The organism is Buchananella hordeovulneris, assembly GCF_001907235.1.
GTDB classification, from domain to species: Bacteria; Actinomycetota; Actinomycetes; order Actinomycetales; family Actinomycetaceae; genus Buchananella; species Buchananella hordeovulneris.
In genome coordinates, this window is record NZ_MQVS01000005.1 from 1 (window position 1) to 56359 (window position 56359).

A 56359-nucleotide genomic window follows, 5' to 3' on the forward strand; every position below is an offset into this window, starting at 1 on the left:
GGCGGGGGTGGGCGCGGAAGGTGGTGGAGTGGGTGGGGGATTTTGGGGCGGGGGCTGGGCAGGGGGTGATTGATCTTTTGGTTGGGGTTTCTTCGCCGGTGTGGGTGCCGGTGGTGTCGGTGTATCAGTTGGCGACGGGGGAGTTGACGTGGGGGGAGTTGGAGGCCAAGGTCGGTCTGGCGGGGCAGCAGGTGGGGGATTTGGGGCGGGCGGTGTGGGATAGTCCGGGGCGTACTTTGCTGGAGGTGGGCAAGGGGGCGGTTAGTTGGGATGAGTTTAAGGATCATTCTGGTCGGGCGGCGGGGGGTTTGGTGCCTGATGCGGTGGCTGCGGCAGCTACCGGGGGGGGGCGGGGGTCAGCAGGGCCGTGTTGCGGCGCTTGGCGCGGGGTGGTGATGAGCTAGCAGCAGTGGCCGGGGCGGTGGAGCGTTTGACGCCCGAAGAGATCGCCAAGCTACCGCGCACGGATAAGGGACTGATAGACAGCAAACACCTACCCAGTGAGATAAAAGACCGCTTGTTCGGGGTAGACCGCGGAGATGGGCGGGATGTCTTTGGCAAATACGTCAATAAGAACAAAGAGGCTGAGGTAACGGCTGCCAGCGAAGCGAGGGGATTTGAGCAATACTTGGCAGAATTGGAAGAAAAAGGAATTAGCGTGGCGGAGAAGATTGAGGACAAGTTGCAAGCGACTGTGAGTCGGGAGGGCATGCCGCCGGAAGTGGCGGAGAAGATCGGCAAGTGTCGGTATTTTGATAGGATAGTTCAACTTGAAGACGGCACCTGGGTGGGGGTAGAAATAAAAGCTGGTGGGGCGCGACAAAGTGTCGCACAGAGAGTCTTTGATAGATATGTGTCGCCCGAGCATCCGGCAACAGTTAAGCTTCGCGACGGCAGAACCATAGAGATAACCAAGGCTGAAATACAGAGAGTGAGATATAATGATTGAGTATGAGACAGTATCGCTTACCTGGGAAGGAGCGCTGGGTCAGGTAAGCCACCCGCAGACACCGGAATCTGTTGCCGAAGATGTTAGATTGCGGTTGGTTTCTCCGCGGTATTTGGTGGAGGGCAAGCGGTATGGGATAAGTGTGTGGGCGGCGCCGGAGGGTGTGCATCCGCATGATGTACCTAAGCGTGCCGTAGCGCAGCGGAACTATATTCGTTGTTTGGGGATGGCCCGGGCGATGGTGGTGCAGATTCGAGTCACGCAGCCGGACCGCACCACGGCGTTGTATGTGGTGGCGCGCGAACCGATAGCCGACCCGGAGGCCTGGGTGGAGCTGACCTGGAGCGGCTACCAACACAAACCAGACAGCATCAAACTCCACCCAGAAGAGATCTTCACCGGGGAACAAGCAGTCCCGATTTTCCGCGCCTACATTGAAAACCAAGAACTACCCCCACCCCACCTGCTACGACAAATAGAAGACTAGATCATCCTGCCGACAATCGGCGTCGGGTCCAGTCACTCGCCCGTGCTTCCCGAGCGAGCGCTCGTCCTTGAAATAGAGGAAGGTGAAGGATGAGTGGTGAGCTACTGTGCGCCCGGAGGGCATGCCGCCGGAAGTGGCGAAAGATATCGGCAAGTGGCATTATTGCGATCGGATAGTGCAATTAGAGGATGGCACCTGGGTGGGGGGGGGAGATCGAGTCAGGCGAAGCACGCCGCAGCCTGGCCCAGAGAACCTTCGACGATTTTGTCTCGCCCGAGCATCCAGCACGGGTGACTTTACGGGACGGCAGAGTCATAGAGATTACAAAAACCGTACTACATAGAGTGAGGGAAATGAGAAAACATGAAGTTGTGGACCTGACTTGGGAAGGTGTTTTCGGGGAAGTTGAGCAGCCGCAAACCCCACAGTTGATAGCCGATAAGATATCGCGACGTTTGGTTTCTCCGCGGTATTTGGTTGATGGTAAGCGGTATGGGATGCGTGTGTGGGCGGCGCCGGAGGGCATGCATCCGTATGATGTGCCTAAGCGTGCCGTAGTGCAGCGGAACTATATTCGTTGTTTGGGGACGGCGCGGGCGATGGTGGTGCAGATTCGAGTCACGCAACCGGACCGCACCACAGCGCTGTATGTGGTGGCGCGCGAATCAATAGCCGACCCGGAGGCCTGGGTGGAGCTGACCTGGAGCGGCTACCAACACAAACCAGATAGCATCAAGCTCCACCCCGAAGAGCTCCTCACCGGGGAACAAGCAGTCCCGATCTTCCGCGCCTACATCGAAAACCAAGAACTACCCCCACCCCACCTGCTACGACAAATAGAAGGCTAAATACTCATGCAGATAATGGGTTTCTAGTCCAGTAACCCGCCCGCGCTTCCCGAATGTAGGTTCCCCCTGAGGTGGAGGAGGTGAGGGGAGAGTGGTGGGCTGGGAGAGTATGTCGCTGGAAGTAGCGACACAAGAGATCGGTGGGCACTGTTGTTTTGAGGGAATAGTGCAATTGGAGGATGGCACCTGGGTGGGGGTGGAGATCAAGTCTGGCGAAGCTCGCCGAAGTTTGGCGCAGAGAACCTTCGATGCATATGTTTCGCCCGAGCATCCAGCACGAGTGAAACTGCATGACGGGCGAATTATAGAAATAGCGGATGTTATATTGCAGGAGGTGGAGGCCCAATGAGAATGTATCAGGTTACAGACCTTGCTGGGGACGGTAAATTTGGGGAGATTTTGCAGCGTCAGACTCCGCAGTTGATTGCTGATAAAGTGGCGCACCGACTGGTTTCACCTATTTATCTAGATGGTGAGGAATATTATGGGATGCGTGTGTGGGCGGCGCCGGAGGGTATGCATCCGTATGATGTGCCTAAGCGAGCCATTGCGCGACAGAACTATATTCGTTGTTTGGGGACGGCGCGGGCGATGGTGGTGCAGATTCGAGTCACGCAGCCAGATCACACCACGGCGTTGTATGTGGTGGCGCGCGAGCCGGTAGTCGACCTGGAAGCGTGGGTGGAGCTGACCTGGAGCGGCTACCAGCACGAACCCGACGGCATCAGGCTGCATCCCGAAGAGCTCCTCGCCGGGGAACAAGCCGTGCCGATCTTCCGCGCCTACATCGAAAACCAAGAACTACCCCCACCCCACCTGTTGCGGGAGTTTGTTGCCTAAAGATGTCGGAGATGTCTCCGTCCGCCTAGCCAGTTGGCATCGTGGTCAATGCCACCGGATTCGAGTACTCCGGGTCTAGGTGGACTGGAACTAGCGAAGAGAAATGGCTGTGAGTACGGCGAGGCAGAGCATCGTCGGGGTGGTGATTTTGCTGCCAGCTCTCTAGCTGCTTGCCAGGCCGTGGCGCAGAACTTTGTCAGTTCCTGGTCCGTGGCGTGCGGGCCCTCCGGATGTCAGTGCCAGCCCGTAGAGTACGAGACAAGTCAGCAACCGCACGAACAAGCAAAGGTGCAGCAAGTGAGAATGTTCGAGTTCGCAGCAGTAGGCAGGGAAAGCGGGACGGAAAGCTTCGTGTGGCGTCCGCAGACGCCGCAGTTCGTCGCCGACCAGGTGGAGGGGTACTTGCGCGATCCAGGCTTCCTGGACGGAGGCGACTGCTTCGCCGTCATCGTTACCGCCGCTCCTGAGGGTAAAGATCCTGAGGAAGCTCCGGGAGTCAACTACATCCAGAGCGCCGGGGCGTACGAGGCACTCACAGTCGAGATTCGCGTGACCGAAGAGGACGAGTCTTACGTGCACTACGCCGTCGCGCGGGAACCGATTGCGGACCCAGAGCAGTGGACCGAAGTTAGTTGGGATGCCGGTGGAAATTCGCGGGCATCAGTGCAACTACACCCGGAGGAAGTCTTCACCGGGGAACAAGCGGCTCCGGTCTACCGGGCTTACATCGAGCGCGGTGAGTTGCCGCCCGCCCACCTGCTCCGCGAGATCGACGTTTAAGCGACTCGACCATGCTTACCTATGAATGTGTGATCTACTCGCCTCAGGGCATAGACGAGTGCTTCGAATGGTGGCCCCATGACCCCAGCCGTTTCGCAGACGAGATCGAGTCCCTCCTGCGCGACCCCGGCTTTGTTGACGGACACGAATGCGTGGCGCTGAAAGTCTGGCGGGCACCCGAAGGGCAGTTCCCCTCAGATTTTCCGGCACGGGCAATAGTCAAAGAGACATACTTGCGCTGCCGGGGAGCCCATCAAGCAATGATCGTCGAATCCCGGGTAACCCGCCCGGACAGGACGTTCGACCACTACATCGCCTCACGCATGCCAGTGGCTGACCCCGCGGCGTGGGAAAGCGTGACTTGGCTCGGAAAGGACGGCGACATCTGCTCGGTGGATGTTCACCCGGAGGAAGTGTTCACCGGTGAACAGGCCGTCCCGATCTTCCGGGCCTACATTGAGCAGCAAGAATTCCCGTCCAGAGTGCAATGGCGGCGTGTGGGAGATTGAGGCGGGCTAGCACCGGGCGTGCGGTGGCCCGAGTAACTGGCTAGTTAGCCGGGGGGCGGTCCAGTGTGTGAACTGGACCGCCCCCGATCGATTCAGTCCATCCGCATATTTGGGGGCAGGTGCTGGGAATCGGAGGTGTCCTGTTCCAAGCCGAAAGGACTCAACGCAAACCTATTGCTTCGTTCTAGGTCTGTGGTGATTTGGGTGATGGCTTGTTGGAGTTGTTCTTCGTTGTGGGCGAAGTCTTTTAGGGCTTGTTGCAGGCGGGTGGTGAATTCGTCGAGTTCGGCGGCGTTTTTGCGTAGTTCGTCGGCCAGGGTGAGGATGAAGTTTTGGTAGGCGCGGCGGAAGCGTTGGGCGCCGGGTTCTACGCCCCAGCGGGCGGTGGTTTGTTGGGCGGCCCAGTCTTCGCAGGCTTTGATGCCTTTGTCTAGGGCGTCCTTGCCGTTGGCGGGATGCTGCCGCTCCAGCCTAGGGTCGGAGCCGGCAGCGCGGCGGGCGTTATGCACCGGTAAATGTGTCCTGCCTGGTGGGCCGGGGGCGTGTGGCATTATGTTGCGCGTCACAGTCGACCAGGGAGTGGGAGGGGCGCAGATGCGTAGCGGGTTTGGAAGTCTCAGGGCGGCGGTACTGGCGGGAATGCTACTGGCAAGTGCCTGCAGCCCAGCCACCCCCGACGCTGGCGCCTTGGCAACCACGCCGACCGCTGCCACCAACCCGACAAGCACAGCAAACGCTACGCCCACCCCAACCCCGTCCCCAACGGGCAGCGCCCTGGGCCCGGTAGGCACCATCGCCTTCCAAGACGACAAAGTCTGGCTAGTCACCCCCGAAGGCGACTACACCATGAACATCCCCGCCGGCATGCAAGGGGTGACGCCAAGTGTAAATGGTACTGAACCGCCATATATCGCCACGCCGGGAAGTGAGGATCTGCTTGTATCGTATAAATATTGGCCGGGATTGACTAGTCTTCCAAGCGAAGCAGAGGTAATGCGTTCAATAGGTTTTGCGATGGTTAATGAGCCCTTAGTTCGTAACGATATCAAACAATTTGGTGGCATGTCGGCAGTGGCGGGGCAGGCTCGGACCATTAACGATAGCTACTTCATTATTTCTGTGGCGGTAAATATTGGCGGATCCTTCTGGACGCTTAATTTCTCCGGTGTTGGCTTGGAGGAAACAGAACAGTTACTGCAGCAGGCAAGTGACTCGCTGACTAAGCAGCCGTGACATGTTTGCTGCCGCGTTGCTGCCTGGTGTGCGGTGGCCCGAGTAACTGGCTAGTTAGTCGGGGGCGGTCCAGTGCACCTGGACCGCCCCCGATCGATTCAGTCCATCCGCATATTTGGGGGCAGGTGCTGGGAATCGGAGGTGTCCTGTTCCAAGCCGAAAGGACTCAACGCAAACCTATTGCTTCGTTCTAGGTTTGTGGTGATTTGGGTGATGGCTTGTTGGAGTTGTTCTTCGTTGTGGGCGAAGTCTTTTAGGGCTTGTTGCAGGCGGGTGGTGAATTCGTCGAGTTCGGCGGCGTTTTTGCGTAGTTCGTCGGCCAGGGTGAGGATGAAGTTTTGGTAGGCGCGGCGGAAGCGTTGGGCGCCGGGTTCTACGCCCCAGCGGGCGGTGGTTTGTTGGGCGGCTCAGTCTTCGCAGGCTTTGATGCCTTTGTCTAGGGCGTCCTTGCCGTCGGCGGCCAGGCGGGCGCGTTGTTGTTCGGCTAGTTCGTAGTCGATGGACAGGTCTTCTTCGTCTGGGCCCATGGTCGGCTCCTTGCCGTTGGCGGGATGCTGCCGCTCCAGCCTAGGGTCGGAGTCGACAGCGCGGCGGGCGTTATGCACCGGTAAATGTGTCCTGCCTAGTGGGCGGGGGGCGTGTGGCATTATGTTGCGCGTCACAGTCGACCAGGGAGTGGGAGGGCGCAGATGCGTAGCGGGTTTGGAAGTCTCAGGGCGGCGGTACTGGCGGGCGCGCTGCTGGCAAGTGCCTGCAGCCCAGCCACCCCCGACGCTGGCGCCTTGGCAACCACGCCGACCGCTGCCACCAACCCGACAAGCACAGCAAACGCTACGCCCACCCCAACCCCGTCCCCAACGGGCAGCGCCCTGGGCCCGGTAGGCACCATCGCCTTCCAGGACGACAAAGTCTGGCTAGTCACCCCCGAAGGCGACTACACCATGAACATCCCCCAGGGGTACGAGGTGAAAAGCTCTCCTGCGGGAAGTGATACACCGCCTGAGATTTATGCGCCTGGTTCTGACGGTCCCATAATGTCCTTTGTTTATCTGGATGAATTTTCGGCACTGCCTTCTAGGGATTCGGTTTTGCTCTCGGTGGGATCTGGCTACCACAATGATCCTCAGTTGCGAGAAGATATACGCGAATTTGGGGGGCGGCCGGCCATTGCGGTTCAAGCGCGCACCTTTGCTGACACATATGCGCTGATCTCGCTTAGTGCTGAGATTGGTGGGTCCTTCTGGACGTTTAATTTCTTCGGTGTTGATCTGGGGGGAAACGGAACAGTTATTGCGGCGGGCGAGTGACTCGCTAACGAAGCAGCAGTGATCTGCCAGTCGCTGTGCCAACACCAGACCTGAGGTGGGTCGGGGGCCGTATGGACCCGGGGCGGTCCAGACGCACTGGACCGCCCCCGCTCTATGTCGAGATAGCTGCAGCCGCCCGGGCTAGGACTGACGCCCCTCGGCCCGTAAGCGTTGCACCCACGCCTCAACGTCAGCCACCGTGCGTGGGATCGCGGCGGACAGGTTAACGGGCTTACCGTCAGGGTCGATGAAGATGTCATCTTCGATGCGCACCGCCTGCCCCCGCAGCTCCTCCGGCACCGCCAAGTCGTCGGCACGGAAATACAGGCCCGGCTCAATCGTGAAACACATGCCGGGCTCCAACTCGGCGTCCAGATACATCTCGCGGCGGGCCAGCGCACAGTCGTGCACGTCGATCCCCAAATGGTGCGAGGTGCCGTGCGCCATCCACCGGCGGTGATACTGGCCCTCCGGGGCCAGCGTTTCAACTGCGCTGCACGGCAGCAGCCCCCACTCCTCCAAGCGGGCCGCGATAACCTCCATGGCCGCCGCATGCAGGTCCCGGAACCTCACGCCGGGCTCGCTGGCTTTGGCAAATGCCGCATCGGCCGCATCCAACACCGCCTGGTAGATACGGCGTTGTGGCTCGCTGAACTTGCCCGAGACCGGAATAGTGCGGGTGATGTCGGCCGTGTAGAGCGAATCAACTTCCACCCCGGCGTCGATCAACACCATGTCACCCTCCCGCACCGGTCCATCGTTGGCGATCCAGTGCAGCGTGTTCGCGTGATTGCCTGCCGCCGCGATCGTGTCGTAGCCGCAGCCGTTGCCGTCCTCCCGCGCCCGCGCTCCGAAGGCTCCCTCAATGACCCGCTCACCACGCGGGTGGGACACTGCCCGCGGTAGCTGGCGCAACACGTCATCAAAACCGCGCGCGGTAGCATCCACCGCCAACCGCATCTGCGTGGCCTCCCACGCATCCTTCGTCAAACGCAACTCGGACAGCTCCCGCGCAAACGCAGCATCCGCCTGCTCCACCGCCGCATCCAACTCGATGCCCGCCGCCTGCCGCACTTGATTGACCAGCGCCGCGACAGCGTCGTCGGCCTCCGGGACGATCCGCAACTGCACCGCCCCAGCGTCCTTGGCCAAGGCATCCTGCAACCCGGTGATGTGGGCGCAACGGATCCCCGTGAGCGTCTCCACTTCCTCCAGACTGGGCCGCACACCTACCCACAGCTCGCCGTACCGCGAGTCAGCGTAAAACTCCTCACTCGACCGTGAGGCGCGCGGGTGGAAATAGAGCACCGCTTCGTGGCCCTGTTCCTGCGGTTCCAGCACCAGCACCGCGTCTGGCAGGAAATCCGTGCCCATCCCTGTCAGGTGAGAGAAGGCCGAGTGTGGCCGGAATCGATAGTCGCAGTCGTTATTGCGCACCTTCAAGCCGCCTGCTGGCACCACCAGTCGCTCCCCAGGGCGCAAGGCTGACACCTTCTCGCGGCGTCGCCGCGCATAGGGAGCAGACTCGTTAGCGGCAGTCGGCCCAGCTGGGCGCGGACCCCACTGGGAGCCAATAAACTCACGGAATGCAGACGAATCTGGCCGCTGCGAGCGGGCATCGCCGGGCTTTTCGGTGACCTTGTTCGGGTCGCGCTTGGTGTCGTTGCTCATATGGTAATTGTTGCACCCCACGCGGGTGACAACGCGCCGAAAATCACCCCGCTAGCGCGGTCCAGGCCCGAGGTGGGCATTACCCTTGCTGGGTGCCCCAAGCAATAGACCTCCATGCGCATTCGGTGTGCTCTGACGGAACCGATACGCCCGCCCAGCTGCTGGTGCAGGCCCAGCAAGCGGGCCTTACCGTGGTGGGCCTGACCGACCATGACACCACCGCAGGCTGGCAGGCCGCCGCTGCGGCCGTGCCCACCGCGGGGGTCGCCCTAGTGCGGGGAGCCGAAATTTCCTGTCACCAGGCCGGGCAGTCAGTGCACCTGTTGGGCTACCTCTTCGACCCGGCCGACGAAGAGCTGAACCAAATATTTGCCCGGGCACGCGCGGACCGGCACACGCGCGCCGAGCGGCTCGTGGCCAACCTGGCAGCGGACTACGAACTGACGTGGCAGGACGTGGTGGAACAGACCGCGCCGGGCGCCACCATTGGCCGTCCCCACATTGCCGACGCCTTGGTCGCGCGCGGCCACTTTCCGAACCGGGCAGCGTGTTTCGCGTCAGTGCTGCACCCAACTTCGCCCTACTACGTCCCGCACTGGGCTCCCGCGCCCGCGGTTGCCGTGGCCGCCGTCCGGCACGCAGGTGGGGTGCCGGTACTTGCCCACCCCTTTGCTAACAGCCGCGGCCCGCGACTAGCCCGCGAGACCATCGCGGACATGGTGGAGGCGGGACTGTTCGGCATCGAAGTCGATCACCGGGACCACGACGTCGCCGCCCGGGCCCGCGCCGCCGAGGTGGCGGCCGAGTTTGGGCTGGCGGTATTCGGGGGCAGTGACTACCACGGGACGGGCAAGCCCAACCGGCTCGGAGAAAATCGGACCACGCCCGCCGTTTTTGCGCGCTTGGCGGAGGAAGGACGCCTGGAGGTGGTACAACCATGAGCATCGATAACTTTTTTGACCTCACGCTCTTTGGCACGACGTTCGCCACCCTGTTCGTCATTCAAGACCCGGCAGGGGGGCTGCCAGTCTTCCTGGCCTTGACGTCGACCAAGTCCGCCGAGGATCGGCGGCGGGCCGCCCGGATGGCCGCGTTGACGTCGTTCTTTGTCATCACTGTCTTCGTGCTCTTCGGGCGCTACATCTTTGCTTTCCTGGGAATCTCGGCGCATTCGCTGCGGCTGTCCGGAGGCTTGGTGTTGCTACTGATCGCGCTTGATCTACTTGCCGGGAAGGTGGAGCAGGAGGAGGACTCTGGAGATTCCAACGTCAACGTAGCTCTGGTGCCGTTGGGCACGCCGCTGTTGGCGGGGCCGGGTGCCATCGTCGCCGCCATGCTGGCCATTGAGAAGGCCGGGCCGAGTGTTGCCTCGTGGCTGGCGGTGGGCACGGCCATCGTGTTGATTCACGTGGTTATCTGGTTGACGTTCCATTACGCGGTGCACGTCAACCGGCTGCTTGGGGTGGGCGGAACCCTGTTGTTGACGCGCATCGCGGGCCTGCTGCTGGCCGCGATTGCGGCCGAGATGGTTGCCGCGGGTGTGCTGGGCTTCATGGAGGAAAGTTCACTCTTCGCTGGCTAGCTGCCGTTGGAACCGGGTCGCCTGCGGGCGGCCCGGTTTTTGCTTGCCGGGGGAGGTGGCGCCACCCCTCAGCCTGTGTTACTGTATTAATGCAGTGATACAGATTGGAGGGGTGATGGCAGCAGATGCAAGACCCATCTGGATACAGCTCGTGGACGAGTTCCGACGACGCATAGTCGGTGGGCAGTGGGCCGCTGGCGACAAGATCCCCTCCGTGCGGGAACTTGCCCTCGACCTGGGGGTCAACCCCAACACCGTGCAGCGCGCCTTGACTGAGATCGACCGTCTCGGCCTGACCCAGACCGCGCGCGCCACCGGTCGCTATGTCACTACCGAGGCGGCAGCCATTGACGCCACCCGTCTAGAAATCGCCCGTGCCGCCGCCGACCAATACGTGGCATCCGCCCGCTCCATCGGCCTCACCCAGCAAACCAGCACCCAGCTCATCGCCGAAAGATGGCCCGCCAACGAAGGAAACTAGCCATGGCCAGCATCGAAGTCACCCAACTCACTAAGCGTTACCCGAACCAGCTCGCCCTCGACCACTTCGATCTCACCGCTCACAGCGGCCAGATCATCGGGCTCCTCGGCGAAAACGGGTCGGGCAAGACCACCCTGCTTAAGATCCTGGCGGGGGTACTGCACGACTACGCCGGCACCGTGCGCGTCGCCGGCTTCACACCCGGGCCGCAAAGCAAAGCCCACACCGCCTACCTGCCCGACGTCGTCTTTCTCCCCGATCACCTCACCGCCACCACGGCCATGGACCTCTACGGTCGCTTCTTCGCCGACTTTGAGCGGTCCCGCGCCGAAGCCCTGCTCGACCACTTTCACCTACCGGCCGACCGACGGTTGGGCGCGCTGTCCAAAGGCATGCGCGAGAAACTTCAGATTGCCCTGACCATGGCCCGCCGCGCCCAGATCTATCTCCTGGACGAACCTATCTCCGGAGTGGACCCGGCTGCGCGCGAAGTAGTCCTGCGGGCCATCGTTGAAAACTTCGCCGCGGACGCCACCATGATCGTCTCCACCCACCTACTGCACGACATAGAACCCCTCGTCGACCACGTGGTGTTTCTCCGGTACGGCCGCCCGCTGCTGGCGGGAGCCACCGACGAACTGCGCGAAACCCACGGACTGAGCATCGATGAGCTCTTCCGGAAGGAGTACCGCTAATGCTTCGCCACCTAGTTATCGCCGAACTACAGTCTCTGCGCCGCCTGTCCCTCTCGGTACTCAGTGCCGCGACCTTGATCGTCGGCCTGTCCCTCGTGCCTATCGCCTGGGGGGTGCCCATCCTCAAGGTCCTGGGATCCGTCGCGGTCGTGCTGATAAGCCTCGGCATCGCGGTGGGCTGCACGTTCTACCTGGTCTACCGCTACTGGCAGACCATGCACAAGGCGCCCGCCTACTTCACCCACACCCTGCCGGTGCGCGGCGGAACCATTTTCGCCGTCAAGATGCTGGTGGCCATTGCCTACCAGCTGGCAGCCATCGCCGTGTCGGCAGTGTTCCTCTGGGCCCTGCACCTGGCCCAAGGCGTCGCCGCCGGGCGCGGCCTGGGCGAGGTGATGCGAGCCGACTGGCAGGCCCTGACCGACGTGTTGCAGTTAGCCAGCTGGCCCGTCACGGTACTGCTGGCGCTGTCCCTGCTCCTGAGTGTCGTGTCCATGATCGTGCAGGTGCTGGCCACTCTTTCCCTGTTCACCCGCCCCCGCTTCGCTTCCCTCGGCGTGGCCGCCCCGGTCGTCGGCGTGGTACTGCTGTACCTCGCCAACCAAATCATCGGGGCTGCCGCTACCCTGTGGATACCCCTCGGCATGCGAGTGAGCGGCCCGGATGCCGGGACGGTGGTAGCCCAAGGTATGTGGTCGGACATCGTGGCCGCCCTGCGCTACGGCACCGAACCGCAGGTGGTGGGCCTCGGCAGCGTGGTGGCCGGCCTGCTGCTGACCATCCTCTTGTGGCAGCTCGGCCGTCGGACCATCGACAGGCACCTAGCGCTCTAAACCAACTCCCATACACGCCCGGTGGGACCCGCAGCATGGCGGGTCCCACCAAGGGCAGTCCGGCCCACAGGTGGGCGGCTCCCCACCGGGACTAACCCACCTGCCGGTGCCGAGGGCTACCTACTCAGTCTCGCCCTTGCGGCGCCGCCGCCGGGGCCGCCGGACGCGTGACGCTTGGTCCGGCGTCCCGCTCTGTCCGGTGCGACTCCCGCCCCCGTGGCCAGCCCGGCCCCCGCGCCCGGTACTGCTCCGGCCGCGTCCCCGGCCGCTGTTCTTACCGGTTTCCCCGAGGTCCTCAATAGCCTCGGCCGCGAGCCCCGCCCGCGTGCGCTCGGCCCGCGGCAGGCGTCCCGTTGTGCCCGCGGCGATGCCGAGGTCAGCGAACAGGTGCGCCGACGTGTGATAAGTCTCCACCGGCTCCGGGAAACCCAGGTTCAAGGCCTTATCGATCAGGCGCCACCGGGGCACGTCGTCCCAGTCCACAAACGTCACCGCTGTCCCGTCGTTACCGGCCCGGCCCGTCCGCCCGATGCGGTGCAGGTACGTTTTTTCGTCCTCCGGGCACTGGTAATTGATGACGTGCGTGACATCATCAACATCAATACCGCGGGCCGCCACATCCGTGGCCACCAGCACGTCCACCTTGCCCGAGCGGAACGCCCGCAGCGCCTGTTCCCGCGCGCCCTGCCCCAGGTCGCCGTGCAGGGCCGCCGCCGCGAAGCCCCGCTCGGTCAGCTCCTCCGTCACGCGCGCCGCAGTCCGCTTGGTGCGCGCAAAGACGATGGCCAGGCCACGACCGTCGGCCTGCAAAATGCGGGCCAACACCTCAACCTTATTCAAGGCGTGGGCGCGGTAAACCACCTGGGTGACAGTCTTTACCGTCGCCCCCTGGTCCGTGGGATCCTGCGCCCGAATGTGGGTGGGGCGCGACATGAACCGCCGCGCCAGGGCCACCACCGCGCCCGGCATGGTGGCCGAGAACAGCATCGTGTGCCGGGTGGCGGGCACCGCCTGCAAGATAGCCTCCACATCCGGCAGGAAGCCCAAATCGAGCATCTCGTCGGCCTCATCCAGCACCACGGTACGCACGTGTGATAGATCGAGGTGTCGCCGCTTGCGCAAATCGAGCAATCGCCCGGGGGTGCCAACGACGACCTCCACCCCCCGCGTCAAAGCAGCAATCTGCGGCTCGAAAGCCCGCCCACCGTAGATCATCTCCACTCGCACCTGCCGGTGGCGGCCCGCGGTCTGTAGATCCCCTGCCACCTGCTTGGCCAGTTCGCGGGTGGGCACGATCACCAGGGCTTGCGGCTTGCCTTGGGCGGGCTCGTCGTCCCAGCCCTCCTCACCGGGGCCGGTGACGTTTTGCAACAGCGGAATCCCAAAACCGAGCGTCTTGCCGGTCCCCGTCTTGGCCTGGCCGATAATGTCGTGGCGCGCCAACGCCACCGGCAGGGTCAGCGCCTGAATGGGAAACGGGTGCACGATACCGACTTCGCTAAGCGCCCGCACGATCTTGTCTTCGACCGCAAAATCGGCAAAGGTACGGTTTTCGGCCTCGGCACCGTCGCCGACGACATCAGGTTTTACCTCTTCCAGGGTGGGGGCCGGTCCCTCCACCTTCGACAAATCGACAACACCGGATGTTTCTGACATTGGTCTTTCCTCACTGCGCCAAGGGCGACGGTCGGGGCAGCCGATCGCGAAACTCTTTTTGCAGCACCAAGGCGACCGGGCAGCACATTTGTCCCCAGCCTAACGCAGACGCGGCCTTGCCCGGTGGTCAGCAAACCACCGGGCAAGGCCGCCAACCACCTGTTTACAGGGAAAAACCCACGTTGCGGGAGGCCGAGGGATCCAACTCCACGTAGCCAATCTCGTCACTGGGCACGATCACCTCGCCACCGCGGGCGCTGGGCAGCACCAGGGCCTGCCCATCGCGGATGGCGGCTTGCACGGCCGCGCGGACGGTCGCCATGTCCTCGGTGGTGCGGAAGACCACCACCTGCGGGACGTGTTTTACCCCGATCGTGATTTCCATATTTCCTCCTTGTTCGTTGGCCGCATCGTATCGTCCCCGGGGAAAGGGCGGGGGGAGCGACGCCGATTGCCGCAGGCGAGCTAGGTACGGGCGCCCGGGCGCCCTAGTTGGCTATCAGCGGGGCACAGGCGCCATATACACCGGATGAGCCCGCCCCAGTGCCAACTAGGGCGGTGGATGGGCGGTTCGCGACAGACGAGCCAAGCCGCGGTGGTCAGCAATGTGGGTGGGGCATGGTTCGATTCACCCATGAGTGATAGCCCGCTCCGCCTCCTCCCGGCTCCCGTCACGGCCCTGCCGAGCCCCGACGCAGGGCAGGCTGCCCTGGTGGCAGCGGTGGAGCGCGGTCATGCCGCCGTGGTGCTTGCCCCGCCGGGCAGCGGGCGCTCCACCGCAGGCCTGCTGCTCGCCGTGGCTCAGGCCCGGGCGGGCGGCCAGGTCGATGTCCTGGCTCCCTCGCGGGCGCGCGCCGATCAGCTACGGGACCGACTGGCGGCACACCTGGCGCACCGTGACGGCGCCCTGGCTGCGCGCATCACGGTGCGCACTCCGGTCGCCTACGCGCTGGCGGCCCTGCGGACGTGGGCGGTGGAGCGCGACGATCCCTACACCCCGCCAGCGCTGCTGACGGGGCCCCGGGCTGACCACTTGCTGGCCGAGTTGCTGGCCGCCGACCACGGTCCCTGGCCTGCTGCTGTGCCACCGGCCACCCGGCAGCTGCCCGAGTTTCGCGCCGAGCTGCGTAACCTGTTCGATGCCGTTGGTTCTGTGGGCTGGAACGCCACCGATTTGGCGGCCGCGGCGGCGCGTTACGGGGTGGCGGCGTGGGAGGGGTGCGCGCGGATACTGGCCCGCTATGACGCCCGCGCCCAGGTGGGGAGGCCAGACCCCGGGCGCACCATAGAACTGGATCATGTGCGTGCCTGCACGCGCGCGGCGCAACTGTTGACCGAGTGGCAGGACTTGGCGCGCAGCCAGGCAGTGCGCGCCGCCGTGCCGGTGCCGGATGTGCTCATCGTCGACGACGCCCAAGACCTCACGCCGGCGGCCGCCAGCCTCGTGGAGACCAGCGCCGCGCTCGGGGCCCGCCTGGTGTTGCTAGGCGATCCGGACCAGTGTGTCGAATCTTTCCGGGGTGCCGATCCGCGCTGGCTTGGCAGCTGGGCCCGGCGGGCGCGCGCCGCCGACCCCACCGTCATCGGGCGGGGCGGGGCTAAAGCCCCGGTGCGCATCGACCTGCCCCACCGTTATCGCGCCGACCTTCCCCTGTGGGCCGCAGTGGACCGTGTGGCCGCCCTGACCCCGCTGGAGGGGGATGCGGCCCGGCGGGGGGCAGCAGCGCGCGGACAGGCCGGGCCTGTCACGCAGCCGCCGACGGCAGCCGGGGCGAGGCACGAGGCCGAGCCGCCGACGGGTGGCGGGCCTGCGGCGACCAGTCGGGTCGAGGCCCGCTTGCTGGCGACGAGCCACGTCCTGCCGCAGGCCGTGGCCCACCGGTTGCGGGCGCGGCACGTGCGCGATGGCGTGGATTGGGCGGACTGCGCGATCATTGTGCGTTCGGCGGCCGCGGCCCACCGCCTGGCCCGCGACCTGGTGGCCTTGGGGGTGCCCGTGGTGCCCCCCGCGGAACGCACCCCGCTTGCGGCCAACCCCGTGGTGGCGCTGCTGCTGGAGTTGGCTGGGCTGGCGGCCCGGCGGGAGGAAATTGGCAGCGCCACAGTGGCACGGCTGGCCCGCTCGGCCCTGGTAGGCCTGGACTCGCTCACGGAGCGGCGGGCGCGCCGCTGGCTGCCTGCAGAGTTGACCGACGCTGAGGCCCTGGTGACCTTGGCGTCTGCAACTGCGGAGCTGCCCGCTGACCTGCCCGGCCGGGAGGCGTGGATGCGCCTGCGGGCTATTTTGGCCGCCACCGCGGCCAGTGTGGCGCTTGGACCACGCGAGGCGTTGTGGGAGATATGGCAGGCCGCAGGGGTTGCCGAGCGGTGGCAGGCCGAGGTGTTGCAGGCCACCGGCGCGGGTGCGGCCGAGCGGCTAGCGGTGGCGGCGCGGGAGCGAGACCTTGACGCCGTGGTGGCGTTGCTACGGCGGGCCGATCTGTGGGTGCAGGCCCGCCCAGGCGGCACCACGGCGGCCTTGGTGCGGGAACTGCAAAGCGATACCGTCGCCATGGATTCGCTGGCGCGTAGCGCCCAGTTGCCGCCGTCGGTGGAGGTCCTGACCCCGGCGGGGGCGGTCGGGCGCAGCTGGGACACGGTCATCGTCGCCGACTTAGCGGAGGGCCAATGGCCCAACCCGCGGGTGCGGGACACCTTCTTGCAAGCGGGCCTAGTGCGGGCGCTGGCGCGCACCCAGACCCCAGTCGGCGCCGAGGCGCTGCCCCAAAGCGTGGCTGAGAACATCGCCGATGAGGCACGACTGTTGGTGGCGGCCGCCTCGCGGGCCACCCGGTTGCTGGTGGCCTACGGATACGACGGCGAGGCAGGGGGTCCGTCCCGGTTCCTGCCGGTACTGGCGGGGGGCCAGGTGGTCGACGCGGCGATACTGGCGGCTGAAACGAGCGGTTCGCTGCGGCCAGTGGACGTCAGCCTGCCGCACTACGCGGCCGCCCTGCGCCGCGCCCTGCTGACCGACTGGCGGCCCGCCAGCCCGGAGGGGGACCCGCCGCCTCCTGCGGCCCCCGATCCGCGTGCCCAACTCCTGGCGCTCCTGGCCCGCGCGGGCGTGCCGGGCGCCGAGCCTGCCCAGTGGCGGGCGCTGAGCACCCCCACCACGAGTGCGGGCCTGCGCGCGCCCGGCCAGGGGGTGACGGTGAGCCCCTCGGCGGTCGAGTGGGCACTGAAGTGCCCGGCCCGCTGGGCGCTCACCAGTCACGGGGGACAGGTGGGCACCTCAACCGCGCAAACCACCGGCACCTTGGTGCACCAGTTTGCGGAGGACTATCCGACCGCGGCCCAAGCAGACGACCTGCGCGCCGCCCTGGCGACCTGGAGCGCCGCCCAGGAACCCCAAGGGCTGGAGGAAGCCCGCACGGTGGCGCAGGTGCTGGCCATGGGGGAGTTGCTGGCTGACTACATCGAGTCGATTCCCGGCCCGGTGCTCGCCGAGCAGCGTCTGCGTTTCACCGTCGGGGACGTGACCGTCTCCGGGAGGCTGGACCGGGTGGAGATTCTCGACGACGGGGTGGTGCGCGTCGTCGACTTCAAGACCGGCGCGAAAGATACCGACCACGCCGTCGTCCAAGACAACGGGCGGCGCGACCTGGCCCGCCTGGTGGGCAACCCGCAGTTGGGGCTGTACCAGTACGGCATCGCCCGCGGCGGGCTCGTCGGCCAACGCGCTGTCACCGAGTGTGCGGACGCGCGGCTAGTCAATCTGCGTGACCCCATACGGGGCCGGGCGCGGGTGCAGAATCAGGCTCCACTCACCGATCCGCAGTGGGTGGAGGATCTCCTGCGGGAGGTGGGGGCACTGCTGCGCGGCGCCCAGTTCCCGGCCTTGCCCGGCGAACATTGTCGTTCCTGCCCAGTGAAAACCTCGTGCCCAGCCCAGGGCGAAGGAAGGCGGATCCGCTGATGCTCACCCCAGCCCAGATTGCCGCGGCCATCGGCAAACCGGCTCCCACCCCGGAACAAGTCGCGGTTATCCAAGCCGACCACACCCGCCCCTTGCTGGTGGTGGCGGGAGCTGGCTCCGGCAAGACCGAAACTATGGCGGCGCGGGTGCTCTACCTGGTCGCCAATGGTCTGGTCGCCCCCGAGCGGATCCTCGGTTTGACCTTCACGCGCAAGGCGGCCGGGGAGTTGGCCGAGCGCATCGGCGAGCGATTAACGCAGCTGGTGGAGTGCGGGGCCGTGCCGCCTGCCGTGCAGCTTTCCCTCGGTCTGGCCCGCGAGGAAGCCGGAAAAATCGTGCCCGTGCCGCAGGCTCAGGTCGGGGCGGTGGAGGTCTCCACGTACGACGCTTTCGCCGCCGCCCTGGTGCGGCAATACGGTTTGGCGCTCGGCCAGCCCACCGACGTTACTCTCATCTCGGGCGCTACTGAGGCCGAGTTGGCTTACCACGTCGTGTTGGAGGGGCAGGATATCGACGCCGGGTCCCTGGCCAGTCGCGCGGGTCACGTGCGTTCCCTATCCAACGAGATCGAGGCCCACGGCCTGCAGCTGGAGCAGGCCCGCGACCTGCTGACCGATCTGGCGGTCGACTTCACCGGTATCACCGACGCCAAAGGGAAACCTGCCCCGAAGTCCAGTCCGATCAGCGAGGTGCGCCAAGCCGTCGCGGACCGCCTGGCGCTGTTGCCGTTGGTGGCCGAGTTCCGGGAACGCAAACGGCAAGCGCGGTTGGCCTCCTTCAGCGAGATCGCGGCCGCCGCCGCCCGCATAGTCCAGACATTGCCGGAGGTGGCGGCACAGATTCGGGCCCGCTACGACGTCGTGCTGCTCGACGAGTTTCAAGACACCTCCACCGCGCAGGTGGCGATGTTTGCGGGCCTGTTCGCGGGGCGCGGCGTGACCGCCGTGGGCGATCCGCACCAGGCGATCTACGGCTGGCGGGGCGCTTCGTCGGGCACCTTGGAGGGATTCGCCGCCGCCTTCGGGGCCGGTGACATGCTGACGCTGTCAACGGCCTGGCGTAACGACACCGCGATCTTGCGGGCCGCCAACCAAGTGGCCGGGCCGCTGCGGGCCCATTCGCCGCTGGCCCTGCCCGTGCTGCAGGCCCGGCCCGGGGCGGGCGATGGGCAGGTGCTATGCGCCCGCGCCCCCCACGAGGACAGCCAACCGGACCTCATTGCGGCCCTGCTGCGGCAGGCCTGGCGCCCGGAGGAAACCTACGCGGTTCTGTGTCGCTCGCGCAGCCAGTTCGAGGCCCTGCACCAGGCCCTGACCGAGGCGGGCCTGCCTGCCGTCATCGTCGGGGCGGCCGGGCTCATCCTCACGCAGGACATCCTCGACCTGCGGGCCGCCCTGGCGGCCGCTAGCGATCCCACCAACGGGATTGCGGCCCTGCGGCTGCTGGGGGTGGCCAACCTGGGAGCCCGGGACCTGGCGGCCCTGCATGCCGTGGCCCGCCAACTGGTGCAGCAGCGGCCGACTTTGGCAGCCGGGCCCGCAGCAGCGGCGCAGACCGCCCCCGAGCAGGCAGCGCCGGAACCTAGCCTGGTGGAGGCCATCGACTACCTGGGCAGTGGGCAAGGCGCGGCGGACGAGCTGAGCCCGGCAGGTCTGGCGGCGGTGCGCCGCCTGGCCCGGCAGCTGGCTCGCCTGCGGGCACTGTCCTACCTGCCCCTGCCCGATCTTGTGCGCGCCGCCGTGTCAGTGCTGGGCTTGGACACCGATATTGCGGCCCGCCCCGCCGCCGCCCGGCAGCAAGCCGAACGCACCTTGGAAGCATTCGTGCAGGTAGCGGCCGAGCACACCGTGATCACGCCTCGCCCGAGTTTGGGGGGCTTTCTGGCCTGGCTCGATGTTGTCGAGGTAGAAGACCGGGGCCTAGCGGTGGAGCAGCCGCCGGTGGCTCCCGGCGTCATTCAGATCCTTACCGCGCACGCCTCCAAGGGGTTGGAATGGGACGTGGTGGTGGTGCACGGGTTAGTGGAGGGGCGCTTCCCCAGCGTGGGGCGTACCGTCGGCTGGCTGAAAGACAAGTCCAGCTTGCCTCATCCGCTGCGGGCCGACGCCGCCTACCTACCGACCTTGCCAATCAGCGCCAGCATGGATCGCGAGGCTGCCGAGGAAGCCATCGCGCTCTACAAGGAGGAGCAGCGGGCCGAGGACCTGCGGGAGGAACGACGCTTGGCCTACGTGGCTTTCACCCGTGCCCGCCGTCTGCTCTACCTGGTGTCCTTCGCCGCCTGGCAGCGCCAGGGCGAACCCGCCCCCTCCAGTTTCCTTACCGAGGTGCAGGATTTGGTGGGAGTGGAACGGGCCGCAGTGCGGCACGCCGCCGCCCTGCCGTCCACCTGTGCCGACTATCTGCCGCCCGATGGCAGCTTGTGGTGCGAGCCGGCCCCCGCGCAGGTGGAGGCCGAACCCGCGTTGTGGCCGCGGGACCTACAGGTCGACACGGAACTGGGCGCCAACCTGGCGGTGGCCGCCCAGGTGCGCCACGCCTTGGCGGGGCTCGCTGCTGACCCCGGACAGGTGCTGACGCGGCTGGCTCATCACCCCGACCCGGCGGTGGCGGCCGCCGCTACCGACATCGCGGTGTTGCTGGAGCGGCAGGCGCACCACGCTCTCACCCCGGTGCGCCTGCCTGCCCGCTTAGGGACTACCGCCGCCCTGCGCCTGGTAGCCGACCCCGCTGCCTTTGCCCGCGACCTGCGTCGCCCACTGCCGCAGGGACCGCAAGCGGCCACGGCTCTCGGCACGGCCTTCCATCAGCGCATGGAAACAGAGCTGGCCCGCGCCAATCAGCTGGCGCTGGGGGACGAGCCGCTGCCCACCGTGCAGCTCGACACGGCCCAAAATGCCCGCCTGGAACGGTGGCTGGCGTGGGCCACCAGTCTCGAAATGGTGACCAACGGGCAGGTGTTGGCCGTGGAGGAACCTATCGACTTGCCTTTGCCGCATTTGGTGCTGTCGGGGCGCATCGATGCGGTCTTTGCGCACGCCGGGCGCATCATTGTCGTGGATTGGAAGACCGGGCAGGTGCCCCGCACAGCTGCCGACAAACGCATCAAGGCCTACCAACTGGTGGCCTATCGGCAGGCCTACGCCCTGGCCCACGGCCTCGACCCCGCCACGATCGAGGCGGTCTTCGCCTACGTAGCCGCCGAGCGGCTGGTGCGCGTGGAAGATCTCGTGAGCGAGGCCACCACGGCGGCTTTAGCGCGCGAGATCGCCACCGCCCTCGACGGGCAGGCACCGGGGTGAAAGACGGCAGCCGGGGGCGCCCGGCACCGGGGCTAGGAGGCGGGTAGGTCTCCGAGTCGCTGGGTGTCGGGAACGCTGTCTGTCGCTTTCGTATCCAGGATGCCGACGACCTCCGCCTGAGCCTGGACCCGCCGCCGCGCGTAGGCCGCAGTGTCGAACTTGGCGGTCGCGTCGTCGTCCGGGGGCGCTTCGCCTGCGGGGAGGGCAGCGGCATCCTCCGGGTGGGCCTGCAACTCGGCCAGGCTCAACTGGGTGGTGTGAGCCTCCGAGACCAGGAACGGGGCGGCGAGCTCTCCCAGCAGGCCTTCGGCGTCGGCAATCACCTCAGCCGAACCGGTACGGAGGCCGTGGAGCAGCCAACGCACCAACTCCAGCTCGGCGTACAGCAGCGCCCGCTCGGTCAGGTGTGAGTCCATCGGCCCGCTGAGCCGCTCCCCGTAAGCGGTAAAGAAGATGTTTTGCGTGACCTCATCGGCCTCGCCCACATACCAGGCCAGGTCCGTGGCCGGATCCCCGATGTGCATTTTCGTCAGGTCGTCCAGGGCCGTGATCGACTCCTCTTCCACCCGCACCTCGCTGGGGGACAGGTTGCCGTGCACCAGCGTGGGGTTGAACTTCCACAACGCTACGTTGTCGAACTGGCTGGTCCAGCGGTCTTGCAGCACCTGCGGGACCTTGCCGCTGGCCACCGCCTCCTGCAGCTCGGCCCGGTGGGCCTGACGCACCTGCTGCGGGGAGCGGGTAGGCAACTGGGCGTCAGCCAGGTGAGTCGGGTTGATGTTGTGCAGCGCCGCCAGGGTCTCGCCCAGGGACCGGTTGAGGAGGTCGGAGACCTCCAGGTGGGAGCTCTCCAACGGCACGCCCGGCACGGTGCCGTAGATGACGGTCAGGGAGTCGGCGTCGGCCGACGACGCCAACGGCCGGGCCACCTTGAACGGCAGGTAACGCGGCCCCAGGTCGCACAGGGCCACGGCCGCGCGGGCTGCCCGCAGCAACTCGGCAGCGGTGGTGGGTTGATGGGCGTGCACGACGCGCACAATCCGACCATTTTCCCCGCGCACGTACACCTCTTGGTAGCCGTCCTCCGTCGGGATGGCCAGATAGTCGGTCGCGGCAAAGCTGGGCAGCAACCCCACGGCGAGGGCGGCCAGTTTCGGGGCGGTCGGGTTGTGCATGCCTCCACCGTAAACGGGTTGCCTGGCCGAACGGCGAAAGCGGTGCGGCGTGCCTGTGCTTCCCTTCCGTTGCGGTCGACCGGGGTGCCCGCCCCAGTGGTAACTTAGGTTTACCTAAGTTATTGCGGGTGGGAGGGGAAAAGATGGTGCAACTCAGCGCCGGGGCGCTGATGCTCGCCGCCCTGTGCTGGATAGTGGGCGATGCCCTGATCGTCGGCTTCGATAAGCCAGACAAGCGGAAACACGCCGCATTCATTGCACACATGGGTGATGACATGTACGCCTTCTACCTGCACGTCAACGATCGCCGTCTGCGTGCCGGGGCGTTGGTGGCAAACTTCTCCGCCTGGTTGCTGCTCGCGGGCCTGTACAGCCAATGGCAGCTGACGTCTCACAGTCTGACCGGGCGCATCGGTGTCGTCTTGTTGGGGATCGGCTTCAGTCTTTATCCGCTGGCCCACGCTGCGTTCTACCCGCTGGCCTTGGCCTCCGAGCGGGCCTACGCCGCCTGGCAGACCGGGCGTGATGCCGCCGCCACCGCGCAGCACGCCCGCCGACTGCGCGCCTTCCTGTTGACCGCCTGGTTGCCCGCTGCCGCCTTCGCCTTCGGAGGGTGGTTGCTGATCGGGATTGCGGTGGCGACTGGGCAGACTTCCTTCCCGCCATGGGCGGCGGCTATGACGCCGCTGGTGCAACTGGTGCTGTGGATCTTCCTCCCGCGGGTGCCCTATCCGGGCCGTCCGCTGCTGCACGGCGCTTGCCTCAACATCGTCGTCTTTGTGTGGGCGAGTGCGTTCCTGTTCCTGGCTGCCCGCTACCCGGTGAGCTAACGCTGCCGCACAAAACTGCGGGTACGGGCAGGCCACGGCGTTGGCGCACGTTGCGTAGGGTGGGGCAGCGAGCGTCCAAGCAAGGGGGAAAGGAAATATCGTGCAACAGGGCTGGCGGCAACTGGTGGCTGCGACTCCGTGGGAGAGCCTGGAGCATGCTTATGGCAGCGCCGAGGATCTGCCACCGCTGCTGACAGCCATGTTGACCACTCCTGGGGACGCGGTGGGGGATCTGTGGGCGGCGGCCCTGCACCAGGGCACTATCTACAGCGCGACCGCGCCGGTCGTGGAGGCGCTGGCCCGCCAGTTGCGCGAGGAGCAACCGACGGTCACTTCCCCGTGGTGGTGGTTCCTGCACCGCACCGCCGATTCTGCCCTCGGCGGGTACACCGACGACGAGGAGGCTCTGCAGGCCACGCGCGCGGCCCTGGCCGCGGCCGGGCGGCTCTTGGCCCCCGGTATGGCGGCCGGGACCGAGCAGGTAACAACCATCATGTTTGTCAGCCGCGTGTGCTCACCCACGCCCGCCGAGGTGGCGGCCTGGCGGGCGCTGGCACAGCGCCGCCCTGCCGACGAGCTCGCTTGCGCGGCTGCCGCCGCCCTGACCCGCCATGGTCAATACTCGCCGACCAAGCAGCTGCCCCTTGACCTGACCGCCGCCCTGGCCCGCTTCGAGGTGGGCGACTGCCGGGACGCCGATGCCGAGCTGGTCGCGGCCAACTTCGCCGCCGCTGAGCGCATTCTGCCGCTCTTCCTCGCCGACGACGAGCATCTGACCAGCAGTCTGGCGGGCTGCAACCCGCAAGCGGCCCTGGCCGTGCTGTCCCGGCTGCCGCAACCAGACTACGACCAACTCTCCGAGCTGCTTGGCCTCGCCGAGACCCACCCGCTGCAAGCGGCGCGGGCTTGCACCGTGGTAGCGCAACACGCCGCACGGTTGGAGCCCGCGCAGGCGATCGAGCTGCTGACGCGCCTGCCGCGCACCGCCCAGCTATGTGACAGGCTGGTGGAGCTGGCGGGGCAAACCTCGGAAGTCCGTGTCGACCGATTGGGAGTTAGTCACCCGGTGGCCGACGTCGCCTACGTGCTGGCGGAACAGGGCGACGCCCGCTGGGAGGAGCTGCTGGTGCAGGCACTGGTGACCAGCCCCGTCGGCAGCGCGCTGTCCATCCACCACTCCGGCACCGGTGGACAGGCACTGCCGGGCGCCTTCGCCGACCTGGGGGTGCAGCCGGGGCCCGCCCTGGTGACGGCGGTGCGGCAAGTTCTGCGGCAGGAGGTGGCGGCCGGGCGTCCAGAGGACAACACCAGCCGCGCCTACGCACTGTTGAGTCTGCTGCGTTGGATTGCCCAGTGGCCGCCTGTCTTCGGTCGCCAGCTTCGCGGCGAGCTCGCGGCCCTGGCCGATTTCGCGCCCGCGGATGTGGCAGAGCTACTGGCCGCCTGGGGCGAGCCGGAAGCGGTGGACCAACTACGGATGCAGGCCGAGCAAAGGCCCGCCCTGTGGCTCAGCGTGGCGCGGGCCAGCCAACAGTTGGCCGACTGGCGGCAGGCCGTCGCGCACGTCGAGATGGCGTGGGAAGGCAAATTGCTGGCTGAGTTCCCTGACGGCCAGGACCCAGTCTTCCTCGCTTGGTGTCGCCAGTACCTGGGCGACGAAGTGGCAGCTAGTCACCCGGGGCGCGCCGACCAAGTGCAGGCCTTGCGTCGCCTGGTAGAGGGAGGCGTCCTCGAACAGGTCGTGGCCTGGCGGCGCCTGCGGGAGTTGCTGGGAGTCGCGCAGGGCTGCATGGAGGAGGCCTGCGAACTAGCCTGTCATTGGTTGGCCGCCGGGCAGTTGACCACCGCCCACCGCCAGGAACTGGTCGACGCGGTGGCCGACGTCGCCACCCACGGTCGCCTCGGCTGGGACGACCAGATTGACGCAGCCTCCCGCCTGCATGCCGCCCGTACCTGGTTGGAACTGACGGGACACTGGCCGGGGGAACCGGAACTGGCCGGTCAGATTATCGTGGCGGCCCTGCCGTACGTGTGGCTGCGGGAGGCCGCTCTGGAGTTCGCTCGCCGTCTGCCTGCCGGGCCCGCTCGTACCCACACGCGGGCCGCCCTGCAGACGGCCGTGGACCGCCCTGAGCCGTACTACGGTCGCGGCACCCACGCCCTACCCGCCGACGCCGCGGCCCGCGCCGCCATTGCCACCACGGCACAGGCCCTGGCCGCGGGCTAGTAGCGTGCAGTGGCCGCGCCTGTGGTTGGCGGACCCGGAGGAGTGTTGCAGCGCGGTCAGGTGCGGATCGCCGATGCTGATAGCAAACTATCTCCTCAGTTCAGCGGAGTCTCGCTGGGGGAGGGGGACTCACTAGGGTCCGGTGTGGGTGGTTGGCGGGCGATTAGTTTTTGTTCCCAGGAGGTACGGACGTGCTCGGGTTTGCCCTCGCCGTGGTAAGGGCGGCAACCGGAAACGTAGTCCACGACTAAGCTTCCATCCGGAAACAATACAGTAGTCACATAGCCGCCGTCCCGGCGATTAAACCACGTATAGGTGGTGTTTACTTCATCGGCGCGACGATAAGTGTGGTCGAACCCAAGCGGCTTTACTAGCTGTCCATAGAGCTCTAGAAGCGTATTTTCAGCAATTGCTTTCCCAAAGGCCATTGGTCCCCTTATTTGGTAGCCAAAAACGGGGTAGCCACACGATTTCAGTTCTGACTCACCGCCTCTGGACAGGTATAGATTAGCGCCAGCAGAGTCCAGCGCCCTCATAAACTTTACGACACCCGGCTCAACATCGGATATGAACTCCTCTAGTGGCTGGCGTTCCTCCACTGGCAGGGAGCCATCCCCGTATCGAGGGTCGTTATTCTTTGGCCCGTTCACTGCACAACCTCCTATCATAGTTGCCGCAACTATAACAAGTGAAATAATTACCCGGCGCATGATGCCTCTCCATCCACACAGTCGCACATTTCGTATGCTATTTTGCTCCAGCCACCACTTTCCCGAAACCTTCAAGTGTGCCGGAGCCTGGTTCGAGATAGACAGAGTGTCGCGCAAATGGATTAGTCATAAACTCCCACCAGTCACGCTCGTCAGGCGCTTCGTTAGACAAATGTGTCACCCCTGCCATCCTCATCGGGTTGACCCCAAAGTCATAATTGGTGCCAAGGCCTTGTACCGCATCGCCCCACCATCCCACCCCGGAAACCCAGGCATGACCGTCAGAGACGTTAAAGTCTCGGTCATCTCGCACCCCCGCTCCGGGCGAGCCGAACAACAACACGTCGTCAATCACGCCGGGCCGCACCCGATCCGCCGCCATCCCCGTGGTAGTCGAACCATACGAATGCCCCAATGCGGTCAGGTGCGGAGCACCGATGCTGATAGCAAACTATCTCCTCAGTTCAGCGGACTATCGCTGGGGGAGGGGGATTTACTGGGGTCCGGCTTGGGTGGTTGGCGGGCGATTAGTTCCTCCTCCCAGGCGGTGCGTATATGTTCGGGCTTGCCCTCGCCGTGGTAAGGGCGGCAGCCAGACACATACTGTGCGAGCAATCTTCTGTCTGGATACAGTATGACATTGACATATCCGCCATCTCGAAGATTAAACCAGCGGTAGTCAATATTGACTTCATCTTCCTTGCGATACATATAGTCAAACCCAAGAGGCTTAACATGCCTCTCGGCCAGTCGCACAATATTCTCTTCGGGGATGGCGTGACCAAATACCGTCGGGCCACGCAGCTGATATCCATGCACGGGGTATCCACATGACTCCAGGCTTGATTCATTACTTTCCGGCAGCCACAGGTCGGCCCCCTCACTATCCACAGCTTGCATAAATACAACTGCTCGCGACTCAACAGTCCCCACAAACTCTTCCAGCGACTGACGCTCCTGCCACCGGCAGGGAGCCATCTCCGTACCGTGGATCATTATTCTTAGGCCCGTTCACCCCACAACCTCCCAGCACAGTTACAGCAGCCAAAACAAGAGACGCGATTGCCCGATACACAACGTTCCCCCATCCACTAATTCACACAACCCAAACTACTTGATTCCCGCCACCACTTTCCCAAAATCCGCCAGAGTGACGGAGCCTGGTTCGAGGTAGACGGAGTGTCGCGCAAATGGATGAGTCATAAACTCCCACCAGTCACGCTCGTCAGGCGCTTCGTTAGACAGGTGTGTTACCCCTGCCATCCTCATCGGGTTAACCCCAAAGTTCTCACCGCCAAGACCTTGTACGGCATCACCCCACCAGCCCATAGCCCCGCTCGGCCATCGACCCCAAACGGCCCCGCAATGCATCAGCTGTCAACCCCCGCGACTGCAAGCGCTGCCGCTGCTCATCAAACACGTCACTAGCGTCAATAGCGGCCTGCCGCGCCGCAATCAACTTGTCAATCACCTCCTCCAGCGCATCACGATTCCACAACCGCAAATCCCCCCACGAAACCATCACGCCATCCCCGCCTTGGCTCCGGCCAGCAGACTCAGGCCGCCCTGCGTCAATTGCTCCAACTCTTCCTCTGACCGCGCAAAGGACTCAATCGTGTCTTGCACCCCTTGCCGTGTCTGCCCACACGTCTTAGCTAGCTCATCTCGTTCGGTCAGCAGCTTGCTCACCGCTCCCGCAAACGCCGCGGCCCCCGCTGAGGACGGCAACGCCCCCACCACCTGGTTCTCGCACCCAGTCAAACTAATTTGCCCCAACGAATCATTAGCTTGACCTAGCTCCCCGTCCACCTCCTCTTAGTCTCCATCCACCACCGTCAGCTCAGCCACACTGCTCACCCTCCCCAAACACGAAGGAACAAACCGGCCCCACCTTAACCGCTTTCCCCCATCCACCACCCCGCTCTCACGCCCCCAATCCGCCCCTAAACAACTAACCAAACCAAGCCCCACCCCGCCCCATCAACCACGCAGCCCGCCGAGACCGCACCCCCACCACGAACCGCACCACCAGCGGTGCCGTCGTGCAAGTACAGGCCGCCACGGTTGCGCCGGTGGACGTGGCGGGCTAGCTCCCCAACTCGCTGCTGGACGCCGCCCGCATCGGTTGCGCCGGTGGACGTGGCGGACTATCCCCACAGAAATGGTTATCCACAGCTCCTGCGCGAGCGGCCGGAACTGACTAGCGTCAGTCCTGGCAGAACCCTGAAAGGAAACGGCCAGTGGATACCTCCGAGTTGTTCGCTGTCGAGGTGCGTAAGCAGGTGCAAAACCGGGGCATCGACCCGATGCGGCAACTGGGTGCGCTCAACGACATCATCGACGAGACCCTGGCAGCTCACGCCCGCCGGGTTGACGCGGGCCACGCCCAACCACTGCGTGACGCCCCGGAACTACGGCGTAGCCTTCTGGATGAGCTAGCGGGTCTCGGCCCCCTCCAGCGCTTCTTGGAAGACCCGGAGATCGAGGAGATCTGGATCAACGGCCCCGAAAAGGTATTTATCGCCCGGCACGGCCGTTCCGAGCTGACCAACGTGCTGCTGACCGACCGCGACATCCACGACCTCGTGGAGCGAATGCTGCGGGCCTCTGGTCGTCGCCTGGACCTCTCCAGCCCCTTCGTCGATGCCACCTTGGTGGGCGGAGAGCGTTTACATGTTGTCATCCCGCCCATCACGGGGCAGCACTGGAGCGTCAACATCCGCAAGTTCGTGGCCGCCGCCCGCCGCACCTCCGACCTCGTCTCCTATGGCGCCCTTACGGCGAACGCCGCTCGCTTCCTCGACGCTTGTGTGGTCGCCGGGCTCAACATCCTCGTCTCCGGTGCCACCCAGGCGGGCAAAACCACCCTCGTGCGGGCCTTAGCGGGGGCCATCCCCGCGGCCTGTCGCGTCATCACCGTCGAGGAAGTCTTTGAATTGAACCTCACCAACCGCGACGTCGTGGCGCTGCAATCCCGGCAGGCCAACTTGGAAGGCCAGGGGGAGATCGGGTTGCGTCGCCTGGTGAAGGAAGCATTACGGATGCGGCCCGACCGCCTCATCATCGGCGAGGTGCGGCAAGCCGAAGCCTTCGATATGCTCATCGGCTTGAATGCCGGGGTACCCGGTGCCTGCACCATTCACGCCAACTCGGCCCGTGAGGCGTTGACCAAAATCTGTACCCTGCCGCTGTTGGCCGGGGAGAACGTCTCACCCGGCTTCGTCGTGCCGACCGTTGCCAGCTGCCTCGACATCGTCGTGCACCTAGGCATGGACCCCAACGGCAGGCGCCGCGTCCGCGAGATCGTTGGGGTGACCGGGCGCGCCGAGAACGGAGTGGTGGAAACGACCGACATCTTCACCGCCGACCCCCTCACTGGGCAACTGCGGCGCGGCGTCGGCTTCCCGCCCGGCGAGGAGCGTTTCCGCCGCGTCGGCATTGACCTGGCGGGACTCTTGGGGGGCCGATGGGGGCAATAATCGGACTGCTCTTCGGCAGCGGCCTAGTGTTGTTGTACTGGTGGTGGCAGGTGCCGCACCGGCCGCGCAGCGCCCGTTTGGCCCGCGGGCACCAACGAGTCACGGACCTACTGACCCAGGCGGGCCTCGGCGACATGCGGCCCGCCACCGCACTCGCGGTCTGTTTGGGCAGCGGACTGGTGGCGTTGGTGGTGTTGTGGGTGGCCACCGGTGCCCTGCCCGTCGGGGTGTGCTTCGGGCTGCTGGTCGGTCTGGCGCCCGCGCTGCTGGTCACCTCCCGGGCGCGGGCGCGCCGGGAGACCCTGCGGGCCCTGTGGCCCGACGTCATTGATGACCTGCTCTCAGCGGTCCGGGCGGGCACGGCTTTGCCGGACACCCTGGTGTCCCTCGCCCACAAGGGGCCGCCAGAGCTGCGGGAGGCGTTTGCAGCCTATGCGGCGCACTATCGGGCAGCTGGGCGGTTCGACGACGCGCTCAATACCCTGAAGGCCGAGTTGGCCGACCCGGTTGCCGACCGCATAGTGGAAGCTTTGCGGCTAGCCCGCGGCGTGGGTGGCACAGAGCTGGGGGTATTGCTGCGCTCCTTGTCGACCATGTTGCGCGCCGACCTACATGCGCGGGGCGAACTGCAGGCCCGCCAGTCGTGGACTATCAACGGTGCTCGCTTGGCGGCAGCAGCTCCCTGGATAGTGCTGCTCATCTTGGCCACGCGAGGCGAGGCGATGGCGGTCTATCGCACCAGCGCGGGAGCGATGGTGCTGCTGGTGGGGGCGGTAGCCACGGTCGTCGCCTACTGGCTGATGCTGCGGGTGGGGCGCCTGCCGGAGGAAAGGCGGATGCTGCGATGAGCTGGCTGGAGTGGTCGTGGGCAGGGGCGAGCGTCGGCGCGATATTTGCGGCGGGCGTGGCCCTGCTGTGGTGGTTGGCGCATGCCCGCGTGCCCCGCCTGGAGGATCGGGTCAGGCCATACGTGGCAGTCTGCCCGCCCCTCGCCGCCGAGACGCGGTGGCGCCGCAGCTGGCAAACACTGGCGGGACCGGTAGCGGTGCGGGGCGCGCGGGTGCTGGAGATGCTTGGTTCAACCCGGGCCAGTGTGGCCCGGCGCCTGGGTATCCTCGCCAGCCCGGTGAGCGTTGAGCAATTCCGTCTGGCTCAGGTGGCGTGGAGTGGAGGCGGGTTGGCCTTGGGGGCGTTTTGCGCGGTGCTGTTGGCCGCCCGGCGCCCCGTGGCGCTAGTGCCGGTGCTTATCGGGGTGTTGCTGCTGGGGTTGGCCGGGGCGCTGGTGCGGGACAAGTTGCTCACCCGCGCGGCCGTGCGCCGCCAGGCCGAGCTACTGACGGAACTGCCCGACCTGGCCGAGCTGCTGGCCTTGGCGGTGGGGGCGGGGGAGTCCCTACCCGGCGCATTGGAGCGGGTGGGCCGAATAGGCACCGGGCCGCTGGCAGGCGAACTGTGCGGCGTCGTCGCCCGCGTGCGGGCAGGCGAGCCGCTGACCCGCACCCTCAACCGGCTCGCCGACCGTGTTGACGTGGCGGCCCTGACGCGGTGCGTCAGCGCCATGACTACCGCGGTGGAACGCGGCACCCCGCTCGCGGCGGTGCTGCGCGCCCAGGCTCTAGATGCGCGGCAGGCCGCCCGGCAGGCGCTGTTGGAAAGCGGCGGGAAGCGGGAGATCGCGATGATGCTGCCGGTGGTGTTTCTGCTTTTGCCAATAACGGTGCTGTTTGCGCTCTACCCGGGGTTGCAGGCGATCGAATCTGGTTGGTGACACTGCAAGTTTTTGCCTAGCAAAGGAGAAAGCAATGTTGACGACACTGGGTCTGTGGGCGCGGGCCAAAGGGAAAGGCTTGGCCGAGGAGCGGGGAGATGTGCCCGGCTGGGTGCTGATCACCCTGATGACGGCGGGGCTGGTCACTGTGTTGTGGGCGGTGGCAGGTGACAGCTTGACTGCCCTGTTCGAGCGGGCAATCAACGGGGTGTCAGGGCCCGGCAATTGAGCCGACTGGCCGACTCCCGGGCCGCGGCAGCGCGGAGCGGGGAGCAGGGCTCGGCCCCCGTCTCGTTCGCGCTGGTGGCGCTGCTGGTGGTGGTTGCCGTGTTGGGGGCGTTGCAACTGGCCTTCGCCCTGCATGTGCGAAACCTGACCGTCAGTGCCGCGGGGGAGGGGGCGCGCGCGGCGGCCCTGGCCGGGGCGGACGACGCTGCGGCCCTGGCTCGTGTCCATGCCGAGTTAGATGCGGCGTTGGCTGCGGGCGTGCCCCGGCAGGTGACGCTGCGGCGGGAGAGCCTGGGGTCGGCATTGCCGGGGGCAGGGCAGGCCACCCAACAGGTGGTGGTGACCATTACGACGGTCCTGCCCGTGGTCGGCCCGTGGGGGCCCGCACGGGGATTGACCGTCTCGGGGCGGGCGCTGGTGGAACCCGCCAATTGAGCGGCGCGGCCTGCCGCCTCTGGCGCTGCGGCCGCACCGCCTCGCCTTTGCTGTGACTGGGGTGCGCCCTAGTTGGTCATGGGGGAGGCGTATCCGGTGTCTATGGCGCCTATGGGGCGCTGGTGACCAGTTAGGGCGGGGAAGGTTAGGCCACCCGGCTTGCTCGTCCCAGGCGCGCCAGGCGGAGGCCACGCGCCAAGTGGGAGTGGAGGCGGGGGCAGCGTTGGCCGAGGCGACCGGAGATGTAGGCCCGCTTCGTGGTGAGGACCAGGTGGATGCCGATGAGCATGAAGACGGTGTTGGCGACGAAGGAGGGCCAGGCACCCGAGATCGTGCAGGCGGCGGCCAGCATCAGCGCGCCCGAGATGTTCAGGGCGTGGTAGCGCAGCGAGTCAGGGGCAATGCGTTTGGAGGAGACAAGGAAGTATGCCCCCATGGTCAGGGCCGCGCCGACCCAACCCAGCCAGCTGATGATTACCGTGAAGATCCCGCTCATGGCGTCCATGATTCGGGGAGAAATGCTAAAGCGCAAATGAATCTAGCTCAGCATGTGGTTTAGCATAACTGCATGAACATCGATCCGCGGCGCCTGGCGGTGCTGCTGGCAGTCCAACGGGCCGGGGGCGTCGTGGCGGCCGCCGACCAGCTCAGCATCACGCCATCGGCGGTATCGCAACAAATCTCCCGGCTAGAAAAAGAGGTCGGGCACCCCGTCATCGAGCGCACCCCGGCCGGCGCAGTACTCACCGCGGCGGGGACGATGCTGGCCCAGGTGGGCGAGCGGATCGAGCACGAACTTGAGCAAGCTCACGTCGAACTGCTGCGCCAACAGGGACAGATCGTCGGCACCTTGACCATCGGGGCCTTCCAAACAGTGATTCGCTCCCTGCTGCTGCCGCTCGTCACCGACCTCACCCGGTCCCAGTCCGGCATCCACCTGGCGGTGCGGGAGGTATGGGAAGAAGAGGGCAGGCGGGAGCTGCGGCGCGGTGTGCTGGACATGCTCATCCTGGAACGCGACGTCTATGCGCCCGCCCCCGTGCCCGCGGGGGCCAACGATTTGCCGCTCATCGACGAGCCTTGGTACGTGGTCTCACCCCGCTCAGTGCCCGTCCCGCAGGGCTTGTCCGACCTGGCCGGGCACACCTGGCTGACAGCGGCCTCCGGGACCGCCGCCGCCCGGGCGCTGCAGCGCCTGATAACGAGCCTGGACCTGCACACCAATCTCACCCACCGGTTCGTGGACTACGACGTCGCCCTGGCCATGGTTGAAGCAGGCCTCGGCTCGGTCATCCTGCCCGCCCTAGCTCTCCAAGGGCAGGTCTTGACTAACGCGGTGGCCACCCACCTGCCGGGCCTGGGGGTGCGGCGCCTCGTGATGCGCCACCGCACGACCACCAGCGGAGCGATGCCCCTGATGGCCGCGGTGCACCAGCTGCTGCGGGAGCGGGCGGCGGCGTTGGACTTCAGCTCGCCCAGCGTGCATGTTGCCGGGAGTTGACCGCACAATAGAGGCCATGCCCCAACCCCACAGCTCAGCTACTCCGTCTGCCGCCCCGCGTGGCCCTGGCTGGAAGTTCGTTGCCTTCGTCGGCTTCCTGGCAGCCCTGGGAGCGGTGACCACCGACATGTATCTGCCCTCGCTGCCGCAGGTGGCCAGCGACCTGCAGACATCCAAGGCCCTGGCACAGGCCACCATCACCGGGGTGTTGCTGGGCGGGGCAGTAGGGCAATTGGTGATGGGGGCGCTGTCCGACCGTTTCGGGCGCCGCCGCCCCGCCATGGTGGGAATTGCGATCCACGTGGCGGCCTCCGTGGCTGCGGCCTTTGCCCCCAATATCGCCACGCTGCTGACCTTGCGGGTCATCCAAGGGTTCGGCAATGCCTCGGCCACGGTGTGTGCCCTGGCAGTGGTGCGGGACAGATTCACCGGCGCCACCGCGTCGGCCATCCTCTCCCGACTGCTGCTGGTGATCGGTTTGGCGCCGTTGCTGGCCCCGAGCGTCGGGGGGCTGATCGCCCACTGGTGGTCCTGGCGGGCGGTCTTCTTCGTCTTGGCCGCCTTTGGGGCGCTCTTGATCCTGGCCGTCTTGATGCTGCTGCCGGAGACGTTGCCGCCGGAGCGGCGGTCGGCGGCAGGGCTGGGCGCGGCCCTGCGGGGCTATGGCACGTTGCTGCGCGATTGGCGTTTCCTGGCCCTGGCACTCCTGCCGGGCCTGCAGCTGGCGGCCCTCATCGCCTACGTCTCTGGCTCGCCTTTTGTGCTGCAAGAACAGTTCGGGCTGAGCGACAAACAGTTCGCCGCCTTCTTCGCATTCATGGGTTTGGGGCTGATCGGCGGAGCGCAGGTCAACGCCGCCCTGGTAAAGCGGGCCCGTCCGTCGAAGCTGCTGCGAGTCGGGCTGCTGACGACCCTGGCGCTGGCCGTGGCGCTGGTGGTGGTAACCACGTGCGACGTGGGCGGAGTGTGGCTGCTGGGGGCCAACCTGTGGTTCCTACTCGGCGCCTCGGCCTTCATCGGCCCTAACGCGACCACCATGGCTTTGGCCGACCACGGAGCCCGGGCCGGGCGGGGAGCGGCCGTCATTGGCTCCCTGCAGGCGGGCATCGCGGGCCTGGTGGCGCCGCTGGTGGGAGTGATCGGAGCCGACGCGCAGGCGATGGCCATCGTCATGTGTGGGGCGATTGGGGCCGCCACGATTGTGGCGTACATCGGGGCCCGGCCGTACAAAGCTGCCGCTCACCTGCCGTAGGGTGGAGACGTGGCCATCGATTTTCCCGTGCAGATAGCGTCCCTGCGTAAGACCCTCGCCTCCATCTCCGCCGTCAGCGACCCTGAGGCGCTGCGGGCCACCATCGCAGATTTGTCTCTGCAGGCTGCTGCCCCCGACCTATGGGACGACGCCGAGGCCGCCCAAGCCATCACCTCGCGTCTGTCGCATGCTCAGTCGGAGCTGGAGCGGCTGGAGAACCTGGAGAGCCAAATCGACGACATTGAGGCTTTGGTCGAACTGGCACAGGAAGAGAACGACGACGACCTGCTGACCGAGGCCGGGGCGAACCTGGCTGAGGTTCGCAAAGCCCTAGACGAGCTTGAGGTGCGCACCTTGCTGTCGGGGGAGTACGACGAGCGCAATGCCGTCGTCACTATCCGAGCCGGGGTCGGCGGAATCGACGCGGCCGACTTCGTGGAGATGCTGCTGCGCATGTACCGCCGGTGGGCGGAGCGGCACGACTATCCCGTCAAGGTGCTGGACACCTCCTACGCCGAGGAAGCCGGGCTGAAGTCCGTCACTTTCGAGGTCACCGCCCCCTATGCCTACGGCACGCTCTCGGTCGAGGGCGGCACGCACCGCTTGGTGCGCATCAGCCCGTTCGACAACCAGGGCCGCCGCCAGACGTCGTTCGCGGCCGTGGAGGTTATCCCCCTGATCGAATCCACCGACCACATCGATATTCCGGAATCGGAACTCAAGATCGATGTGTTCCGCTCCTCCGGGCCGGGTGGGCAATCTGTTAACACCACTGACTCGGCCGTTCGTATGACGCACCTGCCCACCGGCATCGTGGTGTCCATGCAGGACGAAAAGTCCCAGCTGCAAAACCGGGCCGCCGCCCTGCGGGTGCTGCAATCGCGGCTGCTGCTGCTACGCAAGGCAGAAGAGGACGCCAAGAAGAAAGAGCTGGCGGGAGACATTAAAGCCTCCTGGGGTGACCAGATGCGCACCTACGTGCTCCACCCCTACCAGATGGTTAAAGACCTCCGCACCGAGCACGAAGTTGGCAACACCAACAGCGTTTTTGACGGCGACATCGATGGTTTCATCGAGGCCGGGATCCGCTGGCGGCGTTCGCAAAGCGACGAATAATATCCCCGGCGCGTGCGTGTCGGAGGGAACCGGTACTAACGCGCCTGCTTACAGTGGCTAACACCCACCCGGCAACAACGTAAGGACAGTCCGGCCCATGATTCGTTTTGAGGACGTCTCCAAGGTCTACAAGCGGGGCGCTCGCCCGGCCCTCAGCGACGTGTCCATCGACATTGAGCGCGGTGATTTCGTGTTCCTGGTGGGGGTGTCCGGCTCGGGCAAGTCCACGTTCTTACGGCTGGTGCTGCGCGAAGAGTTGCCGAGCGCGGGCCGGGTGTTCGTGCAGGGCAAGGACGTGACCAAGCTGTCCACCTGGCGGGTGCCGCACCTGCGGCGGAAGGTCGGCACCGTCTTCCAAGACTTCAAGCTGCTGCCCAAAAAGACTGTCTTCGGTAACGTCGCCATCGCCCTGCAGGTCCTTGGCACCCCGCGGCACCAGATCCTCCAGGCCGTGCCAGACATTCTGGAGACCGTCGGGCTGGAAGGGAAGGAAGGCCGCTACCCGCACGAGCTCAGTGGTGGGGAGGCACAGCGGGTGGCCATCGCGCGCGCCATCGTCAACCGGCCGGACGTGTTGTTGGCCGACGAACCCACCGGCAACCTCGACCCCGAGACCTCGCTGGGCATCATGGGGTTGCTCGACAAGATCAACCGCACCGGCACCACCGTGGTGATGGCCACCCACGCGGCCGAAATCGTCAACCAGTACCGCAAGCGGGTCATCGAGCTAGTCGACGGCCGGGTCGTGCGCGATCAGGCCCGCGGCGTCTTCGGCGCGAGCGTGTAGGACAACAAAATGCGACTTCAAGTTCTGTTCTCCCAAGTCTTCCAGGGGCTCTACCGCAACAGCATCACCGCGATCGGCGTCATGTTGGTGACGGCGGTGTCTTTCGTCTTCCTCGGCTCCGCCTTGCTGATGGACCGGCAAACCGAATACATGCGGGAATCTTGGTACGACAAGGTCGAGGTCACCGTCTACATGTGTGCCGCCGGCGACACCGCCGACACCTGCACGGCCGGTGAGGCCACGCAGGAGCAGATCGACGCGATTGGCGAGTACCTGAAGTCCGACGCCATGAAGCCCTACGTCGCTGACGTCATCTTCGAAGACAAGGAAAGGGCTTACGCCAACTACCAGCGCATGTTCTCCGGCACGGGCCTGGGGCAGTTCGCCGACAAGGAACTGCTGCCGGTGTCCTACCGCATCTCCCTGGTCGATCCACGTGAATACCAGGTGGTGGCGGAGGAGCTGACCGGCCGGGACGGCGTCTACCAGGTGCGCGACCAGCGGGCCGTCGTCGACCCCCTGTTACGTGTCCTCAACACTGCCTCCACCCTGTCGCTGAGCATGGCCGGGCTCATGTTCTTGGCCACCGTGCTCCTCATCATGACGACCATTCGGTTGTCGGCCATCAACCGGGAAAAAGAAGTCGAGATCATGCGCCTGGTGGGGGCCTCCCGGCTCTTCATCCAGTTGCCCTTCGTCCTGGAGGTGGCCGTCTCCGCGCTGCTTGGTGCCGCCTTGGCTGCCACGGCCCTGGTGGTCACCGTCAAGTTCTTCGTTGCCAGCTGGCTCGGTGGGGCCTTTTCCACCATGCGTTTCGTTGACGTCGGTGACGCCCTGCAGGTCACCCCCGTCCTCTTCGTCTTGGCACTCGTGCTGGCGATCGTCGGATCCGTCTTCTCCGTCAAGCGTGCCGCTCGCGTCTAACGGCTAGGAAACCGCCATGAACCCGAAAACTGCTTCCCCCCGTACCCGCCGCCTACTCGCGGCCTTCGTCGTCCTCCTGCTGGCCCTCGGCGGGGTGCTCTTCACCCATTTCCCGGCCCTGGCGGACGAAAAAGACGACCTAGAGAACCAACAGACCCAGGCCGAGGGCCAGCGGGAGAAGCTGCGGGCCTCCCTCAACGGGATCGACAAGAGCATTGCTGACACGTACGTGCAGCTGGAGGGCCTGCGGGCCCAGCTGCCGGGCCTGCGGGAGGAGCACGCGGCGGCCGTGGAAAAGGCTGCCGCTGCCGAGCGGACCCACACGCAGATCACCGACCGGCTAGCGGTGGCGGAACAGCAGCGCGACGACCTAGACGCCGCCATTGAGGTGTCTGAGGAAAAAATCGAGACTGAGCGCTCGGTGTTGGCTGACTTGGCGCGGCGCGCCTACCGGGGCGAGCTCTCGACCACCTCCCTGGAGATTGCGCTGACCTCCTCCTCCCCGCAGGACTTCGCGCAGCGGGCCGCGGCCGCCGATGTCGCCACCCGGACCCGCACCCGCTCTATCGAGAGCTTGGAGAACGAAACGGCGCTGAACAAGAACCGGGCTAGCCGCCGCGAGTTGGTCGTCGGGCAGATCTCCGACCTGCAGGCCGAGGCGGAAGTCGCCTTGGCGGAGGCCCGCACCGCCGAGGAGGCGGCAAGTCAGGCGCTGACCAAGGTGGAGCAGGCGGAGGCGACGGCCGCCTCCCTGTCCGATCAGCTGACTAAGGACCGCAATTCGGTGGAGAAGCAGTTGGCGGACCTGGAGAAGTCCTACAACGATCGGGCGGAGCGCATCAAGAAGATCGACGCGGAAAACCGGGCCCGGCAGCAGGCAGCCGCGGAGGCTGAGCGGGCAGCCCAGCCCGCAGCCCCCGCAGCCCCGGCGGCCCCGCCCGCCAACGGCGGTTCTGGCGGGGGCGGCATGTTCCGCTTCCCGGTGGACGGCAATCCCGAGGTCACCAGCCCCTACGGTTGGCGCATCCACCCGATCCTGGGTGTGCCGAAGTTCCACGAGGGCGTAGACCTGGGGGTGGCCTGCGGGCAGCCGCAGTACGCGATCGCCGATGGTGAGGTCACCGAGGCCTACTTTGACGCGGGTGGCGGCAACCTGGTGTACATAAACCACGGCCTGATCGACGGCAACAGCTACATGTCGGGCTACCTGCACCTGGAGTACTCCACGGTGGGGGTGGGGCAGTACGTGCGGCGCGGCGACGTCATCGGCTACACCGGCACGACCGGACGTTCTTCCGGCTGCCACGTCCACTTCGAGATCTGGCAAAACGGCGCCACCACTGACCCGATGAGCTGGTACTAGCTACACTAGGCGGTCGATTAAAGGAGAAAACATGTCGACCGGCAAGAAACCGACGGCGGCCGAGCGCGCCAAGGCGGCGGCGGACGCTAAGAAGGTGATCGCCCGCCACAAGAAAGCCTTCCACGAGTACCACATTGAGGACCGGTACGAGGCGGGCCTAGTGTTGCGGGGCACCGAAGTGAAGGCCCTGCGTGCGGGGCGCGCCTCCCTGATTGATGGCTGGGTGGAGATCGATCGGGGGGAGGCCTGGCTGCAGGGTGCCCACATCTCCGAGTACGCGCAAGGTACGTGGACCAACCACGCCCCGCGCCGCAAACGCAAGTTGCTGCTGCACAAGGACGAGATTCGCAAGCTCGCGCAGGCGGTGCGGGCCAAGGGATACACGATCGTGCCCTTAGAGCTGTACTTCATCGGGGGACGGGCCAAGGTGGAGATCGCGTTGGCCCGCGGGAAGCAAGACTGGGATAAGCGCCAGTCGCTGCGCGAGGCCCAGGACGAGCGCGAGGCCCGCCGGGCGATGGCGCAGTTCCGCAAACGCTAGGCGAGTCCTTTACCGCGCGGACATTACGGGGTGCGTGGGCTCCAGTTCCGCAAACGCTAGGGCACCCGCTGGTCTCCCGCAGGTGACCGTGGCGCGGGGAGCAACGGGCGGCGGCGGATTGGTTGGCGTCGTCCTGCTCTCGGAGGAGCGGAGTCCGTCCTGGGGGACGAGATGGCGGAACAGCGGGCTTGGAACAATAGCGCTATGCGCAAGATTTTGAGCCTGCTTTTCGTCCTCGTCTTTGGGGGCACGCTCGTCGGCACGGCAGCGGCGGCCCACGCCGACGTCGGTGACGTGACGTGGGCGAACAACGAGATTGAGGCGACGCTGCAGCCCGACGGTTCGTTGGCGGTCGTGTGGGATTTCGACCTAGTGCCTGGGCCCGACGGCGCGCGCGGGCCGGTGCTGGTGTTGGTGCAGACCCGCCCGGTGGCAGGGAGCGACGGCGAACGGGCAGTGGTGGAGGTGGAGGATTTCACCGTAACCTCGCCCGACAGCGTATCGACCGAGGTTGACCGGGAGAGTCGCAACTGGCGCGCCCAGTACCGCATCGGGGACCCCGATGTCATCAACTACGGAACGAACCACTACCAGATTCGCTACACCTTGCGCGGCCTGCCCTACCAAAGCCAGGACGGTGCCAACCTGGAATGGAACGTGATCGAGCCGGGTGGCTTCGCGGGCGGGCTAGATGGGGTGCGGGTGCGTCTGCAACTGCCGACCTCCCCTCTTGCAGCCAGCTGTGCAGTGGGGACAGCCGACCAGGCGGGACAACCCTGCCCGGTGGAGGACACCGTCGTGGAGCTGGCAGATGAACGATTGGAAGCCGACGAGGGCATCACGATCGGGGTGCGGCTACCTGCCGGTATGGTCGCCACCCCGGTTATCACCACCTTCCGCAACACCTTTGTTGACCTGGTTCTTAAACCTGAGCCGGTGCCGTTGGCGCTGACCGGCGGCCTACTCGTGGCGGGCGGCAGCCTCTTTGGGGCCTTGCGGCGGCGTTTCCGGCGAAGCCTGGTGGACAACACGGTGCCAAACCTGGGCAACAAGGTGGCCATGCTAGGCACCCAACCGCCCGCCGTCACGCGCCCGCCTGCCTTCCCTGCCTACCTGGCGACGCTCGCGGTTAAGGGCAAGGTCGGGGTGGAGGACCGTGCCGCCGTCCTCGTGGCCTTGGCCCAACTGGGGTACGTGCGCCTCGAATCGGTGCAGCGCAGCGGCGGAGCAACCATGGTGGTACACGTGGCAGACGGTATGAGCCACCCGCCGACCGATCCGGTGCTGGCGAGAGCCTGGCAGTACCTGCAAGAACACGGCGAGCTGGACTTTGGGCGCGACCTGCAAAGCGCAGGCAAGTTTGGCCGGACGGTGGACGGGGCGGTGCGGGCTGCCGCCACCAGCCACGCATGGTTCGTTCCGGGGGTGGCGCGGCGGGCTTGGTTGCTGGCAGGCGGTGGCCTGCTCCTGGTAGCCGGAGGTTTCGCGCTCGGTGCGTTCGGGTTCCTGACCTACACGCTGGGAATGCTGCCCGGCTTGGCCTTGGCGGTGGTGGGGATGCTGCTGATCGGGGCAGTGTCCTACGCCGCCCGCCGTACCCCCGCCGGGGCGACCGCCTACGCCCAGGCCCAGGGCTTCCAGCGCTACCTCGACGAGGTGGACCTGGACCAATTGCGCCCCTTCCTGACAGACGATTCGCCGTTCTGGCCCTGGCTAGCGACCCGGCCTCGCTCCGCCGTGGCCCAGGCCTTCGACGCCAAACAAGAGAACGACTTTTTCCCGCAGTGGTGGTTCTGGCGGGGAGCGATGCCCGCCGGCTTCATGTTTGCCCATGTCGCCAACGCCGCCAGCGCTGCTGGGGCCACGTCGTCGTTCAGCAGTGGCGGCTCGGTGTCGGTTGGCTCCGGCGGGGGCGGCGCGAGCGGTGGCGGTTGGTAAGCGGGGCTCGACAGGGGCGGGTGGGGCAGCGTATGCTGTCCCTCCGGCCCACGGCCGGGAAACTACATAGGGGATGATCGGTTTCGACGACGGTTGTCGTTTCAGGGGAAGCGGGTCGAGGATGCATGGTCATCTCGTTAACGCTCCGTGTAAACAAATAGGTGCCGATAACACTCGCACCGACTTCGCCCTCGCCGCCTGAGCGAGTTGCCAAGTCCGTCAGCCCGGGGGTGCTTTCGACCCGGATCCTGGCGTCGTCTAGAGAGCCACTGCTGCCAGTCCACGTTGCCGGGATTGGCGGGACTTTTAGGTGACTGAGCCCGTCGGCGTCCTTGTTCGCGTGAGACGCCGGGGCCGAGAAAAGCGCTAGCGAACTGCACCCGGAGAAGTCCTGGGCGCGCACCGTCGGACCGGGGTTCGATTCCCCGCATCTCCACTAACAACGCGGTCGGGCGGGGAGCATTCGTGCTCCCCGCCCGGCTGTGTTGTGTCCCTGGCGCCGACAGATTGGTCTGCGGGCGTGATGACTATGGGCGAGGGGAGCTCGCGATCGGCCTGTTCCGCCGACCTGTCTGTCCTTGTCGAGACGGCGGAACGGAGTTCGCGGAACGGCAACTTAACTGTCGTAGAACGGCAACTCAGGTCTCGTAGAACGGCAACTTGACTGTCGTAGAACGGCAGATTGCACTAGCATGCCTGTATGGAAAACGGCTTGATCAAGCGGAATCTGCTTCCTGTGGCGCAGGAAATGATCGAGCATGCGCCCGTCGTGGTCATCAGTGGTGCGAGGCAGGTTGGAAAGAGCACCCTGATGCAGATGCTGCTCGGGCAGCTCCAACACAGACTGGTAAATCTGGACGGCGCGGTTGCGCGCGAGTCCGCGATCTTCGACCCGGAGGGCTTTGCTGACCAGTTCCCGGAAGGCGTGCTTGCCATCGACGAGGTTCAACGGGTGCCGGACCTGCTCCTGTCGATCAAGCTGTCCGTAGACCGCAAGCGCAGGGCGGGGCGGTTCCTCCTCACGGGGTCGGCCAATCTGCTCACCGCCAGCGGAAGTCAGGAAAGCCTGGCTGGGCGGGCACAGACGATTCGGCTGTACGGCTTGAGTCAGGGTGAGCTTCGGGGGCGCGTGGAAGACTTCGCCGCGTTCGCTTGGGCATTGCCAACTCTGACTCCCTCGGTCCCCACAGAAGTCTTGTCCCGTGCCGAATACCTCAAGTTGGCAACGGCGAGCTGCTATCCCGAGTTACAGGGCATGCAGCCGCGAGCCCAACGGCGCTGGATCGACTCCTATCTAGAGCGGGTGCTGTCCAAGGATGTCGGCGACGTCAGCGGAATTCGTCTCCGTGACAGGCTGCGACCGTTGATGAGCTTGATTGCTGCCGAGAACACCTCGGAGTTCGTCAATCAGAGGTATGGCCAGGCGCTGGACCTGCCTGCGCGCAGCGTCCCGTCTTACATGCAGGCGCTGGAAGACGTGTTCCTGATTCACCGGATTCCCGCCTGGGGGCACAATCTCTCCAAGCGGGCGGTGGCCAAGCCGAAGATTTGTGTGGCAGACCCGGGCGTTGCTGCCCATCTGGCGGGTGTGAATCTGCGCGGCCTCGAGCACGACATCTCAAGCTCACTCACCGGAGGCTTTATCGAGGCGTTCGTTGTCGGGGAGCTGTTTAAACAGCAGGGCTGGTCGGAAGTGGACTTCACGGTGCATCACTGGCGAGACAGCGGCAACGGAGATCATGAGGTTGATATCGTGCTTGAGAATCGAGCGCGGGAGATCGTTGGCGTCGAAGTGAAGGCGCAAACCACCCTTGGGGCCAAGCACTTCAAGGGCCTGCAGCGCCTGCGGGACCTTGCTGACAAGCGCTTCGTCGCCGGGATTGTGCTGTACACCGGCAGCGAGGTGATGCCTTTTGGGGACCGTTTGTGGGCGATGCCTATCAACTCCCTGTGGGAAGCAAATTACCTCCCGCAATAGGCCGCGCCTGCCAGGCGCGAACACCTGCAGCGAAATGGTTGTAGATGCGCCGCAAATGGCCAGTCGGCGACGCAATCTCCTGCCAGGAACGATGGTACACGCGGGCAGGAAAAGCCAATACGCCACCTGGGTCTTTGTGTGCCGTCTTTGCCAAGCAGGCCTGGTCGGATCCATACGGTGCGTGGATTCTTCGCAAGATAACGCAGCAATGGAGCGTTTCTGGCCCTCCATGCGGCACGGGGTTACAGGTCGGCGCCTATCGGACAATTCCTAGCATTCACGATCTGCGAGTGGATAAAAGGCTGGCGCGACCCTACCCGCCGTCATTATGACTTCGCTACGATTTCACCCCATCAATTCGAGCCTCTCACACCGCCACCCAATCTGCGGTATGATTCATGCCAGCGTTAACTGTGCGCAGAGCCGGGGCAAGTCTCCTTTCGGATCATACCAGCGTCCCAAAACTTGGCGGCCAATGCCCGGCTTGTGAGCCAGCTGCGTGACCGGAAAGCTATCTCAATCGCCAATCGTGCGGTCTAGTCTCGATACTCCGCTGTGGGCGTTCGGCGCTTCCTGTATTGATTCTGATCTGCCGCTATGTGACGTTCAATGGGCATCGACCACCATTTCGGGCGTCCGCAAAACCAGGGCAGGCTCAAGTGAGCGTGTTTGGAGGTGGTAGAGATTTCAGTTTCAGCATGTTAGGCTATAATAGCGATGCACACCCCTGAGGTGTTTGGGGGCATCCTTGAATTTATTGTCTAGTTCAGGAGTTAATTTGAAATATCAGTGTTCAGTTGCGTCCGATATGGACCTGTATCTGCTTGCGCAGGTTCGTGAAGCTTTTGGTCGCGTGGCTTATAGTCACAAGACTCACGAAAAGCAGGCAGACATGTGTTTCGCAAAGCATCGATGGCAGCAGGGCTTGCTGATCGCGCTCAGTGCGATCAGCTCCGGCACTTTTCTTGCAGCGGTCGTCGGCCTATTAGGAAATCCTGCGCTGACCACTCTGGCGACATCTTTCGTTGCTCTTCTGGTAAGCTGGATAAGTCTTGGCGCTAAGACGTTTAAGTTTGAGGAGGAGTCAAATGCTCACCGCAGCATCGCTTCACGGATATGGGATGTTAGAGAATCCTATATTTCTCTCATTGCCGATCTGATGTCTGGCAGTGTATCCAGTGTTGAAGGTAGAAAGCGTCGCGATGAGCTTCAACAGGTCGTGCTAGATTGCTATGCTAACGCCCCAAGGACTAGTCCAGGAGCATTCAAGCGGGCGCAGGATGGTCTGAAGCGCAACGAGGAGATGACCTTCACTTCCCGCGAGATAGATAAACTTTTGCCAGAAACGCTCCGCCTCGAGCAAGTAGGGGGCGAGAATGGAAACATCTGAGATTTTCGATGCTCTGCTAGAGAGCCTTAAACTAGGAAAGAAGGCTTCGAAGATTACCTCGCGGCGGGACGAGATCGTCAAGGTGCTAAACAAGGACTTCCGGTCCAAAGACGACTGCACCGACTTCAAACTTATGGTCGGATCGTTCGGTCGTCGCACAGCGATCAAGGGCGTGTCTGATCTCGATATGATCTACGTCCTCCCGGCTGGGATCCGCGATGACTATGCCGGTGAGTCGGGGCCCCGCAGGATGCTCAATAGGGTCCGCGACGATCTTAAGGCAAGATACCCGAACACGGATATCTGCGTCGACCAATGTGTCGTTCGGGTACAGTTCGTATCAGATGCCTTCAAGTTCGAGGTTCAGCCTGCCTTTGAGAACAGTGACGGCAGTTTCAGCTACCCGGACACAAAGTTCGGGGGATGGAAGCTTACGAAGCCTCGTGAGGAAATTGAGGCGACCAAAGAGTTAAACGATCGAACCTCGAAGAACATGAGATGTCTTGCTCGGATGGTAAGAGCATGGAAAAACGCCAGCGGTGTAAGTATGGGCGGTCTGCTCATAGACACGCTGGTTAGCAATTTTTTCGAGCGTGATTCAGAGTATGATCGGATAGGTACTGAATCGTATGGCAGGATGATGTGCGACTTTTTTGAATTTCTCAAAGATGAGCCCGAGAAAGATTACTATCTCGCGCTTGGTAGTCGACAGCGTGTCTATGTTAAGAAGAAGTTCCAATCGAAAGCTGCGAAGGCATACATTCGCTGTGTCGAGGCAATTGCTCTCGAAGGGAAACCCGATGCGAACAAAAAGTGGCGCGAGGTGTTCGGTCCCTCGGTCCCGCTCGCGACGAGTCCCAGGGAGTCGTTTGGATCCTTCAGAGATACCGAGGAGTTCATTGAGGACTATTTTGCGGTCGAGATTACGGAGTCGGTGTCGATTGACTGCAAGGTTACGCAGGACGGATTTCGGCCGACATGGCTTCGAATGATGCTCAAGGAAGGCGTGCCACTCCTAGCTGACAAGAGTCTGCGTTTTTTGATTACAGACTGCTCAGTGGAGAAGCCCTATAAACTGAAGTGGAAGGTGCTTAACGTGGGCCCGGAGGCTGAGAAGCGTGACATGGTGCGAGGTCAAATCATCAGTTCAATCAGTCAAAGGGAGCATATTGAGCGCTCTCATTTCAAGGGCGAGCACTTCGTTGAATGCTTCGTTGTGAAGGATGGTGTGGTGGTAGCCCGAGACCGAATTGAGGTTCCGATCAGCAACACTTTGTTGGAGCGATGACGGTGCTGTGATGGTTGCTTGTAGGGCCTTCGGTGTTATTGGGCTGGAGATATAGGCGTTTCCATGGCTTTCTGCTCCGGTTAGCGATGCTGATTTGAAGGGCATGGGTACTTTTCGGTCGCGCGGACGAAGCCCATCGGCTGACAAGGGACAGCAATTCGCCAATCACTAACGAGTTCGGCCTGTTCCTTTGTATTCGCTCCTTCGCCCCGGCCCGGTTTATCTCGGGCCGGGGCGAAGCTGTCACTGGAAGTTGAAGATCGGCGGGAAGACGATGGCCACGATCAGCCCCCAGGTGGCCAGCACCGGCAAGGCAAGGGCCTGCCAACGTTCCAGGCGCACGGCGGGCTTGCCATTGACCAAGCCGAAGTAGTGGTAGACGGACCCGACCAGGTGGACTAGCAGCACCAGGTTCAGGCCGAGGGTAGCCAGCCGGTTCGGGGTGATGTCGAACTCGGCGATGCGCGCCCCGAGCGTCCACAACATCGCCAGGTCGACGAGGACCGCCGCGCAGACAAGAGTCAACTGCAGCCAGTCCAGGGGGCGGGGCGGCGCCCCCGTCGGCCGGGCGGAGACGGTGAACAACACCACCGCACCGATGACGATCAACAGCAAGTCGACGATGGTGAGCAGTTCGCGATTGAATTCGGAAGAGCCGCCGACCATCGCCAGCAGGGAAGCCACGGCCACCAGGGTGAGGATGGGGGTGAAGACGGTCGTCAGCACGGGAGCAATGTTCTCCATCGCCGCCTTCTTCCGTTCCACCAGCCAGGCGGAGACAAACAGCGCCCCGACAGCGCCGAAGATGACTATTTCCAAAGATGGGTCTCCACCTGCTCCCGACAGCGCCAGGACGCCGAGCAGCAGCGCCAGGCATACGCCCCCGCCGAGCGCGATGAGGACGTAGTAGATGAAGCCCTCGCCGACGAACCGCACCCAGTCCAGCCAGGCGTCCAGATTGCGCCAGCGGCGCCCCAGCTGCGCGAAACCGGTCAGGGCGACCAGAAAGACGGGCAGAAACAGGGCCGACAGGGCGAGGCTCTGCGAGTTGGTGGCGAGCGGATAGAGATTGACCAGGCCGGTGGTGAGGGCGAACCCGCCACCGAGCAGCAACAGTCCAAGCCGGTCGCGGGTCGCGGCCGTGGCGACCAGATAGATCGCCACGATCGCTAAGACCAGCGGAACGATCAGTAGCGCGTAGAACCGGTCGATGCCCGGGATCGCCATCGAAGTGGGCAGCCAGGCGAACAGCCCCGCGACCAAGCCGAGGCCGATCGCCAGTGGCAGGTGCCAGGATTGCTCCTGGCTGGCGGCGGGCAGCTGCTGCCAGGCGCGATCGGGGTGGGCGGTGAGGTACTCCGCCGACAACGCCCGGGCGGCCCCAAGGCGGTTTTCGGCGATCAAGAACGCCTCGGGTGGGGTCAGCGGCAGGCTCGCTAGTCGCTGGTACTCGGAGAGCAGGTGGTCTTCTAGCTCGTCGATGTCTTCGCGGGTTAGGCCGCGGTTGGCGGCCATCCGTTCGCGCCAATGGCGCAATTGGGGAGAGATGGCAGCAATGGTGGACATTATTTCTCCTCAAAGGGACGGGGCGGCAGGAGGCCCTGCAGGGTTTGGTTGACGCTGTTGAGTGCGGCGGCTTGCCGGTGCAACTCGGTGCGCCCTGCCGTCGTTATGCCGTAGTACTTGCGGCGGCGCCCGCTGTCCCCCTCCCCCCCCCCCCCCCCCCCCCCCCCCCAGCGGGCGGCGACGAGACCTTGTCGCTGCAACCGATGGAGAAGGGGGTAGAGCATGCCCTCGCTCCAGTCGAGGACTCCGCCAGAGGTTTCTTTGATGCGGCGCAGGATCGAGTATCCGTAGTCTTCGCCGCGGGCGAGCACCCCCAGCACAATGGGGGTGGCGGCAGCCGCCACCAGGTCTTTGCTGACGCGCATCGCACCCCCTTGCCTAGTTCTGCTAGGTATGAAGATTAGCCTAGAGGTGCTAGGTAAAACCCGGGATCGGCACCCCTATTGCGCCCCCAGGCTCGCCCCTAGGCGCCGCGCCTTGGCCGCCTGCTCCCGCACCTGCGTGGTGAGCAGGTAGCCGAACCCCTGGGCCTCGATCCGGGCCACCAGCCCCGGAACATCAGTGTGCAGCGCCTTGGCCGCCTGCCCCAGGTGCCAGGCGTGGTCGCTGAGGGTTGCCAACAGGTGCGCCCGCCGGGTCTGCAGCGCCGAGAGCCGATAGGTCTTGGCGTACAGCAGTTCGCCGTCGTCCCGCACCAACCGTTCGCCCACGTGGTTGACTCGCGCCGGATCCAGATCGGTAATAAATCGCTCCAAACGCAGCGGGCCCGGCTGATAGACGACCTCCGCCCGGAGGTCCCGTGCCAGCCAATCACCGAACATCGTGTGCTGCGTGAACTCTGCCCAATCGCGGCGCATGAGCGCCAGCGCCTCGCGCAACTCCGGCAGGTCCCGGCTCGCCCCGAAGTAACCGGTGGCCTCCACGCGGCCGAGCTCCCCTCCTTCGGCGGCGTACATGAGCAGCAGCTCGCCGTACAAATCGGTCAGGAGCGTGTGATGCAGCGCCCGGTAATCATCCGGATGCGGCACCACAAACAGGGACGCAAACTCGTCGGCCACAAACACTGCCATCCCCACTTGCCCGCGGTGCAGCTCGAAGGTACGCAAGGCGTCGGCAAAGCCCGGCAACGCGGCCCCCAGCCACGCTGACTCGCTTCGCTGCACCAGCTCGTGCCGCACGAAACAGTCCGACAACTCCGGCCAGTGCATCGTCGGCGGGGCAAAGCCCACCGCCAGCAACCCCTCCAAGGCCAGTGCCAGCGGCAGGAAACGCAACCCATCCGCATCCCGCTCGCGCAGCTTGCGCACGTCCGCCACACCTGCCGGTCTGCCGCCTCGCCGCGGCGCACCTGCGCCCCCACCAGCGTGCCCCAGCGCAGGTGCAGCGCGTGCGGCACGACGGTCCAAAACTCGCGTTGCCGCCCTGTAGAGACGTGCACTGGTCCGGTGAGCAACTCGCGGGCCAGCCGCACATCCTCACACGGTGCCACCCGCACCAGCGGCACCAGACGAAACGCCCCCCACACCTGCGCCGGGGCGATATCCAAACCCGTGAGCGCAAACGGGGCCGCAGGCTTAAACATCGACACCTCCCAGGAAGCGGCGGGTCGCCCCCGCCAGATGCTCCTTCAACTCGGCCAGCGTCGTCGTGGCGGCGGCGTAGGCGGCAAAATGCAGGACCAACGGCAGCTCCTCCGCCGCCCGCAAACCGAGGGCAGGCAAAGCCGGGCTGAGGCTGCGCACCGCCAACAGGTCGGGGTCGAAAACCGGATTCAGATGGATCACCCGCACCTGCGGACACAGCTTCGCCACCGCCGCCAGGGCGGCCGCGAACGCCCCCGGCGGGTCGTTTTCCACCCCGTCCGAAACAACGACGACGGTCCGCGCGCCCGCCGCGAGCGCGTCCAGCAGACGCTCGGTCAGGTTCGTCTGCCCGGCCGCCACCGGCATCGGCCCCGGATGCGGGTGCGTCCACAGGGCGATGTAGTCGGTGCAGGCCGCGCGCAGCACCGCGTCCACGGACCAGGCCACCGCCAGCGGGTGGCGACGCCGCTCGCGCGAACCGGAGGCAGAGTAGGAGTTGTCCAGCACGGCCGCCACCGGGCCCGGCAAGGGCAGCGGGCCCGAGCGTGCCAGCAGGGCGGCAGCCGAGGCCGCCAACCAACCCAGCTGGGTCTCCGTCGGCTCCGGCAAGGACAGCAGGTAGGCGGCAATCTCGGTGGGGGACAGGCGCTCGGCCCGGAGCTGTGGACTGGCGGCCTCGGTGAGGCGGGCGTCGGCCCGCAGCCGTTCGCGATCCGTCAGACTGGCCGCAGTACGAGCATCGCGCTCAGCCACCGCTATCCCATGCTGGGCGGCAAACCCGGCCGCCACCGAAGCAGGCAACCGCAAGGCCGCCTGGCGGCTGTAGCGCGCCTGCCGATACGTCTCGAACAGCTCGGTAGTAAACGGATGCGGCAACTTGGTAAACAGGAACTCCGGTAACTCCCCGGGCAGGCGCAGATGCGTATGGCGGGCCGCCGCCGCGACCTTCCGTCGGTATTTCACCGCCTGAAACTCTGGCTCCGGATGATCCGCCAAATAGTCCCGCACCAGCGCCCGGGTGCGCCGATTGTTTATGCGTTCCCGCTGCAGGCGGCGCGCCAGCTTCCAAAACCGCGGCGGCGGCAGAGCCCGAACAGCCGCCCGCACCAGCGCGTTTTCTTCCTCCCGGAAGTCGGCCGGGGTCTGACGGCCGGTGGCCAACAGGCGGAAGACAATCTCGGCGGCGTTGAAATCGTTGATGCCCGCCGCGAGCAGGCGGGCGTAGACCCGCCGGTAGTTCCCGCACACGTACTCGTGGAGAAACGCCATGGTCAGGTGTTGCTCACTGGCCGAGTGATAAAACTCGGCCTGCCCGGTCGATACGAACGCCGCGTTCAAAAACTGCAGGAGATCCTCGCGAGCCACCACTTCGGCGCGCTGCACCATGCCTCCTTGCTGCTATCTAGGGGCCCGGGGAAGAGCGGGGTGATGCGGAAACTAATCCTTTTACAGAGGAGGCTCGGGAATCACCCCAGAGTCCCACGGGCGCAAACAGCCTACTGGAAGCGGCCGCGGGGCCGAGTGGAATGTTGGCGCGGGCAGGGCAACACGGGGCAGATTCGAGCCTGCCGCCCCCGGTGGGTGGCGCGCCTCGGCCTGCAGGCCGAGGCCCCATCGGTAGCGGGTGCGCTGGTCCTTTGCGGATCCACAGGGCGGCCTCTGTCCCCAACAGGAAGGGGGGTGGTTGTCTACCTGGCCGGAGCCCGCCAGAGTCTCCCAATGGAGATCACCGAAGAACACCTGGTGTTTAGCGGCCCCCACAGGCGGACTCGTGGGGCCGCACAAGGCGGGGATAACGTCGTGCGGCGCGGCGTGCGCTTGCGCACCGACCTGCTAGACGACCAGCCTGCCTGGCGCCAAGCCCGGCGGGCCGCGGAAGCTCGTGTGCTGGCCACCGCACTCGCGGGCCCGCGGGACGTCGTATTTGCGGGGCAGTCGGCGTTGTTGCTATGGAATGTCGACCTGTGGCAGTCCAACCCCGACGTCGAGGTGCGCCTCCCGTGCGCCGAAAAAGGGCCGGTGTTCCCAGCCCTGACTATCGGTGCCACCACAGTGCCCGCCGTGCGACAGCGGCAAGTGTGGTGGAGGGCCAACGGTCTACCGGAGGAACGGGAGGGAGTCATGGCGGATTCGCTGGTGGATGCCGCGTTGATCGCGGCCCTGCGGCTGGCCCCCATGCAGGCCGCGGTCGCGGTGGCCGGAGCCATGCGAAGGCTAGTGGATTACCGGCGGCACACACCGCAGGTGGCGACACGCACGGTGCAGACGCGGGCGCTGCTGACGAGTCACCTGGCGGAACGAGGGGACAGACATGGGCAGCTGCGGGCCCGGCAGCTGGTGCGGGTAGTCGACCCCGCTTGCGAAACAGTGGGGGAGCGGGCCCTGCACTGGCTGCTGTGCACGCTCCTGCCGCAGCCGCCCAGCGCACAGCTTGAGGTGAACGCGGAAGGGAGGCAGTTCTTCCTCGATCTGGCCATCCCGGAGCGGCAGTTGGCCATCGAGTTCGATGGGGTGAGCAAGCTGGGGCAAACTCCAGCGGCATTTCAGGCAGCCAAACGTGACTGGGTTGAGCGCCAGGCGATCATCTCGCGTGCGGGCTGGCGGGTGCTGCGGGTGGCATGGCGAGACCTGCTGGCGCTCGAGCAGCTCCGACGGACCTTGAGGCATCAACTCCAGCTCTCGCCCACGCAGCGTGGGTGTCTGCCGTGGGGGTGAGTGGTGGCCATCATGACCGTGTTGCACCGTCATGCTCTTAGTGCACCGTCATGTTCTTGTGTCACCATCATGCTCTTAGTGCACCGTCATACCCTTATTTCAGGGTTTTAAGGACATGATGGTGCCGCAAGGGCATGGTGGTGCCACAACCACATGACGGTGCCACCCACAAGGGCATGATGGTGCCACAGCCACATGAAGTTGACACCCACAACCGCATGGCGGTGACACAGTCACATGATGGTGGCGGGCTGAGAGCCTTGTAAGCAGCCCTAGGCATGATGACCACAGGAGGGGCGGGCACGACCTCGCGCACACCCCGGGCAATGTTTGGCTGCGGGCTAGGCCACCACGCCGCCCTTCGCCCACCATCATGTCCTTAGCGCACCGTCATGTTCTTAGTGCACCGTCATGCCCTTATTTCAGGGTTTTAAGGACATGATGGTGCCGCAAGGGCATGGTGGTGACACAACCACATGACGGTGCCGCCCACAACAACTTGACCGTGCCACAACCACATGACGGTGCCACCCACAACAACCTGACCGTGCCGGGCAGAAGGTAAGCACCGACCCCGGGCAGCGCTCCCGGTCACGTGGTTCCATCCGGCTGTGCCACATTCGCACCAGGTGGGTAGATCGGGCACACTGGGGGTTGGCACTCATCCAAGGACGGAGACGCACGTGATTAAGCTCGGCATCATCAACGCTACGGCCTCCTCGGCTCGCCGCGGCACCCCCATTGCAGACTGGGTAGAGGCGGTGGCCCGGCGGTGCGGGGCGTTCGCGGTCCAGCGCATCAACCTGTGGGAGGTTGATCTGCCGCTGTTTGATGAAGCCGAGTTGCCCCGTCTGCGCACCTACCGACAGCCGCACACGCTGGCGTGGAGCGAACAGGTCGATGCGCTGGACGCCTTCATCATTGTGATGCCGGAGTACAACCGTGGCTACCCAGCGATCCTGAAGAATGCCATCGACTACCTCGCCCAAGAGTGGGCCTTCAAGCCGGTGGGTATCGTCTCCTACGGCACCACGATGTCCGGGGGGATGCGGGGAGCGCAGGCCCTGATCGACGTGCTGACAGCGATGCAGATGTACCCGGTGCGGGAACAGGTCGTGGTGCCTTACATGCTCAGTTACCTGGTGGACGACGTCTTCCAGCCCACCGAGGGCATGCAGCAGGGGGCGGAGGCGATGTGTGAGTCTTTGGTGCGGGCCAACGCGGCCATGCACTTGTTGCGCACCGATCTGGAGGAGGTGGGCGATCAGCAGGGGGTCGCGCTGCACGACGTGTTCGGTACCCAAACGGTGCCGCACGCGGGGCGGGTGCCGGGAGCCCCGCGCGACGACCGGGAAGCGTGGCGGCAAGCGGGTGGGGTCGGCCCCGAGTCGGGCAAGTCGGTAGAAACGTTCCGGGACCGCTGAAAACCCCTCTATCTGACAGGTATGGTGACTTTTGTCAGTAAACTCGGGCGTGGCGTGTTATTCCCGCCGCGAAATGGGGAAAAATCGCCGTAAATCGTGGATTGGCGCGGAAAGTTTGCGTAGGGTCATCGCGAAACGAGTCGCAGCTCTGCGGCACGTACCCAGACGAAATGAGGATGGAATATGTCCGTCAACCGTACCGAGATGGTTGCTGCCATTGCTGACAAGGCCAAGCTGACCAAGGCTCAGGCTGACGCTGCGCTTGCCGCGTTCCAGGAAGTCATCACCGAGTCGCTCGCCAAGGGTGAGCCGGTCAAGATCACGGGTCTGCTGTCCATTGAGCGCGTCGAGCGTGCTGCCCGCACCGGTCGCAACCCGCGCACTGGTGAGGAGATCAAGATTCCCGCTGGTTACGGTGTGAAGGTGTCGGCCGGTTCGACCCTGAAGAAGGCCATCGCTAAGTGAGTTAACTGCTTGCCTCGCAAGGGGCGGTCCCGGTGCTTGCCGGGGCCGCCCCTTGCTGTAGGGGGTGAGCCGGGCGGGTAGTGCCGGGCCCCGGTGCTTGCCGGGGCCGCCCCTTGCTGTAGGGGGCGAGCCGGGCGGGTAGTGCCGGGCCCCGGTAGGGACGCAGTTCATCCGGGAGGGGGAAGTGAGGTAGGTCGCAGCGTTCTAGGGTGGGGAATATGAGCGTTGAGTCAACATCGCAGCCTGATCCTTTTGCCTCTCCCACGGGGAAGCCTGTTCGGCAGGCGTCTGGGCCGCCATCCCACTGGTCGCCTGGCGGCCCGTCTCCGTCGACTACCCTGCCCGTCCCGCCTGCCCCCGAGGTGGCGTTGGCGTTGCGGGGTCTGGTGAAGGTCTTTGGGCAGACCGTGGCGGCGGCGCACATTGATCTGGATATCCCAGTAGGGGCGTTCTACGGCATGGTCGGCCCGAACGGGGCGGGCAAGACTACGACTCTAAACATGGCCACCGGTCTGCTGCGGCCGGACAGAGGCACAGCTTTCGTGCGGGGTGTCGATGTGTGGGCGGACGCGCAGCACGCTAAACAGCAGCTGGGGGTGTTGCCGGATGGCATGCGCTTGTTTGGGCGTCTGCGCGGACGGGAGCTGATTACTTACGCCGGGTTGCTGCGGGGTTTGGGGCGCGCGGAGGTGGCCGAGCGCGCCGATCAGTTGCTGCGCGTGTTTGATTTGGTGAAGGACGAGAAAACCCAGGTGGGGGACTACTCGGCGGGGATGACGAAGAAGGTGTCTTTGGCGTGTGCGCTGGTGCATTCGCCGAACGTGCTGGTGTTGGATGAGCCTTTCGAAGCTGTTGATCCGTTGTCGGCGCAGGGCATCCGCGAAATTTTGACACGCTTCGTGGCGCAGGGGGGCACGGTGGTGCTCTCAAGTCACGTGATGGCGACGGTGGAGCAGTTGTGTAGCCACGTGGCGATCATGCATCGGGGGCAAGTGGTGGCGGCGGGCACGACGGCGCAGGTAGCGGCGGGCGGGCAACTGGAGGACCGCTTTGTCGAGCTGGTCGGAGGCAGCGCAACCCGGGAGGAGCTGGCATGGTTGCGACCCTCGTCCGTTTAAGGCTGCGGTTGCTGGCCAACACGTTGGTGGCCGAGACGTGGCGGCTGGTGATGGTCATTCTTGGCACGGTCTATGCCTTGAGCGCGCTGCTGGCGGCGGTGGTGGGCATGATCCTGGTAGCGGGGCATGAGCCGGAGTATCTGCCGCTGCTGTTGGGGCTGGTGGGGGCCGCCGTGCACGTGGGGTGGTTGCTGCTGCCGGTGTTGGCTTTCGGGATGGATTCGACGATGGATCCGCGTAATTTTGCTCCGTTTGTGGCCCCGTCGGCGCGGTTGGCCGTGGGACTGCTGGTGGCGGGGGGTGTGGGGATCCCCGGGGTGGCTACCGCGCTCGGGTTTTTGCTGGTGCCCTGCGCGTGGTTGTTGGCAGGCCACCCCGGGAGCGCGCTTTTGGCGCTTGTGCTGGCGCCGGTGGCGACCGTGACCTGTTGGGCGTTGGCGCGCGTGGTGACGAGCGTGTTTAGGAACCTGGGGCGCACGCGCCGCGGCCGGGATTCGACGGCAATGTTGACGATTGCGTTGTTGGTGCCCGTGTCTATGGCCGGGTTGGTGTTGCCGCCGCTGGCGCGCAACTTTTCGGTCGCGGGCGCGTGGCGGGTGGTCGAGGTGTTGGCGTGGACCCCGTTCGGGGCGGCGTTGGCGGCCCCGGCCGATATCGCTGCCGGGCAGTGGGCGACGGCCGGCGCCCGTGTCGTGATCGCGGTGGGAAGCCTGGCATTGCTGCTGTATCTGTGGCACTGGCAGCTGCCTACCGTCATGGTGGGGCGGGCCGGTGCTCCCGCCCCGCAGGTGCTGGAGCGGTGGCAGGCGGCGGGGTCGACGCCGCAGGTGTCTCACGGCCCACAGACGGTGCACGCCTTGCCGTGGGCGCACCGTTTCGCGCTCTTGCCGGGCGTCACTCCGGTTACTGCCGCGATCGCAGCCCGGCTGCTGCGGTATCGATTGCGTGATCCGCGCTACCTGGCGAATGTGGTGATGACCGGGGTGATGGCTCTGGCCTTGTCGCTGCTGCTGCCGGTAACTATCGACATCATGTCTGACGGCGGGTTAGCGGCCTTCGCACAGTGGCCGTACGCCATGGCGGGCCTGGCAGGGCTGTTGTTGGTGATGGGTTTGCAGGTGTTGCACACCGACATCGCATTAGATTCCACCGCCTTTAGTTTGCACGTGGCCGCGGGGGTGAGCGGCCGCGACGAGATGCGGGGGCGGGCCCTGTCGGTGCTGACGGTTTATGGGCCGTTGGTGTTGTTGGTGGCGGGCGTCAACGCTTGGCGGGCCCCGACCATGACCGGCGGCGTCCTCGTGTTGGCGGGCACCGTTTCCCTCAGCCTGGTGGTGGTCGGGTTGGCGTTGGCACTGGCGGGGCGTTTCATCTACCCGGTGCCACCTCCGGGCGCTTCGCCCCTGCAAAATCAGGGCACGGGGCAG

At 65.2% G+C, this 56359-nt stretch carries 55 protein-coding genes, 1 other RNA gene and 1 pseudogene (1 of these 57 cut by a window edge); 40 read left to right on the forward strand and 17 right to left on the reverse strand.

What is annotated here, in order from left to right; all coding sequences use genetic code 11:
- From BSZ40_RS11885 to BSZ40_RS05635, 7 genes are all read left to right on the forward strand, one after another.
- Positions 1–404, forward strand: a 404-nt coding sequence (locus tag BSZ40_RS11885; RefSeq protein ID WP_158020869.1) for a hypothetical protein, incomplete at its 5' end; no start/stop codon positions are given.
- The gene (locus BSZ40_RS05610) at positions 368–949 is read left to right on the forward strand and encodes a hypothetical protein (protein WP_143180888.1); all 582 of its coding nucleotides are present in this window, start codon (positions 368–370) and stop codon (positions 947–949) included. The genes BSZ40_RS11885 and BSZ40_RS05610, both read left to right, overlap by 37 nt.
- A gap of 220 nt (positions 950–1169) precedes the next feature.
- Positions 1170–1436 (forward strand): NTP pyrophosphohydrolase, encoded by a 267-nt coding sequence (locus tag BSZ40_RS05615; protein ID WP_245793883.1) that lies wholly within the window; start codon positions 1170–1172, stop codon positions 1434–1436.
- Positions 1437–1993: 557 nt separating this feature from the next.
- Complete coding sequence (locus BSZ40_RS12215; protein ID WP_245793885.1) at positions 1994–2284, forward strand: NTP pyrophosphohydrolase; 291 nt, start codon at positions 1994–1996, stop codon at positions 2282–2284.
- A gap of 573 nt (positions 2285–2857) precedes the next feature.
- The gene (locus BSZ40_RS12220; protein ID WP_245793888.1) at positions 2858–3124 is read left to right on the forward strand and encodes an NTP pyrophosphohydrolase; all 267 of its coding nucleotides are present in this window, start codon (positions 2858–2860) and stop codon (positions 3122–3124) included.
- A 303-nt stretch (positions 3125–3427) separates the two neighbouring features.
- A complete protein-coding gene (locus BSZ40_RS05630) occupies positions 3428–3904 on the forward strand; it encodes an NTP pyrophosphohydrolase (RefSeq protein WP_073824159.1) in 477 nt (158 codons plus the stop codon).
- 29 nt (positions 3905–3933) lie between these two features.
- Positions 3934–4413 (forward strand): hypothetical protein, encoded by a 480-nt coding sequence (locus tag BSZ40_RS05635; protein ID WP_084542663.1) that lies wholly within the window; start codon positions 3934–3936, stop codon positions 4411–4413.
- A 92-nt stretch (positions 4414–4505) separates the two neighbouring features.
- Here the strand turns inward: BSZ40_RS05635 and BSZ40_RS05640 are convergent, their stop codons facing one another.
- The gene (locus BSZ40_RS05640; RefSeq protein ID WP_073824163.1) at positions 4506–4922 is read right to left on the reverse strand and encodes a hypothetical protein; all 417 of its coding nucleotides are present in this window, start codon (positions 4920–4922) and stop codon (positions 4506–4508) included.
- A gap of 337 nt (positions 4923–5259) precedes the next feature.
- Between BSZ40_RS05640 and BSZ40_RS11565 the strand changes: the two genes are divergently transcribed.
- On the forward strand, positions 5260–5646 hold the full coding sequence (locus BSZ40_RS11565) for a hypothetical protein (RefSeq protein ID WP_158020870.1): 387 nt from the start codon (positions 5260–5262) through the stop codon (positions 5644–5646).
- 407 nt (positions 5647–6053) lie between these two features.
- Here BSZ40_RS11565 and BSZ40_RS11570 read toward each other — a convergent pair whose 3' ends face one another.
- Complete coding sequence (locus tag BSZ40_RS11570; RefSeq protein ID WP_143180890.1) at positions 6054–6251, reverse strand: hypothetical protein; 198 nt, start codon at positions 6249–6251, stop codon at positions 6054–6056.
- A 336-nt stretch (positions 6252–6587) separates the two neighbouring features.
- On the opposite strand from BSZ40_RS11570, the gene BSZ40_RS11575 reads away from it, so the two are divergent.
- Positions 6588–6953 carry a hypothetical protein gene (locus tag BSZ40_RS11575; protein ID WP_143180891.1) on the forward strand — a complete coding sequence of 122 codons (366 nt, stop codon included), beginning with the start codon at positions 6588–6590 and terminating at the stop codon, positions 6951–6953.
- Between the two features lie 141 nt (positions 6954–7094).
- Here the strand turns inward: BSZ40_RS11575 and BSZ40_RS05650 are convergent, their stop codons facing one another.
- A complete protein-coding gene (locus tag BSZ40_RS05650) occupies positions 7095–8624 on the reverse strand; it encodes an aminopeptidase P family protein (RefSeq protein WP_073824167.1) in 1530 nt (509 codons plus the stop codon).
- A gap of 92 nt (positions 8625–8716) precedes the next feature.
- Here BSZ40_RS05650 and BSZ40_RS05655 point away from each other — a divergent pair, with 92 nt between their 5' ends.
- The 5 genes from BSZ40_RS05655 (at position 8717) to BSZ40_RS05675 (ending at position 12215) form a co-directional block, all read left to right on the forward strand.
- Entirely contained in the window at positions 8717–9565 is an 849-nt protein-coding gene (locus tag BSZ40_RS05655) for a PHP domain-containing protein (protein WP_073824169.1), read from the forward strand.
- Positions 9562–10206, forward strand: coding sequence for a MarC family protein (locus BSZ40_RS05660; protein ID WP_073824170.1), 645 nt, complete (start codon positions 9562–9564; stop codon positions 10204–10206). Before BSZ40_RS05655 ends, BSZ40_RS05660 begins: the two co-directional genes overlap by 4 nt.
- A gap of 115 nt (positions 10207–10321) precedes the next feature.
- On the forward strand, positions 10322–10687 hold the full coding sequence (locus tag BSZ40_RS05665; protein ID WP_073824172.1) for a GntR family transcriptional regulator: 366 nt from the start codon (positions 10322–10324) through the stop codon (positions 10685–10687).
- Positions 10688–10689: 2 nt separating this feature from the next.
- The gene (locus BSZ40_RS05670) at positions 10690–11382 is read left to right on the forward strand and encodes an ABC transporter ATP-binding protein (protein ID WP_245793890.1); all 693 of its coding nucleotides are present in this window, start codon (positions 10690–10692) and stop codon (positions 11380–11382) included.
- Complete coding sequence (locus BSZ40_RS05675; RefSeq protein ID WP_073824176.1) at positions 11382–12215, forward strand: hypothetical protein; 834 nt, start codon at positions 11382–11384, stop codon at positions 12213–12215. The genes BSZ40_RS05670 and BSZ40_RS05675 overlap by 1 nt, the downstream gene beginning before the upstream one ends.
- A gap of 120 nt (positions 12216–12335) precedes the next feature.
- On the opposite strand, the gene BSZ40_RS05680 is transcribed toward BSZ40_RS05675, so the two are convergent.
- Together BSZ40_RS05680 and BSZ40_RS05685 are read right to left on the reverse strand one after the other, a co-directional pair.
- Positions 12336–13871, reverse strand: coding sequence for a DEAD/DEAH box helicase (locus tag BSZ40_RS05680; RefSeq protein WP_073824178.1), 1536 nt, complete (start codon positions 13869–13871; stop codon positions 12336–12338).
- Positions 13872–14034: 163 nt separating this feature from the next.
- A complete protein-coding gene (locus BSZ40_RS05685) occupies positions 14035–14256 on the reverse strand; it encodes a DUF3107 domain-containing protein (protein ID WP_073824180.1) in 222 nt (73 codons plus the stop codon).
- A 249-nt stretch (positions 14257–14505) separates the two neighbouring features.
- Between BSZ40_RS05685 and BSZ40_RS05690 the strand changes: the two genes are divergently transcribed.
- Together BSZ40_RS05690 and BSZ40_RS05695 are read left to right on the forward strand one after the other, a co-directional pair.
- A complete protein-coding gene (locus tag BSZ40_RS05690) occupies positions 14506–17829 on the forward strand; it encodes a UrvD/REP family ATP-dependent DNA helicase (protein ID WP_073824182.1) in 3324 nt (1107 codons plus the stop codon).
- Positions 17829–21131 carry an ATP-dependent helicase gene (locus BSZ40_RS05695; protein ID WP_073824184.1) on the forward strand — a complete coding sequence of 1101 codons (3303 nt, stop codon included), beginning with the start codon at positions 17829–17831 and terminating at the stop codon, positions 21129–21131. The genes BSZ40_RS05690 and BSZ40_RS05695 overlap by 1 nt, the downstream gene beginning before the upstream one ends.
- 32 nt (positions 21132–21163) lie before the next feature.
- Here BSZ40_RS05695 and BSZ40_RS05700 read toward each other — a convergent pair whose 3' ends face one another.
- Complete coding sequence (locus tag BSZ40_RS05700; protein WP_073824186.1) at positions 21164–22306, reverse strand: phosphotransferase; 1143 nt, start codon at positions 22304–22306, stop codon at positions 21164–21166.
- 143 nt (positions 22307–22449) lie between these two features.
- On the opposite strand from BSZ40_RS05700, the gene BSZ40_RS05705 reads away from it, so the two are divergent.
- Both BSZ40_RS05705 and BSZ40_RS05710 read left to right on the forward strand, forming a co-directional pair.
- A complete protein-coding gene (locus tag BSZ40_RS05705; RefSeq protein ID WP_073824188.1) occupies positions 22450–23136 on the forward strand; it encodes a DUF6796 family protein in 687 nt (228 codons plus the stop codon).
- A 100-nt stretch (positions 23137–23236) separates the two neighbouring features.
- Positions 23237–25363, forward strand: coding sequence for a hypothetical protein (locus BSZ40_RS05710; RefSeq protein ID WP_073824189.1), 2127 nt, complete (start codon positions 23237–23239; stop codon positions 25361–25363).
- Positions 25364–25458: 95 nt separating this feature from the next.
- On the opposite strand, the gene BSZ40_RS05715 is transcribed toward BSZ40_RS05710, so the two are convergent.
- The 5 genes from BSZ40_RS05715 to BSZ40_RS05735 form a co-directional block, all read right to left on the reverse strand.
- On the reverse strand, positions 25459–26073 hold the full coding sequence (locus tag BSZ40_RS05715) for a DUF4853 domain-containing protein (RefSeq protein ID WP_084542665.1): 615 nt from the start codon (positions 26071–26073) through the stop codon (positions 25459–25461).
- Positions 26074–26110: 37 nt separating this feature from the next.
- The gene (locus tag BSZ40_RS05720; RefSeq protein ID WP_084542666.1) at positions 26111–26518 is read right to left on the reverse strand and encodes an alpha/beta hydrolase; all 408 of its coding nucleotides are present in this window, start codon (positions 26516–26518) and stop codon (positions 26111–26113) included.
- A 14-nt stretch (positions 26519–26532) separates the two neighbouring features.
- Positions 26533–26973, reverse strand: a complete 441-nt coding sequence (locus BSZ40_RS05725; RefSeq protein WP_222842751.1) for a DUF4853 domain-containing protein — start codon at positions 26971–26973, stop codon at positions 26533–26535.
- Positions 26974–27385: 412 nt separating this feature from the next.
- Entirely contained in the window at positions 27386–27598 is a 213-nt protein-coding gene (locus tag BSZ40_RS05730; protein WP_158020872.1) for a hypothetical protein, read from the reverse strand.
- Positions 27595–27882 carry a hypothetical protein gene (locus tag BSZ40_RS05735; protein ID WP_073824197.1) on the reverse strand — a complete coding sequence of 96 codons (288 nt, stop codon included), beginning with the start codon at positions 27880–27882 and terminating at the stop codon, positions 27595–27597. Before BSZ40_RS05735 ends, BSZ40_RS05730 begins: the two co-directional genes overlap by 4 nt.
- Positions 27883–28313: 431 nt before the next feature.
- On the opposite strand from BSZ40_RS05735, the gene BSZ40_RS05740 reads away from it, so the two are divergent.
- Genes BSZ40_RS05740 through BSZ40_RS05760 form a run of 5 tightly spaced genes read left to right on the forward strand, consistent with a single transcriptional unit; the run spans position 28314 to position 31983 of the window.
- Entirely contained in the window at positions 28314–29552 is a 1239-nt protein-coding gene (locus BSZ40_RS05740) for a TadA family conjugal transfer-associated ATPase (protein ID WP_073824199.1), read from the forward strand.
- Entirely contained in the window at positions 29540–30400 is an 861-nt protein-coding gene (locus BSZ40_RS05745) for a type II secretion system F family protein (protein ID WP_073824200.1), read from the forward strand. The genes BSZ40_RS05740 and BSZ40_RS05745 overlap by 13 nt, the downstream gene beginning before the upstream one ends.
- Positions 30397–31320, forward strand: a complete 924-nt coding sequence (locus BSZ40_RS12365) for a type II secretion system F family protein (RefSeq protein WP_073824202.1) — start codon at positions 30397–30399, stop codon at positions 31318–31320. The genes BSZ40_RS05745 and BSZ40_RS12365 overlap by 4 nt, the downstream gene beginning before the upstream one ends.
- 34 nt (positions 31321–31354) lie before the next feature.
- The gene (locus BSZ40_RS05755; protein WP_073824204.1) at positions 31355–31549 is read left to right on the forward strand and encodes a hypothetical protein; all 195 of its coding nucleotides are present in this window, start codon (positions 31355–31357) and stop codon (positions 31547–31549) included.
- Complete coding sequence (locus BSZ40_RS05760) at positions 31546–31983, forward strand: TadE/TadG family type IV pilus assembly protein (protein WP_245793895.1); 438 nt, start codon at positions 31546–31548, stop codon at positions 31981–31983. The genes BSZ40_RS05755 and BSZ40_RS05760 overlap by 4 nt, the downstream gene beginning before the upstream one ends.
- A 145-nt stretch (positions 31984–32128) precedes the next feature.
- Here BSZ40_RS05760 and BSZ40_RS05765 read toward each other — a convergent pair whose 3' ends face one another.
- The gene (locus BSZ40_RS05765) at positions 32129–32479 is read right to left on the reverse strand and encodes a CBU_0592 family membrane protein (protein WP_073824206.1); all 351 of its coding nucleotides are present in this window, start codon (positions 32477–32479) and stop codon (positions 32129–32131) included.
- Positions 32480–32551: 72 nt separating this feature from the next.
- Between BSZ40_RS05765 and BSZ40_RS05770 the strand changes: the two genes are divergently transcribed.
- The 12 genes from BSZ40_RS05770 (at position 32552) to BSZ40_RS05825 (ending at position 46061) form a co-directional block, all read left to right on the forward strand.
- A complete protein-coding gene (locus BSZ40_RS05770) occupies positions 32552–33484 on the forward strand; it encodes a LysR family transcriptional regulator (RefSeq protein WP_073824208.1) in 933 nt (310 codons plus the stop codon).
- Positions 33485–33500: 16 nt separating this feature from the next.
- Entirely contained in the window at positions 33501–34736 is a 1236-nt protein-coding gene (locus BSZ40_RS05775) for a multidrug effflux MFS transporter (RefSeq protein WP_073824210.1), read from the forward strand.
- Positions 34737–34745: 9 nt separating this feature from the next.
- Complete coding sequence (gene prfB / locus BSZ40_RS05780; protein ID WP_073824211.1) at positions 34746–35852, forward strand: peptide chain release factor 2; 1107 nt, start codon at positions 34746–34748, stop codon at positions 35850–35852.
- 97 nt (positions 35853–35949) lie between these two features.
- Entirely contained in the window at positions 35950–36639 is a 690-nt protein-coding gene (gene ftsE, locus BSZ40_RS05785) for a cell division ATP-binding protein FtsE (RefSeq protein WP_073824212.1), read from the forward strand.
- Positions 36640–36648: 9 nt separating this feature from the next.
- Positions 36649–37563: a permease-like cell division protein FtsX gene (gene ftsX / locus BSZ40_RS05790; protein ID WP_073824213.1), complete on the forward strand. Its 915-nt coding sequence runs from the start codon at positions 36649–36651 to the stop codon at positions 37561–37563.
- Between the two features lie 16 nt (positions 37564–37579).
- Entirely contained in the window at positions 37580–38926 is a 1347-nt protein-coding gene (locus tag BSZ40_RS05795) for a M23 family metallopeptidase (RefSeq protein WP_073824214.1), read from the forward strand.
- A 31-nt stretch (positions 38927–38957) separates the two neighbouring features.
- Complete coding sequence (smpB, locus tag BSZ40_RS05800) at positions 38958–39467, forward strand: SsrA-binding protein SmpB (RefSeq protein ID WP_073824215.1); 510 nt, start codon at positions 38958–38960, stop codon at positions 39465–39467.
- Between the two features lie 204 nt (positions 39468–39671).
- Positions 39672–41405 carry a DUF2207 family protein gene (locus BSZ40_RS05805; RefSeq protein ID WP_073824217.1) on the forward strand — a complete coding sequence of 578 codons (1734 nt, stop codon included), beginning with the start codon at positions 39672–39674 and terminating at the stop codon, positions 41403–41405.
- 69 nt (positions 41406–41474) lie between these two features.
- Positions 41475–41844, forward strand: a transfer-messenger RNA (tmRNA) gene (gene ssrA / locus BSZ40_RS05810).
- Positions 41845–42105: 261 nt separating this feature from the next.
- Positions 42106–43383 (forward strand): ATP-binding protein, encoded by a 1278-nt coding sequence (locus BSZ40_RS05815; RefSeq protein WP_073824218.1) that lies wholly within the window; start codon positions 42106–42108, stop codon positions 43381–43383.
- Positions 43384–44191: 808 nt separating this feature from the next.
- Positions 44192–44773 carry an SLATT domain-containing protein gene (locus BSZ40_RS05820; protein ID WP_073824410.1) on the forward strand — a complete coding sequence of 194 codons (582 nt, stop codon included), beginning with the start codon at positions 44192–44194 and terminating at the stop codon, positions 44771–44773.
- Positions 44760–46061 carry a nucleotide-binding domain-containing protein gene (locus BSZ40_RS05825; protein ID WP_073824220.1) on the forward strand — a complete coding sequence of 434 codons (1302 nt, stop codon included), beginning with the start codon at positions 44760–44762 and terminating at the stop codon, positions 46059–46061. The genes BSZ40_RS05820 and BSZ40_RS05825 overlap by 14 nt, the downstream gene beginning before the upstream one ends.
- A 243-nt stretch (positions 46062–46304) precedes the next feature.
- On the opposite strand, the gene BSZ40_RS05830 is transcribed toward BSZ40_RS05825, so the two are convergent.
- The 5 genes and pseudogenes from BSZ40_RS05830 to BSZ40_RS05845 all read right to left on the reverse strand — a co-directional run bounded on the left by BSZ40_RS05830 (position 46305) and on the right by BSZ40_RS05845 (position 50593).
- Positions 46305–47627, reverse strand: a complete 1323-nt coding sequence (locus BSZ40_RS05830) for a hypothetical protein (RefSeq protein WP_073824221.1) — start codon at positions 47625–47627, stop codon at positions 46305–46307.
- Positions 47627–47992, reverse strand: coding sequence for a PadR family transcriptional regulator (locus BSZ40_RS05835; RefSeq protein WP_073824223.1), 366 nt, complete (start codon positions 47990–47992; stop codon positions 47627–47629). Before BSZ40_RS05835 ends, BSZ40_RS05830 begins: the two co-directional genes overlap by 1 nt.
- Positions 47993–48067: 75 nt before the next feature.
- A complete protein-coding gene (locus tag BSZ40_RS05840) occupies positions 48068–48934 on the reverse strand; it encodes an ARPP-2 domain-containing protein (protein WP_143180892.1) in 867 nt (288 codons plus the stop codon).
- Positions 48935–48969: 35 nt separating this feature from the next.
- Positions 48970–49209, reverse strand: a pseudogene (locus BSZ40_RS12500) (ARPP-2 domain-containing protein); the annotation flags it as partial.
- The gene (locus BSZ40_RS05845) at positions 49202–50593 is read right to left on the reverse strand and encodes a hypothetical protein (protein ID WP_158020873.1); all 1392 of its coding nucleotides are present in this window, start codon (positions 50591–50593) and stop codon (positions 49202–49204) included. The pseudogene BSZ40_RS12500 and the gene BSZ40_RS05845, both read right to left, overlap by 8 nt.
- 336 nt (positions 50594–50929) lie before the next feature.
- On the opposite strand from BSZ40_RS05845, the gene BSZ40_RS05850 reads away from it, so the two are divergent.
- From BSZ40_RS05850 to BSZ40_RS05870, 5 genes are all read left to right on the forward strand, one after another.
- Positions 50930–51925 (forward strand): hypothetical protein, encoded by a 996-nt coding sequence (locus BSZ40_RS05850; protein WP_143180893.1) that lies wholly within the window; start codon positions 50930–50932, stop codon positions 51923–51925.
- A 683-nt stretch (positions 51926–52608) separates the two neighbouring features.
- A complete protein-coding gene (locus BSZ40_RS05855; RefSeq protein ID WP_073824227.1) occupies positions 52609–53349 on the forward strand; it encodes an NADPH-dependent FMN reductase in 741 nt (246 codons plus the stop codon).
- Positions 53350–53532: 183 nt separating this feature from the next.
- On the forward strand, positions 53533–53814 hold the full coding sequence (locus tag BSZ40_RS05860; protein ID WP_073824229.1) for an HU family DNA-binding protein: 282 nt from the start codon (positions 53533–53535) through the stop codon (positions 53812–53814).
- Between the two features lie 218 nt (positions 53815–54032).
- Entirely contained in the window at positions 54033–54932 is a 900-nt protein-coding gene (locus tag BSZ40_RS05865) for an ABC transporter ATP-binding protein (protein WP_084542670.1), read from the forward strand.
- A protein-coding gene (locus tag BSZ40_RS05870) for a hypothetical protein (RefSeq protein ID WP_073824230.1) crosses the window boundary here: on the forward strand, positions 54908–56359 show its 5' portion. Its footprint extends 240 nt past the window's final position; 1452 of the gene's 1692 nt are visible here — the first part of the coding sequence; it begins with the start codon at positions 54908–54910; its stop codon lies beyond the right edge, outside the window. Before BSZ40_RS05865 ends, BSZ40_RS05870 begins: the two co-directional genes overlap by 25 nt.

What these genes read in the sequence shown, in the direction of transcription:
- BSZ40_RS05630 (WP_073824159.1), top strand. Translation starts at nt 3,428, where the DNA reads ATGTTCGAGTTCGCAGCAGTAGGCAGGGAAAGCGGGACGGAAAGCTTC.
- BSZ40_RS11565 (WP_158020870.1), top strand. Translation starts at nt 5,260, where the DNA reads ATGAACATCCCCGCCGGCATGCAAGGGGTGACGCCAAGTGTAAATGGT.
- BSZ40_RS11575 (WP_143180891.1), top strand. Translation starts at nt 6,588, where the DNA reads ATGAACATCCCCCAGGGGTACGAGGTGAAAAGCTCTCCTGCGGGAAGT.
- BSZ40_RS05650 (WP_073824167.1), bottom strand. Translation starts at nt 8,624, where the DNA reads ATGAGCAACGACACCAAGCGCGACCCGAACAAGGTCACCGAAAAGCCC.
- BSZ40_RS05660 (WP_073824170.1), top strand. Translation starts at nt 9,562, where the DNA reads ATGAGCATCGATAACTTTTTTGACCTCACGCTCTTTGGCACGACGTTC.
- BSZ40_RS05665 (WP_073824172.1), top strand. Translation starts at nt 10,322, where the DNA reads ATGGCAGCAGATGCAAGACCCATCTGGATACAGCTCGTGGACGAGTTC.
- BSZ40_RS05670 (WP_245793890.1), top strand. Translation starts at nt 10,690, where the DNA reads ATGGCCAGCATCGAAGTCACCCAACTCACTAAGCGTTACCCGAACCAG.
- BSZ40_RS05675 (WP_073824176.1), top strand. Translation starts at nt 11,382, where the DNA reads ATGCTTCGCCACCTAGTTATCGCCGAACTACAGTCTCTGCGCCGCCTG.
- BSZ40_RS05680 (WP_073824178.1), bottom strand. Translation starts at nt 13,871, where the DNA reads ATGTCAGAAACATCCGGTGTTGTCGATTTGTCGAAGGTGGAGGGACCG.
- BSZ40_RS05685 (WP_073824180.1), bottom strand. Translation starts at nt 14,256, where the DNA reads ATGGAAATCACGATCGGGGTAAAACACGTCCCGCAGGTGGTGGTCTTC.
- BSZ40_RS05690 (WP_073824182.1), top strand. Translation starts at nt 14,506, where the DNA reads ATGAGTGATAGCCCGCTCCGCCTCCTCCCGGCTCCCGTCACGGCCCTG.
- BSZ40_RS05695 (WP_073824184.1), top strand. Translation starts at nt 17,829, where the DNA reads ATGCTCACCCCAGCCCAGATTGCCGCGGCCATCGGCAAACCGGCTCCC.
- BSZ40_RS05700 (WP_073824186.1), bottom strand. Translation starts at nt 22,306, where the DNA reads ATGCACAACCCGACCGCCCCGAAACTGGCCGCCCTCGCCGTGGGGTTG.
- BSZ40_RS05705 (WP_073824188.1), top strand. Translation starts at nt 22,450, where the DNA reads ATGGTGCAACTCAGCGCCGGGGCGCTGATGCTCGCCGCCCTGTGCTGG.
- BSZ40_RS05715 (WP_084542665.1), bottom strand. Translation starts at nt 26,073, where the DNA reads ATGCGCCGGGTAATTATTTCACTTGTTATAGTTGCGGCAACTATGATA.
- BSZ40_RS05725 (WP_222842751.1), bottom strand. Translation starts at nt 26,973, where the DNA reads ATGCAAGCTGTGGATAGTGAGGGGGCCGACCTGTGGCTGCCGGAAAGT.
- BSZ40_RS05745 (WP_073824200.1), top strand. Translation starts at nt 29,540, where the DNA reads ATGGGGGCAATAATCGGACTGCTCTTCGGCAGCGGCCTAGTGTTGTTG.
- BSZ40_RS12365 (WP_073824202.1), top strand. Translation starts at nt 30,397, where the DNA reads ATGAGCTGGCTGGAGTGGTCGTGGGCAGGGGCGAGCGTCGGCGCGATA.
- BSZ40_RS05755 (WP_073824204.1), top strand. Translation starts at nt 31,355, where the DNA reads ATGTTGACGACACTGGGTCTGTGGGCGCGGGCCAAAGGGAAAGGCTTG.
- BSZ40_RS05765 (WP_073824206.1), bottom strand. Translation starts at nt 32,479, where the DNA reads ATGAGCGGGATCTTCACGGTAATCATCAGCTGGCTGGGTTGGGTCGGC.
- BSZ40_RS05770 (WP_073824208.1), top strand. Translation starts at nt 32,552, where the DNA reads ATGAACATCGATCCGCGGCGCCTGGCGGTGCTGCTGGCAGTCCAACGG.
- BSZ40_RS05775 (WP_073824210.1), top strand. Translation starts at nt 33,501, where the DNA reads ATGCCCCAACCCCACAGCTCAGCTACTCCGTCTGCCGCCCCGCGTGGC.
- ftsE (WP_073824212.1), top strand. Translation starts at nt 35,950, where the DNA reads ATGATTCGTTTTGAGGACGTCTCCAAGGTCTACAAGCGGGGCGCTCGC.
- ftsX (WP_073824213.1), top strand. Translation starts at nt 36,649, where the DNA reads ATGCGACTTCAAGTTCTGTTCTCCCAAGTCTTCCAGGGGCTCTACCGC.
- BSZ40_RS05795 (WP_073824214.1), top strand. Translation starts at nt 37,580, where the DNA reads ATGAACCCGAAAACTGCTTCCCCCCGTACCCGCCGCCTACTCGCGGCC.
- smpB (WP_073824215.1), top strand. Translation starts at nt 38,958, where the DNA reads ATGTCGACCGGCAAGAAACCGACGGCGGCCGAGCGCGCCAAGGCGGCG.
- BSZ40_RS05805 (WP_073824217.1), top strand. Translation starts at nt 39,672, where the DNA reads ATGCGCAAGATTTTGAGCCTGCTTTTCGTCCTCGTCTTTGGGGGCACG.
- BSZ40_RS05815 (WP_073824218.1), top strand. Translation starts at nt 42,106, where the DNA reads ATGGAAAACGGCTTGATCAAGCGGAATCTGCTTCCTGTGGCGCAGGAA.
- BSZ40_RS05820 (WP_073824410.1), top strand. Translation starts at nt 44,192, where the DNA reads ATGGACCTGTATCTGCTTGCGCAGGTTCGTGAAGCTTTTGGTCGCGTG.
- BSZ40_RS05825 (WP_073824220.1), top strand. Translation starts at nt 44,760, where the DNA reads ATGGAAACATCTGAGATTTTCGATGCTCTGCTAGAGAGCCTTAAACTA.
- BSZ40_RS05830 (WP_073824221.1), bottom strand. Translation starts at nt 47,627, where the DNA reads ATGTCCACCATTGCTGCCATCTCTCCCCAATTGCGCCATTGGCGCGAA.
- BSZ40_RS05835 (WP_073824223.1), bottom strand. Translation starts at nt 47,992, where the DNA reads ATGCGCGTCAGCAAAGACCTGGTGGCGGCTGCCGCCACCCCCATTGTG.
- BSZ40_RS05850 (WP_143180893.1), top strand. Translation starts at nt 50,930, where the DNA reads ATGGAGATCACCGAAGAACACCTGGTGTTTAGCGGCCCCCACAGGCGG.
- BSZ40_RS05860 (WP_073824229.1), top strand. Translation starts at nt 53,533, where the DNA reads ATGTCCGTCAACCGTACCGAGATGGTTGCTGCCATTGCTGACAAGGCC.
- BSZ40_RS05865 (WP_084542670.1), top strand. Translation starts at nt 54,033, where the DNA reads ATGAGCGTTGAGTCAACATCGCAGCCTGATCCTTTTGCCTCTCCCACG.